This window comes from Jiella marina, from assembly GCF_024359545.1.
Lineage (GTDB): Bacteria > Pseudomonadota > Alphaproteobacteria > Rhizobiales > Rhizobiaceae > Jiella.
In genome coordinates this window covers 282,552-339,039 of sequence record NZ_JAKQZG010000003.1, presented here as the reverse complement: position 1 = coordinate 339,039, position 56,488 = coordinate 282,552, and the positions used below count along the sequence as shown (strand labels likewise).

Here is a 56,488-nt window from a genome sequence, read left to right as displayed (position 1 = left end):
GGTTTTCGATGATCCGGCGCTCGCCTTCGGTCAGAACCGTGTCGACCGTCACGTCGCGCGTCTGGCCGAACCGCCAGCACCGGCGAACGCCTTGGTAATGCTGCTCATAGGAGTGCGAGGGAAACTCGATCACATGGGCGCAGTGCTGGAAATTGAGGCCCAGCGCCCCGATCCTGTGCTTGGTGACGAGCGCCCGGATACCGCCATCTACGAAGCCCATGAAGCGCTCTTCCTTGACCTCGTCCTTCTGCGATCCCGAGACCTGGACGGCATCCGGAATCATTTGCTCGAGAAGGTGCGCCTCCTCGTTGAACTGGCACCAGATCAGAACCGGCCGCTTGTGATCCGCGAGCGCCGCGGCCCGCTCGCAACGCTCGCGGATCGTGCGTTTCTTTTCCTCGCGCTGTTCGGGAAGCGTGACGGCGGGGAGGTGAAACAGCATGCCGTTGGCGGGCGTGTCGACATCGACATAGTGCTCGCGCTCGATCAGCGCGGGAAGCGCATAGCGGCCATTGTCAAAGCCGAGATCGGAGGGCTGCCGCAGCGCCCGCGCCCAAGAACATACCCACCGCCAGAACGGCTGTTCGCCATGCCCCTTGAACCGCCATTTCGGCGCCTCGCCATACATCCGGCGCGTCGCGCTATTGTTCTGGTCGTTGCGGAAGAACCGGTTCAACATGTCCATATGGCCCATGTGACCGAGGGCCTCGGAGGAGGTGCCGAGCTCGATGTAGTCGTTCGGCGCCGCCGTCGCCGTCGCGAGCAGCCGGTACGGGACCTTGCGCATGAAATCGGTGATTTCACCCCGCCGCGCTCCGTCGAACCCTTTCAGGATCGAGCTTTCATCGCAGACCACTCCTGCGAAGTCGTTCGGGTCGAAGGCCGACAGTCGCTCGTAATTGGTGATCACGATCTTGGCGGGCACGGAACCGTCTATCGAGCGCCTGACCTCGATCCCGAAACGCTCCGCCTCCCGCACGACCTGAGCCGCGACGGCGAACGGCGTCAAAATCAGAACCGGGCAGTTGGTGTGTTCCACCACGTTCTGAGCCCATGCGAGATACTGCAGCGTCTTGCCCAGCCCGCAATCCTCGAACAAGGCCCGCCGACCACCGCGCACGGCGTAGTCGATCATCGCCTGCTGGAAGTCGAAGGCCTCTGGCGGCATGAAACGCGGCTCGAACCCCTGCTCGGTACCCTCGTGCATCTTCGCCTGAAGAAACGCCTGATAATCCGGATGAACACTCATGCCGCATACCCCGCCCGCAGCCGCTCGAAGCGAACATGCGTGGCGCACCAGCAGGGCTTGGCGCTGTCCCGCCGTGCGGCCGAGACCGGCGCGTCGCAGAACAGTTGCGGCCCGTAATGCCCCTGCGGATCGACCGGCCAGGTGCAACCCGTCCGCTCGAGATGCGGCACCGGCCGCGTGCCCGGCAGTGGCGCAAAGGCCGCCTCGCCGAGGGGCGGAACGCCCGGATCGGCATCGGCCGCCTCACCTCCCCCTTGTGGGGAGGTCAACGGGCGGAGCGAAGCCTCCGACCGACGGGTGGGGGTCGATGCCTCGCCAACAGCTGCCGCTAAAACTCCCGGGGCGAGACTAGCGCCTCGCCCCTTTGTCCGGTTCTCAGGGGGTCGACCGGCTGCCTGCCCGTGAACCTCAGCCCTGCCTTCCAGCGTACAGTCATCATCGCCACGGGTCGTTTTCGGATGATGCTGGGGACCTTGTGATGCCGCGCCGGCAATATTCTCGTCTGCCCGGTGCGAAGGGCTTCCGGGGACCTGAGCCACCTCCTCCCGAAACATACCCGGCTCGCGCTTCATCAGCGCCGTCACCGCCAGGCCCGTCCGCCCCAGTCGAACCCCGATGCCGCTCGGCGCCGTCCCAGCCCGCGCCATTGCCGCCGCCCGCATCTTCTCGGCCTGCGACCAGGGCCGGTTCCAGGCGTCCTCGAAACCCTGATCGGGCAGAGTCTCGCGCCGCGCGAACAGATGCCGGTTGCGATGGATCTTGCCGATCACCGCATTGCGGGACCGCTTCAGCTCCCGGCCGATCTCCGACGCCGAATGCCCCTCGGCCCAGAGCGCGGCGGCTTTCTGCAGCTCCTCGCGATCCCAGGGCACCTGCTGGAAGGATGCCGGCTCCCGGCGTATCGCGCCGCTCATGAGCCCGCCCTCGCGATCGCCTTGAGGTGCAGATCGTGTGCGACGAGATCGGTCACCGCCCGCGCGATGTGTTCGCGCATCCTGAGGGTGACAACTTCCTGCGCCGAGACGTCGTTGTCGTTTTCGAGCGCCGTCGAGAGATCGGCGATCACCACCTGCATGTCGGTCAGGATCTCGCGGATCGTCCGCTGCCAGGCCTCGCCTCCGACCTGCGGCTCGGGCAGCCGGGTGAAGACCCCGCCGGCGGCATGCGCCATATCTTCGGCGAGCGCGACGCAGCCATAATGCTCCGTGACCTGCCGGGCCCGCACATAGGAGAATTCCCCGGCCTGGTCGGGATCGAGCGCCTTGTAGAGCGTCCCCTCGGACACCGAGAGGAATGCCGCCACCTCGGCCATGCCAAGCTGCGCCTCGCCGCGTGCACGTTCGCCGATTTCGGCAAACGCCGACGCCAGCGCGGCATGCGCGCCGCGCCGTGGTTTCTGTGGTCTCATGGATGTTTCCTCTCGGCAAAACCGGGCTCACATTGCCGATGCGCAGCGCGGCGTTCTGCCGCATTCTTGGCGATGGGAGGGTCGTCTTGACTCAGCTTCGGAGCAGGTCGCGTCACGCCCTCTGGCCACGGCAGATCGTCCGGCCAGTGCTCTGAAAACCAAAGAATAGCTCTCTCGTAAGAGCGCACGCCGATGTCGGCGCCGGCGGCAATCTCATCCAGACGAGCGCCGCGGTTGAGGATCGCCTTCGAGACACCGCCGCGCTTGCGGCCGGTGGCTTCGCAGAAGGCATCCGCGACGCACATGAGCTGGTCGCAAAGGGAAAGTGAAGTATCCATGACTGTGGAAAATGTGGAATTTGTTCCACGCTGTCAATGGAAATCTTTCCAAGAGACTTTCGGCACCATGTGGAATATATCCCACACTATGGCCGAAACCGTTGCCGACAGACTGAAGATCGCACTTGAGGCGAGCGGCAAGACGGCTCGCGCGGCATCGCTCGACGCCGGATTAAGTCAGGAATTCGTCCACAAGATCCTCACAGGTAAATCAAAATCACCTCGCAGCGACAATCTTGCGAAGCTGGCGGCCGCGCTCGGCGTTCCGCTTGCATGGCTTGCCGAGGGCGACACCCCTGGGACGGCGCACCCAAAGCCTAGCACCAAACCTGACGTCGAACCGATTGCCGCTTTCAACATGGATGAATTGCGGAACGCGATGCCGCCGAATATGCCGGTTTACGGCACGGTTGCAGCATCAATGGCTGTCCACCATGAAGGCGCGTTCGAGATGGAAAGCCGAATCGTCGAATTCGTCCGTCGGCCTCCAGCCTTAATGCAGGTGCCCGACGCCTATGCTTTCTATGTGGCTGGCAATTCTATGGTTCCGGCACATATGCCAGGCGAGGTGCGTTTCGTTCACCCGTATAGGCCGCCACGTCAGGGCGACACCGTCGTGGTGCAGGCGCAATATGCGGACCACCACGGCATCGAAGCCTTTCTTGGCATCTACGACCACGTGACGGAAGAAAAGCTCTTCATCCGAAAGCTAAATCCAGACGCCATGGTCGAATTCGCGGCCCGCTACGTAAAAGCCGTTCACCGGGTTCTGACCATGAATGAGATGTTCGGTCTCTAGGTTTTCCAATCCTCCAGAATCGCGAGAATGCGGGGAACCTGGCGGCAAATCTCTGGAACAAGCTCTTCGTCCACGGAGCTTGCGCCCGCAATTCCTACAGCATTGAAAACATTGGCGACTTGCTCGCTGTCGCTTATGCCTTTCGCGAGACCGTAAAGCATGGCGGCTTTGGCCCACTGCTCGTTTGAGACTGTCCCCTCACTGCAGATCACTTTGGCCACCGCCACCAGCAGCAGCTTCGAAGAGCCTTGCTCGCTTGTACTCTGCGCGTAAGCCGCCACGCTAGCGGCCCACAACAGCGCCAATCCCAACGTCAATGCGCGCATAACTGCCTCCATCCACTCGGCGCTAAACCGAGGGCCCGTCATGTCCAGTTGCCTCAGGTTTGCGAATTAGACCTGCGGTAGCAAGTGGAATGCTTAATGGCATTTTTTCCACATATGGATTGACGTGGAATTCATTCCACATTAGCATTTCCTCCAATCGACACCGATGGAGGGTTTTCCGTGTCAGCTTTTTCCAGAACCGCCGCTCTCGCCATGTCTCGCGTTTCTCCTCGCGGGACCGGGTCCGCCGCATGGCCTGAGGCGTGCGCGGTGGCGAGGCGGCCTGTGGCCGGGGCTTTGCAGGCCGCCTCACTTGCCTTTGACATCAACCCGATCGCCGCCGATCCCCCCTCCTCCCAGGCGGCGAGCATGGCGTCCGGCCGGTCGCCCCACATCCTCCCGGGGTCTCCCAAAGACCGGTCGGACGCCTTCTTTTGCTGCGATCGGCCTTATCGGTGTGGCCTAACTGATGGGGCGCACGCTTTTGACCCGGACGGCAGGTCGCGAGGGCCTGCAGAGTGGACTGGTTCCAAAGGTGCGCCGCCACTGTCGCCGGAGGCCGCCGCCCGGCTTGCCGAACACTGCGGCGCCGACGCCGCGTCCGTGAGCCGGCAACCAAGCCGCTGGCGCGAGGATCGGTCCTTCCGGCTCGCGCTCATCTGGCTGGTTGCATCTGCCTGCTTCACCGGCTGGCTTGTCGCCTACCGCGCTTTCGGAGGCTGAACCATGATCGAGATCCGCGAACTCACGGCAGAAGAGCGCGCCCGCATGGCGCGCAGCCACCGCCGCATGATCGACGCCATGCCGCCGCGCGACCAGCCGTCCGAAGGCGTCGTCCGCATGGCCGCCAGCATGATCGACATCGCCGCCGCCTCCGGCGGCTGCACCCCGGCCGACCTGATCGAGGCCGGCTTCACGCCCGACGACATCGCCCGTGACAGCGAAGCCGCCCGCGAGTTCGCGAACCGCAAGGCGGAAAGGAAGGTCGCATGAGAGCCGTTGTCCTCAACCTTGGCCTCGTCCTAGCCACCCTCGCCCTCGTCGCCGGTCTGGCCGCCGGCAATGATCGCCTCGCCGCCACCGACCGCGTCGACCAGGAGGCTTTTGTGTCCATTCGGGGGATCCATTCATGACCCGCCGCTTCGAAGCCTTTCCCGACAACAAGACGGCGGGCGTCCAGATCGTCGAGGACGGCCGCGGCATCGAGACCATCTGCCTGACGCCCAGGCGTGAATGGTCGAAGGAGATCGCCGCCGCCCTCAACCTCCGCGACAAGGACCGCGCGGCCATTGCCGCCGAGCTCGGGCAGGTGATGAGCCAGGCGACCGCGATCGACGCTTCCGCCGAGGACATCGCCAAGGCGATCAAATGGCACGACCGCGAGGCCAAGTCCGCGATGAACAGCCTGAGCTGCGGCTCGGAAAACTGGGAATACCGCGAAGCCCGCAAACTCGCGACGATGCACCGCCTCGCTGCCAGCGCGCTCCGCACCGTCGCACCCCAGCCCGACACCCCTCACCCTGAGCCTGTCGAAGGGCGAGGGTCCAGCTCGCAATTGAGATCCGCGCAATGAGCGCCGCCGAACTCGCCGCGCTTCTCGCCACGGCGCGCGCCCTGTCTGAGGCCGTCACCTATGACGATTCCGGCAAGGCGGGCCGCGGCGGCAATGGCGGCCTGCTGAGCCGCGAGACAATCCGCAAGAACGACGAACTGAAGATCGCTCTCTCGCGCTTCGAGGCGGCAGAGGTTCCGATCAAGGTCGAAGGAGACCGAAAATGAGCGACGTCAACGGCATCGCGCAGGACCAACTGCGCTCTTTTGTCGATCGCATCGAGCGGCTCGAGGAAGAGAAGAAGACGATCTCCGACGACATCAAGGACGTCTACGCCGAAGCGAAAGGCAACGGGTTCGACACCAAGGTCCTGCGTAAGGTGATCTCGCTGCGCAAGCAGGATCAGAACGAGCGCCAGGAGCAGGAATCGATCCTCGATCTCTATCTTCAGGCCCTTGGCATGGCGCCGGCGCTCTCCGATGAGTGATCTTCGCGAAGTTCCCTCGCACCAGCTGCTCGGGGCGCTGATTGATCGCGGATTCACCGTCAAGGACGGATGCGTGGACCTTTGCGACGCGCCCGATCCGGACATCGAGCGCCTGGCGGAATTGATCGCCACCGGCCGCATCGACGAGGCCTTGCAGGCGCTTCATGACATAACGCCAGCAGCGCCACGTCCCGCCACCATCAAGAATATCATCGCCGCCCGCGCGGCCGAACCGCCCCGGAGAGTGTCGTGACGCTGGCCTTTCTTTGTCATCGATCGGTCTTCGCGCCTCTGGTCGAGGCCGCCCGCAAGGCGGTGCGCCGCCAGAAGATCCCGATCCTGAATAATCTGCTCGTCACGGTCGACGCGGATCGCCGCATCTCCGTCATGGGAACCGATCTGAACCTCTCGATCACCGCCCATGGCGAAGCCGAGGAAGTCGGCGAGGCCGGCGCGATCTCAGTCGATGCCCAGACGCTCGAGGCCTCAATCAAGCGCATGCCCGACGGGCCGGTGCGGATCACCGCAGACGAACAGCGGATGACGGTCAGGGGCGGACGCGCCTCGGCGCGCATCAACGTCATGCCGGCGGACGATCACCCGCGCGTCGCCGTCACCGAAGCCACCCACAGTTTCGAGCTTGGATCGGACGTTCTCGACCGCATGGCCGACCGCGTCGGCTACGCCATGTCGAATGACGAGGTCCGCTACTATCTGAACGGCATGTTCTGGCACGAGCACAAGGACGCCGATCCGTCGCGCCTCGTCGCCGTGGCGACCGACGCCAAGGTCGTCTCGAAGATCCATTTCCCCTTGCCCGAAGGCGCGGCAGGCATGCCCCCGGTCATCGTGCCGATTCAGATCGTCAGGGAATGGCGTCTGCTGGCCGGCAAGAAGGGCGCGGCCGTGACCGTGTCGCTGAACGACGCCCACATCACCCTGTCGACGCCGACGCTTTCGATTACCTCCCGGCTCGTCGAGGGCGACTTTCCCGACTATGCCCGCCTCTTTCCGCGCCACAATCCGCAGCGCGCGACCGTCGACATCGCCGCGCTCAAGGGCGCGCTCGAACGCATGCTGATCTACGCGCCGAACGACGAGAACACGCACCGCGACATCCGATGCACCTTCGACGGTGGCAGTCTCCAGCTCTTCACGAAATCCGAGATCGGCGACGCGACCGACGAGCTGGAGATCGAGGGTGAGGCCGACATCGTCATCGGCCTCAGCGCCCGCTACCTCCACCCGACCGCCCAGGCCATCGGCAGCACGAGAGCCGCTATCGCCCTGAACGATCCCACGACCCCGATCTGGATCGTCAGCGAAGACGAGCCCGACCACGAAATGGTCATCATGCCCCTGCGATTGAAATGGTGAGTGCGGTGGCCGAAGCACCCCTGATCCTTCGATACGTGAAAGAATGCGACCTTTGCGACGGCAGAGGTGAGCGCCCGCAAATGTACAATCTTGGCTGCGGCATGGGTTATGCCAATCTGCCTGGCAGGTGCGAGCTGTGCGACGGCGCGGGCCTTGTCTACGCCGGCACCGGTGCTCCTGCACCGGCATCGGTAGTCGCGCAATATCGAAATTGCCAGGATGGACGGATCACTTGAAATGCCGCGAACGGCCGCCACCATCACGCAAGCCGATGTCGCGCGCACGATCCGCGCCGCGAAGCAGGCCGGGGCGGTCGAGGTCGAGATCCGCCCGGACGGAACCATGATCGTTCACCTCGTCGAGAAGCCACGCAACGCGCCGGACAAGCCGGCACTTGCCTGGCCGGAAGGTCTGGTGATTTGATGCCGGACATGCCGCGCCGCCGACCGCCCTACCTCTTGAAAGAAACCACCCGCCACGGGACGACCGTATGGTACGTGCGCAAGGGCGCCGGTCCCCGCATCCGCATCCGCGGCGACTACGGATCTCCGGAATTCATGGCGGCCTATCAAGCCGCGATCGAGGGGAAGGCCGAGGAGCCTTCCCCGCGAGCGGCGTCGGGCTCGTTCGAGTGGCTGCTGGACCGATACCGCGAGACGGGTGCATGGGCGGCCCTGTCCGTCGCCACGCGTCGCCAGCGCCAAAACATCTTTCACGGCGTCGTCGCGGCCGCCGGTCGCCAGCCCTACGCGTCCTTCACCCGCGCCGTCATCGTCGCCGGACGCGAGAAACGCGCCACGACGCCCGCTCAGGCCCGCAACTTCCTCGACGCGATGCGCGGCCTCTTTCGCTGGGCGCTCGACGCCGGGCTCGTCGCCGTCGACCCGACGGCAGGCGTGAAAAACCCCAGGCGCGCGAAAGGCGAAGGCTTCCCGGTCTGGACCGAAGAGGAGGTCGAGCGCTACGAAAAACGCTGGCCGCTCGGCACGCGCGAACGGGTCTGGCTCGACGTGCTGCTCTACACGGGCCTCAGACGCGGCGATGCCGTTCGCCTCGGCCGTCAGCACGTCCGCGAGGGCGTCGCCTCGATCCGGACGGAAAAGAGCGGCTACATGGTCGAGGTCGCAATCCCGATCCTGCCGGTCCTGGCCGCAACGCTCTCCGCCGGCCCGACCGGAGATCTCGCCTTCATCTGCGGCGAGCGCGGCAAGCCCCTGACCAAGGAGACGTTCGGCAACCGCTTCCGCACCGCAGCGCGCGCCGCCGGCGTCCAAAAGTCGGCTCACGGCGTGCGCAAGATCGGCGCCACCCGAGCGGCGAATGCCGGCGCCACGGTCTCCGAACTGGAAGCGATCTTCGGCTGGCAGGGCGGCGCGATGGCCTCGCTCTACACCCGCGCCGCCGACCGCCGCAGACTCGCCAGGGCCGCCATCACGAAGATGGATCGGAACGCCGGGTGAACAGCCTATCCCCGCACCCTGCTTCCAGGTACGGGGTTCGAGGAAAATTCCTCAACGATACCAATGTCTTGGCAATTGAATGGTGCGGTCGAGAAGACTCGAACTTCCACGGGTTGCCCCACAGCGACCTCAACGCTGCGCGTCTACCAATTCCGCCACGACCGCACGCCGTGTGCCGAAGCCGTGTCCGGCATCGGTGGCGGGCGTTTAACAAGACTTGTCGCAGGGCACAAGAGGCAAGTTGCGGCTAGTGCGAGAAAAGCGTGCGGCCTGCGGAAGTTGGCGCTGCGGTCCGGCATGAGAGGTGGTTCGCGTCTGTCGCCGCGGATCTGGAATCGCTATATGCAGCGCATGAGCGACACGGTGTCCCCTTCTCTCCCCGAGCAACAGCGTCTCCTGGCCGCGACCGATCGCTTTCTTCCGGCTGAGGGCTCCCCGCCGGTCGAGTGGCACGTGCTCGACGGCCTGACGGCCTATCAGGACGCGCTGGCGATGATGGAGGAACGGGCTGCGGCGATTGCCGATGGCCGTGCGCGGGAAGCCGTGATCCTTCTCGAACACCCGCCGCTCTACACGGCCGGGACGGGCGCGCGGGACACAGATCTCCTCGATTCGCGCTTTCCGGTCTTCGCCGCGGGACGGGGTGGGCAATACACCTATCACGGACCGGGCCAGCGGGTGGCCTATGTGCTTCTCGACCTCAAGCGCCGCCGGCAGGATGTGCGGGCCTTCGTCACGGCCCTGGAAGCCTGGATCATGGCGACGCTCGCCGAGTTCCAGGTCACCGGGGAACGTCGGGAGGACCGGGTCGGTGTCTGGGTCCAGCGCCCGGAGCGACCGCCCACCCCAGACGGCGGCGTGGCGGAGGACAAGATCGCCGCCATCGGCATTCGGGTGCGCCGCTGGGTGACCTTTCATGGCATCTCGCTCAATGTCGATCCCGACCTCGACCATTTCGCCGGCATCGTCCCTTGCGGGATTCGGGGCCATGGCGTGACGAGCCTCGCCGATCTCGGCTTCCTCGTCTCGATGCCGGAGGTGGACACGCTTCTGCACAAGAATTTCGAGTCCGTGTTCGGCGAGACGGTCTGACGATACGGCGACGGCTGCCGTCGATAGAACCCGAACCCTAAGTCCTCACAGTATTCGGTCTTGCTGCGACAAGGACGCCGCATTCACTTCCGGTTCACATCTGGTATTCTACCGCCTGTTCGGGGCAGGTGACGCAAGGAAAATCAGAATGAACCTTATGCCATTTTCGCGAGCGATCCGGGCTGGCGCCCTCTCCGTCCTGATGGGGATTTCCGCCTCCGCCATGGGGGCCGGCGCAGCAAGAGCTTACGACCTCTACGATCACAATGGCTCGCTGATGCGCCTCGACGAGCGCGGTGGCCGCGTCACGATCCGCTACGAGGAGCCGAAGCGAAGCCTCTACAAACACGGCGTCCGGCCGGGAACGGTGCTCTTCGAGGGCCGCTTTCAAGGCCGTGGTCTCGCCGGCGTCGCCTATGTCTTCCGGCAGGGCTGCCAGCCCGCAGCCTATAACGTCGCCGGGCCGGCCGCGGGCGGCGGCGTAATCTATCTTTCGGGCGCAGCCCCGATCCGGGCCAAGGGAAGCTGCCGCGTCACCGGCTATTCGGAACGAAGCGGCAATGCCCGCCTCGTCTTCGAGGAATTTCATGGCGATTACTGATCGCCGCCTCGGCTCCAAAGCTTCAGATTCGCAAGAGTGACCTGGCCCGCGGGGCGGCGGTCTCATCGCCCCGCTTGCTGGTCATCCCCCCGGGCAGAGAGCGGCCTTTGTCCTGCCGATCGCGGGACAGGCCGCCTCCAGCCTTTGGATCGCCCGGGAGGATCCGCGCAAGGGAATGACGATCCGTCCGCTCGCGGCTTGCAGATCACTCTCTCCGGCAAGGACGGTTTCGGCACCGTTGCGGCGGAGAGTCACGGTCGCCCCCTCGCCGGCATCGCCCGAAACCAGCTCGCCTTCCAAAAAGACGAGCTCCCGGGACCGGCTGAGAAGCGGCAGCGTCTGGCTGCAGACGTCCAACTCCCGCGCGATGAAGCCGGCCGGAACGGCCTCGAACGTCGCGGCGCCCCCGAACGCGAACGGCCGCGAATAAAAGCTGACTGCCCCGTCGGACAGCGTCGCGGACGGCACCAGCCCGAAGCTCATCCGCATCACCAGCACCGACGCGCCGCTGGCGGAGTCGTCGACAGGCAGACAGGCAAGACCCAGCGCCCGATCGCCAATGACCACATGGGCGGTTTCGCCGAGCACGGGATGACTCGCATAGACCCATCGCCCCTCGCCATTCGTCTCCGGCAGGGAGGATGGCTCCTGCGCCGCCGCAAGCCCACCGCTTGCAGTCAAGGCCAGAGCGAACAGGAAGAGGACGGTTCTGCGATCCGACATCAAGCGCCTCCCGTGACTTCCGTAAAGTAAGGCACAGCGGGCAGGAATCCGCAATGGCGCGGCCGCGTCGCGGCGGAGATGGCCATGGATCGAGCGGCGACCCTTTCCAGCGAACCCATCATGCGTCACGTGTCGCTGGAAATCCCGGCCATCGGAGCCTGGGAAACAGTCGAAAGCCTGATGCGTAATTTCAAAGAGTTAGAGCGTCCTTCGTGCGTCCTATCGGACGCACGGCGCTCTAGGCTCAGCCGAGCGCGTAACGGGCACGACGGACGTAGTCGACGCCCCGAAACATGGCGACGGGGATACGCTTCAGGAAGAAAGGCTTCGTGTGCTTGTATCTCGATGCCTTGCTCGTGATGATCGTGGACTTCTTGTTGAGTGGGCCGAAGCCGACGACGTTGCGCCTCATGGTGTAGACCCGCCCGCCATAATCCCAGCCCCGCTCCAGGGCGACGTCGAAGGGCAGCCACATCCGGCTCAGAGCCGCGTGAACGATCTGAGCGCCCTCTCGCGTCACCGCGTAGCAGGCCGCCGCCCCCTGCGGGCCATGAATGCACCGCCCGAACACCTCGAAAGGGCTCGAACCGCCATGACGGACGAACCCCTGAAGGCGATTGTTGAAGAGCTTGAGGACATGAAGGTCCGGCTTCTCGGACAGAACCGCCTCGACCACCGACCCGGTCTCCGCGCTGAGAACCACATCGTCCTCGCAGATCACCCCGACCGGGTCGCCGGAGTCCATGACAGCCTCGAGAGCGGCGAGATGACTGCGATAACAGCCATATTCCCCGGGCAGGATCCGACGGCCATGGGAGCGGCGAAACCGGTCCCAATCGACGTCAATCCAGTCTCCCGGATCGATCTCGGCGCCATCGACACCGGGAACGCGTACGAGCCGGGCATTCACCGCTTCGGCCGATTTTTCCATTTCGCGCCATCTGGCGGGGGAACGGTCGAGATTGATGACGAAGTGACGCACCGACCGGCAGCCTCAATTGGGATCAGCAGAAACAAGGAAAAGCATTGGGTTCGATGCTTTCCGGAAGAGGGATGCTGCATACGGTAGGACCAGGCAATCCGGCAAGCCTGGAGGGCGTCCGACAGGAGGCGCCCGATGGCGGCTCGGCCGATGCCGGAAGGACCGGCAAGGTTCTCGCATCACGCTCATGGGCTGGCATCCTCGCCGCCCCCCTCGTCTGCAGTGGGATGATCGGGATGCTGACGGGAAACAAGCGACGAGAGGAAGGCCGCTGCGACGATATCCTCCTCCGTCCGAAGCGCAGGCAATGCCGCCAGACTGTCGACATAGCGCAGCCTGCCCTCGATGCCGTACTGCACGGTGGGAACGACGGCCGCAGCGTCGTCGAAGGCGCCAATGGACACGCCGAGACCGTCCGGCGCCTCATAGGTCAGGGGCGTCCCGCACTCTTCACAGAATCCGCGGCGGACGTGATTGGAGGACTGGAACCGCTTCGGCTCGCGTTTGGTCCAGACCAGAGCGTCGACCGCAACGGATACGAGGGGAGCATAGAACGAGCCGAACGCCTTCTGGCACATGCGGCAATGGCAGATGGATGCCGTGCCGAGTTCCCCACACGCGCGAAAGCGAACTGCACCGCATTGGCAGCCGCCGGTCCACAGACGCATCGAACTGATCCTTTCCATGTTGCCGCAGGACGCCAAAGACAAGGACCGCCATCGTGGTCCGCATGCCACCAGTCGCCGAGACGACCTGCGGTTAGAGCTCTTGTGCGAAGCGGTCCGTCGCCTGAAGCAGCTCGTGCAGAATCCCCGGTTCGGCGAAGGCGTGGCCCGCCCCCTCGACCATTCGGTAGTCGGCCTTTGGCCAGGCCTGGGCCAGTTGCCAGGATGTGATCGCCGGCGTCACCACGTCGTAGCGCCCCTGAACGATGACACCGGGTATGTCCGCCAGCTTGCCGGCGTTGGCAAGGAGTTGCCCTTCCTCCAGCCAGAGCTCGTGGAAGAAGAAGTGGTTCTCGATCCGGGCAAAGGCGATCATCCCGTCTGCCGCGCTGCCGGTCGGGGCCCTTGCCGGAGGGCTTTCCGCCGAGCGCATCATGACCGTCGCCGCCTCCCAGGCAGACCAGGCGCGCGCCGCCGCCGCCCGCACATTGCGATCGTCATGGGTCAGCCGGCGACGATAGGCAGCGATCAGATCGTCCTGCTCTGCGGCCGGGATCAGACCGACGAGGTTTTCCCAATGATCGGGAAACAGCCGGCTGGCACCGCTGTCATAGAACCAGTCGAGTTCCGACCGCCGACCCGAGAACACACCGCGCAGGACGAGCGCCCGAGCGCGATCCGGATGCTTCTGGGCATAGGCGAGCGCCAGCGTGGCGCCCCAGGAACCGCCGAAGAGCAGCCAGCGATCGATGTCGAGATGCTGCCGGATCCGCTCCAGATCGTCGACCAGCTGCCAGGTGTCGTTGGCATCGAGCGAACCCAGCGGCGTCGAGCGGCCGCACCCTCGCTGGTCGAAGAGCACGATCCGGTATCGCGTAGGATCGAAGAGACGCCGGTGCTGGGGCGAAGAACCGCTCCCCGGCCCTCCGTGGAGGAACACCACCGGAAGGCCTTCGGGATTGCCGCACTGCTCGAAATAGAGCTCATGGCCGTCGCCCACGGATAGACGACCGACATCATACGGATCGATCGGCGGATAAGGTTTGCGCAGTGTCTTCATCACGGCGCATTACATGGGAACCGAAACGCAAACAGAAATGCGCGAATGCCCCGCAATCATCAGTCCGCAAAACAATTTCACTGATCGGAGAAGCGCATCCCCCACCTGAACATCGCCATTCGGCCGTGCGCTCAGAAGCGGGGCTCGCGCGCCGCGCGGATTTCCTGCTCGTAGTTGAACCCTTCGATCCACAGGTCGCGTTGCGTCTTGTCCGCCAGTTCGTAAGGGTTGAAGGCGCCGAGACCGTTGCGCTGGAAGGCTTTGCGACCCAGCATCCAGATCGCCTTTTCCGTCTCGGCGGCCAGGATGGCATGCGAAAGCGTTTCGCTGGTCATGTTTTCCCCCTCTGTCGACTTTCCCCAGCGAAAGATTGCGCCCGACATTAAAAAGAGTCCAGAGAGGAAATGCGTCGCCGTCTCCCTAACGTCGTCAGTTCCCGCGGGCGATGCGCCTTGAAAGGATCGAACGGCGCCGGTGGGGATTGTAATTAACGATCTCCGGCCTCGTGTGCCGCCCGCTCCCTCCGCTCGGCTGATGCAAAGGGCTTGCCTTCATGCTGCGTATCGCTTCCTACAACATCCGCAAGAGCGTCGGCACGGACTGGCGCCGGCGCCCGCACGAAATCCTCGAGGTTCTCAAGGAGATCGATGCCGATGTGGTGGCGCTGCAGGAGGTCGACCGCAGCTTCGGCAGTCGGCTGTCCTCCCTGCCGCCGAAGACCATCCAGGAGCAGACCCATTACCGTCCGCTCCCCCTCGGCATGTTCGCCGGACGTCTCGGCTGGTATGGCAATGCCATCTTGGTCAAGGACCGGATCACACTGCTTCGCACGGATCGGTTCAAGCTGCCGGCTCTCGAACCGCGGGGTGCTGCGGTCGCGGAGCTCGCCGTCGGAGATGGCGCTTTGCGCGTCGTCGCCATGCATCTGGGCCTCCTCGGGCTTTGGCGGCGCCGCCAGGTGCGGGCGGTTCTGGAGCACCTGAAAGCCACCGAGCATCCCATGCCGACGGTCATGCTCGGCGACTTCAACGAGTGGAACCCGGAAGGGCGCTGCCTGAAGCTGTTCGCCCGCAACCATAACCTGCTCAAGCCCGGTCCCTCCTTCCCCTCGCGGATGCCGCTCGGTGCGCTCGATCGCATCGTCCTCAGCCGGGATATCGAGGTCGTGGAGACCGCCGTCCACAAGTCGACGCGCTCCCGGGGCGCTTCCGATCACCTGCCGGTCTGGGCCGACATCGTCTTTCCCGGCAGCGAGACGACGGAACGGCCGAGTTCTCCCCTTCAGTCCCACGCCTGAACCGCCGCCCCCGCGCCCACACCGTAGTCACCAACATTCGCGGTACCCGTGCTCCAAGCGGGACAACCGGTGGACCGGGAAGATGCCGGCCACCGCAGATGCCCAGCCCCATTGCACTTCGCGTCCGAGACAATATGATGCCCGGACAGCGTATACATTGGGGAGGAACAATAATGCGATACGCGCAGTCGACGGCAAAGCTGGCTCTGGCTCTCTTCGCCACCACCGCGTTCACCATGCCCGCCTCGGCGGAGACGGTGTTGAAATTCGCCCACGTCTATGAGGTCAGCGAGCCCTACCACACCTGTGCTGTTGAAGCCTCGGACAAGCTGAAGGCCGCGACGGAGGATCGCTATTCGATCGAGGTCTACCCGGCTTCCTCCCTCGGCAAGGAGGTCGACATCAATGAGGGCCTCGGCCTCGGCACCGTCGACATTATCTATACCGGACAATTGTTTGCCGGCCGTGCCTACGGCCCGATCGCCATCGGCGGCGCCCCCTACATGTTCCGCAGCTACGACCACTGGGACAAGTATCGCAACTCCGACCTCTTCAAGGAGCTGGCCGACGGCTACATGGAGGCGACCGGCAACCATGTCGTCGCGACCACCTATTACGGCCAGCGCCACGTGACGTCGAACAAGCCGGTCGAAAAGCCGGAAGACATGCAGGGCATGAAGATCCGCGTGCCGAACGCGCCGCTCTACATGATGTTCCCGAACGCGGTCGACGCCAATCCGACACCGATTGCCTTTGCCGAGGTATACCTTGCACTGCAACAGGGAACGGTCGACGGGCAGGAGAATCCGCTCCCCACCATCCAGGCCAAGAAATTCTACGAGGTCCAGTCGGACATCTCGCTGACCGGGCACATCAACGATGCTCTGCTGACCATCGTGGGCGGTCCGACCTGGGGGCAGATGGACGAGGCCGACCGCGAGGCGCTGGTCAGCGTTCTCAAGGAAACCGCCGAATGCGCTTCCACCCAGGTGCGCGAGAACGAGGCCAAACTCGCCGAGTGGTTCCGCGAGCAGGGCGTCAACGTGCATGACGTGGACATCACGCCATTCCGCGAAATGACGATGAAGCTCCACAACGGTCCGGATGCCACCTGGGATCAGGAGACCTACGACCGACTTCAGGCTATCGAATAGCCGGATCGTCTGGCGTAAAATGACCAGCGGCAGGTGACGTCTGAGGGCGCCATCTGCCGCCGTTCTCTGGGAGGAGGCGAATGTCATCTGTCGATCCGGAGCCGGGCGTTCGGGCGGAGGAGCCCTCCCCGCTCATCGAGCAGAGTGTCGACCTGTCGGATGTTTCCTGGGGCGACAGCGTCGTGCTGGTCGTCTTCTGGGTCCTCGCGGTCGTCGTCTTCCTGCAGTTCTTCACCCGCTACGTTCTCAACGATTCCCTCGGATGGACGGAAGAGATCGCGCGGTTTCTGCTGATCGCAGTGACCTTCACCGGTTCGATCATGGCCGCCCGCAAGGAGAGCCACATCGCGGTGGAACTGTTCTACCGCTACTTCTCCCGGTCCATCCGTTTCGGCCTGCAGATCTTCGTCGACGTCGTCTCCATCATCTTCTACGGCGCGATGGCCTGGCTTTGCGTGCAGCTCGCCGGCCGCACCTATCAGAAGATGGTGTCGATCGATGTCCCCAAATCCGTCGTCTACTGGATCGTCGCTGTCTGCATGGCCTTCATGACCCTCTACGCCGTCCTGGCGCTCGTCCGGCACTGGCGCTCCGGCACCAGCCGGCTGGTCGATCCCGAACGTTTCGCCGTCAGCGGCCAAGGCCTTTGAGCTTGAAGGCGAACGCGACCGACTGCCCTGTTCTGCCGGTTGAGAGCTTCGGCCGTCTCATCCCCTTCCCGTCCGCCAATTGAATCGGCTCCGATGCTTCTCGCCCTTCTCTTCGTGCTTCTGCTTCTCCTGATCGTGCTCGGCGTGCCGGTCGCGATCTCGCTTGCCGCCTCCTCGGCGGTCTTCATCCTGTTGGAAGGGCGCGTGCCGGAAGTCGTCGTCATCCACCGGATGGTGAATGGCGTCGACTCCTTTCCGCTTCTGGCGATCCCCTTCTTCATCCTCGCCGGCAATCTGATGAATTCGGCCGGCATCACCGAGCGCATCTTCGACTTCGCCAAGGCCATCTTCGGCTGGATGCGCGGCGGACTCGGCCATGTAAATGTCGGCGCTTCGGTCATCTTCGCCGGCATGTCGGGCGCGGCCGTCGCCGATGCCGGCGGGCTCGGCGCGATCGAGATCAAGGCGATGCGCGACGCCAATTACGAGCCGGGCTTTGCCGTCGGCATCACCGCGGCGTCCTCGACCATCGGGCCGATCATCCCGCCGTCGCTACCGATGGTGATCTATGGCGTCGTCGCCGGCGCCTCGATCGGCCAGCTTTTCGCCGCCGGTTTCCTGCCGGGTCTTCTGATGGCCGTGTCCCTGATGGCGATGATCGCGCTCTATGCGCGCCGCCGCAACTATCCGGTGGACCAGCCCTTCCAGCTCTCGATCCTCGGCATCACCTTCAAACGCGCTCTGCTCTCGCTGATGACGCCGGTCATCATCGTCGGCGGCATCCTCTCCGGCGCCTTCACGCCCACCGAGGCGGCGATCGCCGCCTGCGTCTGGGCGATGTTCCTCGGCCTCGTCGTCTATCGCACGCTTTCGCTGAATCGCTTCCTGCGGGTCTCGTTCGACACGATCGAAACCACCGCCGTCGTGCTCTTCATCGTCGCGGCGGCGTCGATTTTCGCCTGGATCCTGACGTCGAACCGCGCCCCGGAGCAATTCGCGGCACTCATCCTGACGATATCCGAGAATCCCTGGATCGTGCTTCTGCTGATCAATCTGATCCTTCTGATCGTCGGCTGCTTCATGGAGACGGTAGCGGCGATCACGATCCTCACGCCCGTGCTCCTGCCGATCGCCCAGCAGATGGGCGTGGATCCGGTTCATTTCGGCGTGGTCATGGTGCTCAACCTGATGATCGGCCTGTTGACGCCGCCGATCGGTATGGTTCTCTACGTCCTGTCGCGGGTTTCGAACATTCCGTTCGAGCGCTGCGTGTCGGCGACGGCGCCGTTCCTGATTCCGCTGTTCGCCGTGCTCTTTCTGATCACCTTCATCCCGGCGCTGACCATGTGGCTGCCGACGCTCATCTATCGCTGACCCGATAGCAACGACCAAACCATCAAAGGAGGAGAACGATGGTGCGAACGAAACTGATCTGCCTGGCCGGGGCGCTGGCCCTGTCGGCCGCCATGCCGGCATTCGCCCAGGATGCCGATACCAGCGACAAGAACGTGGCGCTCTCGAACAATTACGCCGGCAATTCCTGGCGCCAGGCGATGATCAAGAGCTGGCAGGAGGCGACCGCGAAGGCCGTCGAAGACGGTGTCGTCGCCTCCGCCGACGCGAACACCACGGCCGAGAACTCCGCCACCGAGCAGGCCGCGCAGCTTCAGAACATGATCCTGCAGGGCTATGACGCGATCGTCCTCAACGCCGCTTCGCCGACGGCCCTCAACGGCGCCGTCAAGGAAGCCTGCGACGCCGGCATCACCGTCGTCTCCTTCGACGCGACCGTGACCGAGGAATGCGCCTGGCGGATCGCCGTCGACTTCAAGAAGATGGGCGTCGACCAGATCGACTATCTGGCCGAGCGCTATCCCGATGGCGGCCCGTTGCTCGAGATCCGCGGCCTGCCGGGCACTTCGGTGGACGAGCAGATCCATGCGGGCATTCTGGAAGGCATCGAAAAGCACCCGCAGTTTGAGATCGCCCGCGAGGTCCAGGGTGACTGGACGCAGACCGTTGCCCAGAAATCCGTGGCGAGCGTCCTGCCGAGCCTGCCCGACGTGGTGGGCGTCGTGACCCAGGGCGGTGACGGCTATGGCGCAGCGCGGGCCTTCGAGGCCGCCGGGCGCGAAGTTCCGACCATCATCATGGGCAACCGTTCGGACGAGTTGCAGTGGTGGAAGGAGCAGAAGGACGAGAACGGCTACGAGACCTTCTCCCAGTCGATTGCACCGGGCGTCTCCACCCTCGGCTTCTGGGTCGCCCAGCAGATCCTCGCCGGCGCCGACGTGCCGAAGGATCTGCAGGTCCCGACCCTCAGGATCGATCAGGACGGTCTCGACCAGGGGCTCGAGATGACGCCCGAGGGCGGCGTCACCAACAAGGAATATACCAGGGAAGAGGCCCAGGAGCTGATTTCCTCGGCGAAATGACGCATCCGGCCTCGCCCGCCCACCTGATCCATCGGGCGAGCGGGGCCGGCTTCTCCCCCCATCCGACCTCCATCCGCGCGAACTGCCATGTCCCCATCCGCCTCGTCCGACCGGCCGATCGTGGAACTGAACGATGTCGCCAAATCCTTTGGCGCCGTGAAGGCTCTCGATGGCGTCGATTTTAGTGTCCGGCCCGGCGAATGCGTCGGTGTCGTCGGCCATAACGGCGCCGGCAAGTCGACACTCATGCAGGTTCTTGCCGGAACGCTCGCCCACGACCGCGGCGAAGTCCGGCTGAACGGCGATGTGGTGGCGGCCTCCGACCATTCCGTCGCCCGTGCCCACGACGCCGGCATCCGCTGCGTGTTCCAGGAACTCTCTCTCTGCCCCAACCTCACGGTCGCGGAAAACACCCGGCTGCGGCACGGCTCGATCCGTGGTTTCGGCTGGCGGCGGCAGGCCGCCCGGCTGATCGCCACCAAACTTGACGAGATCTTCCCCGACCACGGCATATCGGCCGGAGCGGTCGTCGGCGATCTCTCGATCGGTCGCCGGCAGATGGTGGAAATCGCCGCCAATTTTTCCGCAACTGAAAGCGAGCCGCGGCTGGTCATCCTCGACGAGCCCACCTCCTCGCTCGACCAGCAGGTCGCCTCGCAGCTCCTGGCCTACGTCAAACGCTTCGTTGAAGCAGGCGGCAGCGTCATCCTGATCTCACACATATTGGGCGACATCTTCGGCACCTGCGACCGCATCGCGGTCATGCGCGACGGGCTGATCGTCGAGGAACGCCCGGCGGACAAGTTCGACCGGCACAGTCTCGTAGCCTCGATGGGCCATGTCACCGACGAAGATACCCCGGCCCCGCAGTCTCAGGCGAGTGAAAGCCAGCGCAGGGGCGAGCCGATCGTCAGCGCCCGCCCGCCCCGCCAGACGGATGACCAGCGTCTCGAACTCCATCCCGGCGAAATCGTCGGCCTCGCGGGTCTCGCCGGCCATGGCCAGACCGCCCTCCTCCGCCTCATCCACAATGCCGCGCGCCACCGCTCGCGATACGCCTCGGTGAACGGCAAGATCGCCTTCGTCGCCGGCGACCGGCAGGCCGACGGCATCTTCCCGCTCTGGACGATCGGCCAGAACGTCACGGTGCGCTCGCTCTCGGCGCTCTCCCGCCTCGGACTTCTGGAAAAAGGCCGCGAACGCGAGATGGAGGATCGCTGGCGCGAGACCCTGAAGATCCGCACGCCCGACATGGGCGACAACATCCTCACGCTCTCCGGCGGCAACCAGCAGAAGGCGCTGTTCGCCCGCGCTCTGGCCTCGGATGCGGAGATCATCGCCATGGACGATCCGATGCGCGGCGTCGACGTAGGCACCAAGCGCGAGGTCTATGAGCGCATCCGGCAGGAAGCGGAAAACGGTCGCGCCTTTCTCTGGTACACGACGGAGTTCGACGAGCTCGTGAACTGCAACCACGTCTATGTCTTCCGCAACGGGCTGATCGCCGCCGACATCGAGCGCGATCAGCTGAGCGAGCAGAAGGTGCTGCACGCCTCCTTCGAGGGAGAGGCCGCCTGATGCCGCGAACGATCCTCGACCCGAAGATCCTGCGTTCGCTGGTTCCGGCGCTCTCCTTCGCCGTGCTGCTGGGTGCGATCTTCTACGTCCAGCCGCGCACGATGAGCTATTTCGGCCTCAACCTGATGCTGAACCTCGCTCTGCCGATCGCCTTTGCGACCATTGCGCAGATGTTCATCCTGACGGTCAACGATCTCGATCTGTCGATCGGCAGTTTCGTCTCGCTGGTCGCCTGCATCACCGCGACCTGGCTGAACGAGGCGCCGCTGCTGGGCGTCGTCGCGCTTCTCGGCTGCATCGCGGCCTATGCGGCGCTGGGCGCGTTGATCCATCTGCGCAATCTGCCCTCGATCGTGGTGACGCTCGGCATGTCCTTCGTGTGGAGCGGCTGTGCCATCCTGCTTCTGCCGAGCCCCGGCGGCAGTGCGCCCGACTGGCTTTCGGGCCTCGTCAAATTCCGCATGCCCTTCATCCCCTTCTCGATCCTCGCCTCGCTGATCCTCGGCCTGATCGTCCATTTCGCCCTGATGCGCTCGGCGACGGGGGCCGTGCTGCGCGGCTCGGGCGGTAACCCGCAGGCCGTGGAGCGCGCCGGCTGGTCGCTTCTGAAGACCAAGGTGACGATGTACGCGCTCGCCGGCTTCTTCGGCGTGATGAGCGGCATGATCCTCGTCGGCACGACGACCTCCGCCGACGCGAATATCGCGCTCCGCTACACGCTGTTCTCGATCGCCGGCGTGATCCTCGGCGGCGGCGAGTTTACCGGGGGCCGGGTGTCGCCCATCGGCGCGATCCTCGGCGCCCTGACGCTCGCCCTCGTGGGCTCGCTCCTGTCCTTCCTGCGGATCTCGCCCGAATGGCAGATCGGCGCCCAGGGCATCATCCTGATCGTCGTTCTGGCGCTGCGCTCGCTGGTGAACCGGCTGGAGGAGCGGCAGGCATGACCACCAAGCGCTCCGCCGCCGGGCTGGCGGGCCTCGCCCGCTCGGCCCCCTGGCTCTTTTCCTTCGTCGGCGCACTCGTGATCTTCGCCGTCACGCTCGCGGCGAACAACTGGTCCGGGGCCGGGCAGATCATCACCGCGGCCCTGTCCTTCGGCGCCTTCTACGCGATCGTCGGCATCGGACAGATGTTCGTGATCACCACGGGTCCCGGCAATATCGACCTGTCGGTGCCCGCGACGATCGCGCTTGCCGGTGCGATCGCCATGACCACCATGGGCGGCAGCGATGCGATGATCCTGCCCGGACTCGCGGCGGCCATCGCAGCCGGCTTCCTGATCGGCTCGTTCAACTATCTCCTGATCTGGCTCCTGCGCATCCCGCCGATCATCGCGACCCTCTCCTCGAGCTTCATCGTGCAGTCGCTGGCGATCGTCTATGGCCGAGGCCTGCGCATCGCGCCACCGCCCTTCCTCGCCGAAATCGCCACCGGCCGCGTTCTCGGCGTTCCGATCTTGGCGATCGTCACCATCCTTCTTGCGGTGGTGATGGCCGTCGTCCTCCACCGCAGCGTCTACGGCCGATCGGTCACGGCGATCGGCCAGAACATCAACGCGGCCGACCTTGCCGGCGTGCGCGTCGGCACGATGCGCTTTGCCACCTACGCGCTCTCGGCCTGTTTCGCGGCGTTCTGCGGCGTGATGCTGGCCGCCTTCTCCGGCGGCGCCTCGCTCAACATGGGCGAGGAATATCTCCTCGCCTCGATCGCGGTCGTCGTCATCGGCGGCACGTCGGTCGCCGGCGGGTTCTCCAACGTCTCCGGCATCTGGGGCGCGGCGCTGTTCCTCTATCTGCTCATCACCATGCTCAACACGCTCGGTGTCGGCGCCGGGCTCAGGCAGATCTTCACCGGCGTCATCATCGTTGCCGTCATCACCCTCGCCGGCGGGCGCAAGAAGGGGCGCGGCTGATCGGCCGGGTCGACCGCGTCGGCATTGGTGTTCCAGACGCGATTGCTTACATTGCGGCCGATGAGCAATTTCGACGAATCAGCGCCCGCCCACCAGCCGCGCCAGGGCGGCATTGCGTCCCGCGCCATGGCTTCGCGCGGGCAGAAGGCCCCGGACTATCTCGCCGGCCTCAACCCCGAACAGCGCGCCGCGGTGGAGACCACCGAAGGCCCCGTTCTGGTGCTCGCTGGGGCCGGCACCGGCAAGACGCGCGTGCTGACGACGCGCATCGCCCATATCCTCGCGACCGGCCGCGCCTGGCCCAGCCAGATCCTTGCCGTTACCTTCACCAACAAGGCCGCGCGCGAGATGAAGACGCGCATCGGCATGCTGGTCGGCGGTCAGGTCGAGGGCATGCCCTGGCTCGGCACCTTCCACTCGATCGGTGTCAAGATCCTGCGCCGCCATGCCGAGCTGGTCGGGCTGAAGCCAAACTTCACCATCCTCGACACCGACGACCAGATCCGCCTGATCAAGCAGCTGATCCAGGCCGAGAATCTCGACGACAAGCGCTGGCCGGCCCGCACCTTCGCCAACATGCTCGACGGCTGGAAGAACAAGGGGCTTTCGCCGAAAGACATTCCGGAGGGCGATGCAAGGGCGTTCGCCAACGGCAAGGGCCGCGAACTCTACGCCGCCTATCAGGCCCGCCTGAAGACGCTGAACGCCTGCGATTTCGGCGATCTGCTGATGCACCCGATCGCGCTGTTTCGCGAAAACCCGGACGTTCTAGCCGAGTACCATCGCCGGTTCAAATACATCCTGGTCGACGAGTACCAGGACACCAACGTCGCGCAATATATGTGGCTGCGGCTGCTGGCGCAGCGCTCCTCGGAAAGCCGTGGTGCGTCGGCCCGTCCCCCTGCCCTTCGACAGGCTCAGGGTGAGGGAACTATGTCGCGGCCCTCCTCGAGTGAGCGCCGCGGCGAAAATGAAGAACACAGCGGCGAAGCTGAACTCCCTCATCCTGAGCCTGTCGAAGGACGAGGGAGTGCGGCGCAACCGTCAGATCCCGCCCAAGCCGCCACCAACACCGACGATCGAACGCCGCAACGAGCGAGTTCCAAGCTCCCTCACCCTGAGCCTGTCGAAGGGCGAGGGAGCGGGGCGCCCACCATCAACATCTGCTGTGTCGGCGACGACGACCAGTCGATCTATGGCTGGCGTGGCGCCGAGGTCGACAACATCCTGCGCTTCGACAAGGATTTTCCCGGCGCCACGGTCATCCGCCTTGAACGCAACTACCGCTCCACCGGCCACATCCTCGGCGCGGCCTCGCACCTCATCGCCCACAATGAGGACCGGCTGGGCAAGACCCTCTTCACCGACACGCCCGACCCCGAAGACCCCAAGGTCGAGGTGAATGCCGGATGGGACTCCGAAGAAGAGGCCCGGGCCATCGGTGAGGCGATCGAGGATCTGCAGCGCCGCGAGGATCACAACCTCAACGACATGGCGATCCTGGTGCGCGCCTCCTTCCAGATGCGTTCCTTCGAGGATCGTTTCGTGACCATGGGCCTGCCCTATCGGGTCATCGGCGGTCCGCGCTTTTACGAGCGCATGGAGATCCGCGATGCGCTCGCCTATTTCCGCTGCGTCTGTCAGCCGGCGGACGATCTCGCCTTCGAGCGGATCGTCAACACGCCGAAGCGTGGCCTTGGCGATGCCACCATCCGGCTTCTCCACGACTATGCCCGAGAGCGCGAGATCCCGCTGATCGCGGCCGCCGGCGAGATGGTCGAGACGGAGGAGCTCAAGCCCAAGCCCCGCAACACGCTGCGCCAGGTCGTCGCCAATTTCCGGCGCTGGTCGGAGTTGCTCGACTCCACCAAGCACACCGAGTTGGCCGAGCAGATCCTCGAAGAGTCCGGCTACACCGAGATGTGGCAGAACGACCGCTCGGCCGAGGCGCCGGGGCGGCTGGAAAACCTCAAGGAGCTGATCCGCTCCATGGAGGAGTACGAGTCCCTTCCCTCGTTCCTGGAGCATGTTGCGCTCGTCATGGATGCCGAGCAGGACAACGAGCTCGACGCCGTCTCGATCATGACGCTGCATTCGGCCAAGGGCCTGGAATTCGAGACCGTGTTCCTACCGGGCTGGGAGGAAGGCCTCTTTCCCCATCAGCGCGCGCTCGACGAGGGCGGCCGCAGCGGCTTGGAAGAAGAGCGGCGCCTCGCCTATGTCGGCATCACGCGCGGCAAGCGGCGGGTGAAAATCTGGTTCGTCTCCAACCGCCGCATCCATGGCCTGTGGCAGTCGACCATCCCTTCGCGCTTTCTCGACGAGCTTCCCGAAGGCCATGTGGAGGTGATGGAGGCGAACACGTCTTATGGCGGCTATGGTGCCGGCGGCTTCGGCGGTTATGGCGCCTCGCGCTGGGACGGCGGCAATGCCTTCAAGGAACAGGCCTATTCCACCCCCGGCTGGCGCAGAGCCCAGGCCGCACAGGCCGGCTTTGCCGACGGCGGCACGCGCCGCAGCGGCGGCGATGGCTGGTCCGGCGGGCGCACCCGCGAGATCACCTATGAGGCGGACGCCCCCTCCTCGCGCTCAAACACCGGCAGAGCCGGCCGCGGCCACAACCAGCCCCCGAAGAAGGGTCTCGGCCTTTATTCCTCCGCCAAACGCGGCGGCCCGCGCGAGATCGAAGGCGAGCTGGTGGCGAAATCCGTGGCCGATCAGGAAAGCCGGTTTTCCGAAGGCGACCGGGTGTTCCACCTGAAATTCGGCAACGGCACCGTCGCCTTGGTCGACGGCAACAAGCTCACCGTCGACTTCGACAAGGCCGGTCAGAAACGGGTGCTGGAAGGGTTTGTGGAGGCGGTGTGAGCGGAGAATTCGCGCCGCGATCCGGCAGCTGGATAAACGCTACTGCCATCCAACCCGCTCAACCCTCGTAAGAATACCTTTATCAACGGCGCGCTATGCCACTCTGACTGAGCGAATACGCCAGGGAGCGTTGAGTGGTAGTTTCGGTCGACCTCAGCCTTGTGGTCTTCGGTCTGATCAGTGCACTGGCTGTCATATGCGGCCTCGTCCATCTGGCATTGCGCCATGGCTCCGCATTGGCCTGGCTCGCTGCCACGATGGTTTGCGTCAGCGTCGAGACGCTGGTCATTCGATACGCGGCACAGACGTCCTGGGGGATCGCCGCCGTGAGCCTCCTCCTTCCCTCAGCCTATCTCTGTGCCTCGCAAGCCATCCGGTTCTCCATGGGTATGGCCGCCACGCGTCCTCGCCTTGTCGTGGTCTTCGCCGCGCTGATCGCCCTGTCCCTGCTTTTCCTGGCAATGGGGGCGCCGACCCTCCTGCAGACGCTGCCCTTCCAATTCGCGGGCATCGTGGTGTTTCTCGACGCCGTACTGGCGCTCGCCAAACACAAGGACCGTGGGCTTCTGGGAAACGGACTGCTTGTGCTTTGCTTCGGTTCGCTCGCGGGCATCGCGATCCGGATGCCCATGTTCCCGCTGCTGCTTGGCGAGCCTGCCCCCTTTCCCATCATGGCGACCGACACCTTCGAGCGGGTCTTCCTGAACGGGCTGAGCGTGCTGACTTCGGGCCTCGCGGTTCTGGTCATCGCTCGCATCGTCGCCAATGAGATCGCTATCCACCGCGATCGTTCCGAGCGCGATGGGCTCACCGGCCTTCTGAACCGTCGCACTTTCGATGAATGGGTGGACAAGCCGACACCGGCCTCGGGCGTGGCAGTGATGTGCGACATCGACCATTTCAAGTCGATCAACGACCGCTTCGGCCATCATGTCGGGGATGAAGTGCTGCGCTCATTCGCTCGTCTTCTGCAGGATTACAGCGATCAGGCCGGCCGCGTTGGCGGCGAAGAATTTGCGCTGCTTCTGTTCGATGTCAGCCTCGATGAAGCCAGGGCGCAAGCGGAGACGATCCGCAGTCGATTTCACCAATTGAGACATCCGGACATCGCTGAGGCCGTCCCCTTCAGTGCCAGTTTCGGGGTGGCCGAATTTCAGGACGGCCGGCCCCTTCGCGAAGCCATGCAGCGCGCCGACAAGGCGCTCTATACAGCCAAGCAGGACGGCCGGAACCGGGTTTGCCTCGCCCCAGGTGCCAGGCCCTTTCGAGATTCGAGCCAACGCGCGGCGTGAGCGGCGAAGCGACGGATCTCGGCCACGAATTGTCCATCGCGGCGTTGCAAACGCGTGATACGACGAGCCGATCCTGATGCCGGCACCGTTTTGACCCAGATCAACGCCAAATCACCGCCTCCACGGCATGCTCGCCCCATCATCGGGAAAGGAGGGCGCCATGCCGACACTGAACGACTACACCGAGAATTTTCGCCATGTCCGGCTGGAGCTGGCCCGCGAGAAGGGCCATCCCGAGGGCAGCCATCACGAGGGCTACGATCTGGTCGTGCCGCTTTCGGCGGATGGCAAGCTGGATGCCGACGCATGGCAGAAGGCCGAGGAGAAATGCCGGGTGCGCCGTTTCGACGACGACGTGACGGACGCCGTCGGCCTCCTCAATCGCGACGAGAACGGCCACTGGATCTTCGATTACGACCGGGCGATCGACACGGACGACGAGATCGGCTTTCGCTTCGAGGACGAATGCTTTCTGCCGGGCGAATATGTCTCCGTGCTTCATCACGGGCACGAACACACCTACCGCGTCGCCTTCGTCCGCCCGCTCCGCTGAGACCCTCTCCGGTATGACCAGGAAGCATTCGAGGTGAAGCACGGGTTGCGGGCGCGCACAGCGCTGCCCTGTCCCGGTCGCCGAGGAATTCACAGACGTCGTCCGCGCCAACACGCGGGCGGCGCTTCGTCTTGAGACCATTGGAATTGGTGGGCGGTGAGAGGCTCGAACTCCCGACATCCTCGGTGTAAACGAGGCGCTCTACCAACTGAGCTAACCGCCCGGCGGCTTTTCCGTAAGGTGTTTTGGATCGGGCCGCAAGTCCGCTTGCCATACCGGGCAGTCAGCGCCTTCTCCAGGCGTTTCCCACGGCAATCAACCCGCCTGAGAAAAGGCAGCATCACGAGGCTGGCGGCACCGGGCCACCCCACGCTAGCGGCTGCTCGGCTCTGTGAGGAGCGAACTGCCCCATGCGCTGTCCCGCGCGATCGAAGATCGTGCGAGACCAGCCATGGAGGCAAGAGCCCTAGGTGTTGACGGCGTCCTTCAGGCCCTTGCCGGGTGCGAACTTCGGGACGTTACGAGCGGGGATGTCAACTTCGGCGCCGGTCGAGGGATTGCGACCTTTGGATGCAGCGCGGTGAGTCACGGAAAAGGTTCCGAAACCGACCAGCCGAACGTCGTCCCCCTTGGACATCGAAGCCTGGATGACGTCGAAAACGGCATCCACGGCGGCACCCGCCTGTTGCTTCGACAGATCCGCCTGCTCGGCAACGGCGGAAACGAGATCATTCTTGTTCATTCAATTCCTCCTTCCTGGGAACCATACCCACCTGATTCCTTGAGAGTTCCAACATTCACTCTCGCGGATCGGATGACCTTCGGCAACGCCTGAAACCCGGGAAATACGGTCGCTGCAAAAAAATGCCGCCCGGGAAGGCGGCATTTTTCCACAAAATTTTCAGCTGACGTCAGTGCGCAACAGCCGTGGCGCCCTCATCGACGGGATCGGGGCCCGCCAGAGGCTCCTCCGCCTCCGACCATTCGATCGGAGTCGGAGCTTCAACCAGCGCATGCTCAAGCACTTCGCCCATCCGCGAGACCGGCACGATTTCGAGCCGGTTCTTCACGTTGTCCGGAATGTCGGCAAGGTCCTTGGCGTTCTCCTCGGGGATCAGCACCTTCTTGATGCCGCCGCGAAGCGCCGCCAGGAGCTTCTCCTTCAAACCGCCGATGGGCAGCACCCGACCCCTGAGCGTGATCTCTCCGGTCATGGCGATATCGCGCCGCACGGGAATGCCGGTCATCACCGAAATGATGGCCGTCGCCATTGCGGTGCCCGCCGACGGACCGTCCTTGGGCGTTGCGCCTTCCGGCACGTGCACGTGGATGTCCCGCTTGTCGAACAGCGGCGGCTTGATGCCGTAATCGAGGGCGCGCGAGCGGACATAGGACGCGGCAGCCGAGATCGACTCCTTCATCACGTCCTTGAGGTTGCCCGTCACCGTCATCTTGCCCTTGCCGGGCATCATGACGCCTTCGATCGTCAGCAGTTCGCCGCCGACCTCGGTCCAGGCCAGACCCGTGACCACGCCGACCTGATCGTCGAGCTCGGCTTCGCCGAAGCGGAAGCGCGGCACGCCGAGGAAGTCGGAGATGTTCTCGGCCGTCACCTCGACCTTCTCCGTCTCCTTCTTCAGGATCTGGGTCACCGCCTTGCGGGCGAGGGTCATCAGCTCGCGCTCGAAATTGCGGACGCCCGCCTCACGGGTGTAGCGCCGCGCGATCTCGCGCAGGGCATCGTCGCCGACGGAGAATTCCTCCTCCTTCAGCGCATGGTCGCGAACCGCCTTCGGCAGAAGGTGGCGACGCGCGATCTCGACCTTCTCGTCCTCGGTGTAGCCCGCGATCCGGATGATCTCCATGCGGTCCATCAGGGGCGCCGGAATGTTCAGCGTGTTCGCCGTGGTGACGAACATCGTCGAAGACAGGTCGTACTCCACCTCCAGATAGTGGTCCATGAAGGTCGAGTTCTGCTCCGGATCGAGAACCTCGAGAAGCGCCGACGACGGATCGCCGCGGAAGTCCATGCCCATCTTGTCGATCTCGTCCAGCAGGAAGAGCGGGTTGGCCTTCTTCGCCTTCTTCATCGACTGGATGACCTTGCCGGGCATCGAACCGATATAGGTGCGGCGATGGCCGCGGATCTCGGCTTCGTCGCGCACGCCGCCGAGCGCCATGCGAACATATTCACGACTTGTCGCACGGGCGATCGACTTGGCAAGCGACGTCTTGCCGACGCCCGGAGGACCGACGAGACACAGGATCGGGCCTTTCAGCTTGTTCTGGCGGCTCTGCACCGCGAGATACTCGACGATCCGTTCCTTGACCTTCTCAAGGCCATAATGGTCGTTATCGAGAATCTCCTCGGCCTTCTTCAGGTCGATCTTGGCCTTGGACTTGACGCCCCAGGGAAGCCCGAGCAGCCAGTCGAGATAGTTGCGCACGACCGTCGCCTCGGCGGACATGGGCGACATCTGCTTGAGCTTCTTGAATTCGGCGTTCGCCTTTTCGCGCGCTTCCTTCGAGAGCTTGGTCTTCTTGATCCGCTCCTCGATCTCGGCCATCTCGTCGCGGCCGTCCTCGCCGTCGCCGAGCTCCTTCTGGATGGCCTTCATCTGCTCGTTCAGATAGTACTCGCGCTGGGTCTTCTCCATCTGCCGCTTGACGCGGGAGCGGATGCGCTTTTCCACCTGAAGGACCGAAATCTCGGACTCCATGAAGCCGAGCGCCCGTTCCAGCCGCTCGCGCACCGAGAACAGGGACAGCATCTCCTGCTTCTCGGGGATCTTGATCGCCAGATGCGAGGCGACCGTATCCGCGAGCTTGGAATAGTCCTCGATCTGTCCGGCCGCACCGACGACTTCCGGCGAGATCTTCTTGTTGAGCTTCACGTAGTTTTCGAACTCGGACACGACCGAGCGGGCCAAAGCCTCGACCTCGACCGGATCGTCCTCGTCGTCCTCGACCAGCTCGGCCGAAGCCTCGTGCCACTCGGTGCGTTCGGAGAAGCCCTCGATGCGGGCACGCGACATGCCCTCCACCAGGACCTTCACCGTCCCGTCGGGGAGCTTCAGGAGCTGCAGGACATTGGCGACCGTGCCCACCTCGTAGATCGCGTCGGGAGCCGGATCCTCGTCGCCGGCATTCTTCTGGGTCGCCAGCAGAATCTGCTTGTCGGCGCCCATCACCTCTTCGAGCGCCTTGATCGATTTCTCACGGCCGACGAACAGCGGCACGATCATGTGTGGAAACACGACGATGTCGCGGAGCGGCAGCACGGGATACAGCGTGGTGTCGCCCTCGTCCGAACGTTCTGGCGTGTTGGACATGTTCTTTCCTTTCTACGGCCATCGCCGTTTCAGGCCCTCCGTCGCAAACCTTGCAGGAAGCGTCCGCGGTAGAGGCCGATAGCGAGCTTCAATGTGGCTCTGAAGCCCCCAAACTTCAAGCGGTTTGCCTGTCTCGGGGCGGAGCCCGCAAGCCCGACGTCAGAATGACAAAGCCCGCCCCGTCGCAGGACGGAGCGGGCCCGAAAGATCGGCCGGCCGGCAGCCGGCCTTCAGGGCGTTACGCCGAGACGTTCTCTTTCTCGTCATTGCGGTCGGCGTAGATGTACAGCGGACGCGCATTGCCCTGGATAACGTCCTCCGAGATCACCACCTCCTGAACGCCCTCGAGCGTCGGAAGGTCGAACATGGTGTCGAGGAGCATGGCTTCCATGATCGATCTGAGGCCGCGGGCACCGGTCTTGCGCTCGATCGCCTTGCGGGCGATGGCCTTCAGCGCGTCCTCGTGGAAGGTCAGCTCGACATTCTCCATCTCGAAGAGCCGCTGATACTGCTTCACCAGCGCGTTCTTCGGCTGCTCGAGGATCATGACCAGCGCGACCTCGTCGAGGTCTTCCAGCGTCGCCAGAACCGGCAGACGACCCACGAACTCCGGAATGAGGCCGAACTTCAGGAGGTCTTCCGGCTCCACCTGACGGAAGAGCTCGCCGGACTTGCGGTCCTCGGGCGACTCGACATTGGCGGCAAAGCCGATCGAGGTCTTGCGGCCCCGGTCGGAAATGATCCTGTCGAGACCGGCAAAGGCACCGCCGCAGATGAACAGGATGTTCGCTGTATCCACCTGCAGGAACTCCTGCTGCGGATGCTTGCGGCCGCCCTGCGGCGGGACCGAAGCCACGGTGCCTTCCATGATCTTCAGAAGCGCCTGCTGGACGCCCTCGCCCGACACGTCCCGAGTTATGGACGGATTGTCGGACTTGCGGCTGATCTTGTCGATCTCGTCGATGTAGACGATGCCGCGTTGCGCCCGCTCGACATTGTAGTCGGCAGACTGCAGCAGCTTGAGAATGATGTTCTCGACGTCCTCGCCGACATAGCCCGCCTCGGTCAGCGTCGTCGCGTCCGCCATGGTGAACGGCACGTCGAGGATGCGAGCGAGCGTCTGCGCGAGCAGCGTCTTGCCGCAACCCGTCGGGCCGATCAGCAGAATGTTCGACTTCGCCAGTTCGACGTCGTTGTTCTTCGCGGCGTGTGCAAGACGCTTGTAGTGATTGTGGACCGCGACGGAGAGCACCTTCTTCGCATAGGACTGGCCGATCACGTAATCGTCCAGAACCGCAATGATCTCCTGTGGGGTGGGCACGCCCTCTCGGGACTTCACCATGGAGGATTTGTTCTCCTCCCGGATGATGTCCATGCACAGCTCTACGCATTCGTCGCAAATGAAGACCGTCGGCCCGGCGATCAGCTTACGGACTTCGTGCTGGCTCTTTCCGCAGAAAGAGCAATAGAGCGTGTTCTTGGAATCGCCGCCGCTCGTTTTGCTCATGCGTCTTTCCTTCCGATCGGGCCGAAATATGCCCGTTTTCGTCTCGTGTCCGAACCGTAAACCCAATCCGCCGCGTCGCCAAGCGATGCTGGCGGAACATACGGCCCGCTCTGAACCCTCGCAAACTGAACCACATTATAGGGCATAGCGCGGAATACTTATGCCGCCCTTAACGCGAACGCCGACATTATCGGCGCCGAACTGTGGCCGGCAAGTGACGGCGGGCCGAATTTCAGCCCTACTGAGACATTTCCTTCTCGAGTGCTTCGCGCGAGGAGTAGACCTTGTCGATCAGGCCAAAGGCCTGGGCTTCCCCCGCCGTCATGAAATGGTCACGGTCGAGGGTGCGTTCAATCGTCTCGTAGTCCTGACCGGTGTGCTCGACATAGACCTCGTTCAAGCGACGCTTGAGCTTGATGATGTCCTGCGCGTGGCGCTCGATGTCCGAGGCCTGGCCGGAGAAGCCGCCGGACGGCTGGTGAACCATGATCCGCGCGTTCGGCGTCGCGAAGCGCATGTCCTTGTGACCGGCGCACAGGAGCAGCGAACCCATCGAGGCCGCCTGACCGATGCACAGGGTCGAGACCGCCGGCTTGATGAACTGCATCGTGTCGTAGATCGCCATGCCGGACGTCACGACGCCACCGGGCGAGTTGATGTAGAGCGCGATTTCCTTCTTCGGGTTGTCCGCCTCGAGGAAGAGGAGCTGCGCGCAGACCAGCGTCGCCATCGAGTCCTCGATCGGACCGGTGATGAAGATCACGCGCTCCTTCAGGAGGCGGGAGAAGATGTCATAGGCGCGCTCGCCGCGATTGGTCTGCTCGACGACCATCGGGACGAGGTTCATCGCGGTTTCAATGGGATCTTTCATGGGTCGTGGTCTCGCTGATCGCGGCGTGAAAATTGGGATCGCCCGAAAGCCTGAGAGAATCAGCCGGGCGATGTCCCTGCTAGATAGGGCGTTCGAAAGCGCATCCGCAACCCGTCGGGCCCGATGGGCCACGCGCGAGCCCGATTTTCGCGCGTCCTTTCGCAAACGCCGTTAATCCGGAAGAGACCGACGGGAGACCGGAGCGGGTCCGGCTGCCCCGCGCGCGACGCGGTCTCTTGCCGCGGAGGTGCGCGTCAGCCGCGCCCTTCGCCAGCGGTGTCGATGTCGCCCTGTCCGGGGGGAATGGGGCGGCCGCTCGCCTCGACACTGCCGTGTCGGGTCAGATCGTGGTCTTGATGGCGCCGCGTTTCCTCGCCGTCTCCCTCGATCATCGGTGAAGCCGCCTCGCCCGCTTCGTTTGCAACGCGGATCGGCGGGGCCTTCCCGGCCCGGTCTTCCCCGAACCACACCGTCATGTGCGGGAACGGAATCTCGATGCCGCGTTCGTCGGCCATGCGCTTCACGATCTCGCGATAGGCCCGGCCGACGGCCCACTGGGTGCCGGGCTTGGTCATCACCCGGCCGCGAACGACGACGGCCGAATCACCCAGTTCGTTGACGCCCCACATGTCGAACTCGGAGATGAGATCGCCGCCCACATTGGTCTTCTTCAGCTCCTCGAAGGCGTCGAGCATCATCGTCTTCACGTCGTCGACATTCTCGCGATAGGCGACGCCGATGTCGGCGACATAGTAGGCGAAGTCCTTGGAATAGTTGGCGACCTGATCCACCGAGGAGAACGGGATCAGATACCAGGTGCCATCGAGGGTCCGCAGGCCGACCGAACGGACCGTCAATTGCTCGACGACGCCGGAGACCCCGTTCACCTCGACCACGTCGCCTTCGTTCATGGCGTTCTGGATCTGGATGAAGGCGCCGGTGATGATGTCCTGCACGAGCTTCTGGGCACCGAAACCGATGGCGAGACCCACGACACCGGCACCGGCCAGGAGCGGGGCGATGTCGATGCCGATCTGGGACAGCACCAGCATGGAAATCACCAGAATGAGCGTGATCGTGAAGGCGTTGCGGAACAGCGAAAGAAGCGTGCGTTCCCGCGCCGTCGCCACGCGCCCGTAGTTCGGGTTCAGCCGGTACTCGATCCAGGAGGAGACGGCGAGATAGATCGCCGCGGCGATCACGACGATCAGGAGCGCTCCGAGGAACCCGCCCACGATGTCCTGCCCGACCGACGAATCGAACCAGGCGCCGAAGTCGGAGATCCCCCAGGAATCGAAGGTGATCGCGAGAACGCAGATCACCACCACGACGCTGATCACCGTCAGGATCTTCGGCACCATGCCGTTGAGACGCCGCTCCAGGAGCGGGAGGCGATATTTGATCTCCTGCGGAATGGTCACCCCATGGGTGATCATGCGTGAGAGAACGGAGACGAGCAGACCGCCGAGTGCCATCGCAGCAATGGTCTTGCCGCTGGCGACAGCGACGAACCGCATGCCGTCATCGGGGCTGCGCAGCCACACGCCGAACAGGGACAGAACCGCGAGGATCGCGAGGACCCACCAGATCTGGCCGAGGAAGGCGTGGACATGGGCGCGAAAGCTCTTGTCGCCATGCTTCTTCGCCCGCTTCAGCCGTTCCCGCACGACACCGCGGTTCTTCAGGATCAGGCCGACGGTCAGGCAGGTCATGCCGAAGGCCACGATCAGCCGGATGGCTTCCGCCGCCGCATAGCTTGATGACGACTGAACGATGGGCGCAACGAACAGGAAGGTGTAGCCGATGATCGAGATCTGGCGGGATATCCAGAAGAACCAGTAGCTCGCCTGGCGATTGGAAAAGGGCGTCAGCCGCAGACGCGGGAAATTCGGCGCGACGAACGCCGACAACGCCACCTTGATCGTCTCGATCACGAGGAAGGCGTTGAGGAACAGAGCCTGGCTGAAGATCGGCCGGACGCCGCTGTAGATCGTCGCGACGAGGTAGCCGCATGCCCAGCTCAACGCCACGACGACAAGTTCGACAAGGGTCGACAAAACGAGATAGCCGAGCTTCTTCAGCGGTCCCGCATCCTCCGCGCTTTCGGCAATCCTGCGGAAGATGGTGCGATCGACCTGCCGACCGAGGAACAGGATCACGAAGACGACCAGCGCGACCATGGCCACCGGGAGGATCGCCGTGAGGATGTTCGGCACGTCGATCGAACGTGCGCCCTCCAGCATGTCGAGGGCCTGCATGAACCCCTGAGGGATCAGCGCGGCGCTCTCGACGATCGCCTCGATCACGACCTGGGTGTATTCCGCAACGCGGCCCGGAAGGGAGCGCACGATCTCGGCCGGCTTTTCTTCCGCTGCGGCTTCCCCTGCCGCTTCAGTCCCCGGCGCTCGATAGGCCGCCGCCTTGAGCGATTCAACGAGCTTTTTTCGGGTCTCGTCGGTTTCAAGGATCTTGATCAGATCGTCCAGCGAAGGATCCGGCGCTTCGGTGTCTGATCCAGCCGAGCCGGCAACACCCGACAGATTCGCCGTCTGAGCCGCGGCAGACCCGGCAAGGGCCAGGAGAGACAATCCGAGCGCGGCAAGAAAGAGCCGCAGGGCGCGGACGGAAGGCAAACGGAAAAGGCTGGTGGTCATAAGGTCCCGTCGAAAAATGCAGTCGTCAACAAAATCGGACGCTTCGCTAGCCGCCTAGGCATAGAGACGGCCGGCTCCCCGACCGGTCCTGCGGCATCGCGGAGGCGGGTATCATCGAGAGCTTTGACGAGAATGGGGCGCCCGCAGACATAAAAGGGCCGGCTCAAGGCCGGCCCTTCAAAAACTCAGATGCGATGTCGCGGGCGCTGTCAGGCGCTGAGGGCGGCTGCGCTGTCCTCTTCGTCTTCCGCCATCAGCTCTTCCTTGGTGACCGTCTTGTCGGTCACGTCGGCCTGTTCCAGGAGATGGTCGACGACCTTCTCCTCGTAGAGCGGCGCGCGGATGCTGGCGAGCGCTTCCGGATTCTCCTGGAACATCTTCAGGACTTCCTGTTCCTGACCCGGATAGCGACGCATCTGCTCGAAGACGGCCCGCTGCAGTTCCTCTTCCCCGACCTGGACGCCGGCCTTTTCGCCGATTTCGGACAGGACGAGGCCCAAGCGCACGCGGCGCTCCGCCAGACGGCGATATTCCTCGCGCGCCTTCTCCTCGGTCGTGTCCTCGTCCTCGAAGGTCTTGCCGCTCTCGGTGAGTTCGCGCTGGACCTGGTTCCAGATGTTCTCGAACTCGGCATCGACGAGCTTGTCCGGCAGCGCGAAGTCGTACTGCTTGTCGAGAGCATCGAGCAGCTGGCGCTTGACCTTCTGGCGGGTCGCCATGCCGTACTGGCTCTGGATCTGGTCGCGAACGACCTCCTGCAGCTTCTCGAGGGATTCGAGACCAAGCTTCTTGGCCATCTCGTCGTCGATGGCGGTCTCGGTCGGGGCGGAAACGGTGTGGACCTTGGTCTCGAAGGTCGCGGCCTTGCCCGCCAGATGTGCGGCGCCGTAATCCTCGGGGAAGTTCACCTCGACGGTCTTCTCCTCGCCCTTCGACACGCCGACGAGCTGCTCCTCGAAGCCGGGGATGAAGCGGCCGGAGCCGATGACCAGTTCGGCGCCCTCGGCCGCACCGCCCTCGAAGGGCTCGCCGTCGATCTTGCCGACGAAGTCGAGCGTGACCTTGTCGCCATTCTCGGCAGCGCCGTCCTTCTCTTCATAGGTGCGCGCATTCTCGGCGATCCGCTCGACCTGCTCGGCGACTTCCTCGTCCGAAACCTCGACGATCGGCCGCTCGATCTTGATACCGCTGGAATCCTGGACCTCGAAGTCGGGCAATGCCTCGTAGGACACCGTGAACTTGAAGTCGCTCTGGCCGCTGAGAACCTTGTCGGCCTCGCCCTCGTCCTCGGTCATGGCAATTTCGGGACGCATGGCCGCGCGCTCCTTGCGCTCGGCGATGACGCTGCTCGGCGTGCTGTTGAGGATCTCGTTGACGATCTCCGCCATCAGCGACTTGCCGTACATCTTGCGCAGATGGGAGACAGGCACCTTGCCGGGCCGGAAACCCTTGAGCTGCACCTTGTCCTTGGCCTCGAAAAGCCGCGTCTGAAGGCGCGCCTCAAGGTCCGAGGCGGGCACGACAATCTCGATCTCGCGCTTGAGGCCCTCGGCCTTGGTTTCCGTTACCTGCATTCTCGATACCTTCTCGATCCTGTTGTCCTCCCCACAGTCCGCCCTCTCATGGAGCGGCCGCGAGCAGTCTTATTGAAATTGGGCAATGGTGCGGGTGGAGGGACTTGAACCCCCATGCCTCTCGGCGCTTGGACCTAAACCAAGTGCGTCTGCCAATTCCGCCACACCCGCGAGGCGCATCAGCCACGGACGTCGCGAAGCGCGCGCCTCTATATCACCGCGATTTTGACCACGAAAGGGCAAAAACCAAAGAGTTTCGCACGCCGCGGCACGATCGCCCGCCCCGACCGGCCGCCCGTCGAAAGCCGGGCTGCCATGGCCAAGGGCCAGACACAATAATGCAGATGAGTTGACGAATTGCTTCGACCTTGCCCGCATCGACTTCTCTAATCCTTTGTCATGCCTGAATAAATCCGCATGATTGTTGCATTGCACAATCCGCAAAGCAGCCATGCATCCGGGCCTCTACCTGGCTGGCCCCCTCCTGCATAGCTTTGGCGTCAACAGGGAGCGACGAAGCGCTCAGCGCAGCGCCCCGCTCACCGCACGAAACATCAAGACGACATTCGGAGTTGAACACATGAACATCGTTCGTTCCTACAAGACCTGGCGCCGCTACCGCGAGACGGTCAACGAGCTGAACCGCCTGTCCCAGCGCGAACTCGCCGATCTCGGCATCTCCCGCGCCGACATCCACCACGTCGCTCGCCAGACCGAACTCTAATCCCATTCGCAGTTCGTTGCGGCTCACCTCCTCCCGAGCCGCTTCGGAACGTGATCTGCCAACTCTCCTCCCAACCGGCAGATCATGATCTCGTCGCCCGCCGGGTCCTCCCCCCGGCGGGCGACAAGGCCAAGGCAGTGTACGAGTTTCGCGCAAGCGAAGCGTGAGATTGAAGAGTTCTAAAGTTTCGCAAAGGCCCACCTCCTCCCGGGCCGGAGCGGATAAGACCTGCGATACCTCCTCCCATTGCAGGTCAAGAAAGCGACACCCGCCGGATCCTCCCCCGGCGGGTGTTGTCGTTTGGGGCCCTGTGCCCGAGAGGGCCGGAAAGCGCGGTCCCGGTTTCGTTTTCCCTGAAGCTCCATTACATATCGACCATGTCGAACGAACCCATTCATATCGTCGGCGGCGGACTCGCCGGCTCCGAAGCAGCCTGGCAGATCGCCGAGGCCGGCCTTCCCGTCGTCCTGCACGAAATGCGCCCCGTGCGCGGCACCGAGGCGCACAAGACGGACCAGCTTGCCGAACTCGTCTGCTCCAACTCCTTCCGTTCAGACGACGCGACGTCGAATGCGGTGGGGGTGCTCCACGCCGAGATGCGGCTTGCCGGCTCGCTGATCATGGCGATGGCCGACCGGCATCAGGTTCCCGCCGGCGGCGCGCTCGCCGTCGACCGGGAGGGCTTCTCGGCCGCCGTGTCGCAGGCTCTGGCCGACCATCCGCTGGTCACGATCGAACGTGGTGAGGTCGCGGGATTGCCGCCAGCCGAATGGGGCACCTCCATCGTCGCCACCGGACCGCTGACGGCCCCTTCCCTCGCCGAAGCGATCAGCGAAGCGACGGGCCAGGATGCACTGGCGTTCTTCGATGCCATCGCCCCGATCGTCCATTTCGATTCGGTCGACATGGACAAGGCCTGGTTCCAGTCGCGCTACGACAAGGTGGGCCCCGGCGGCACCGGCAAGGATTACATCAACTGTCCGCTCGACAAGGACACCTATGAGCGCTTCGTCGCCGCGCTCGTGGAAGGCGACCGCGCGTCTTTCAAGGAATGGGAAGGCACGCCCTATTTCGACGGGTGCCTGCCCATCGAGGTGATGGCCGAGCGGGGCCCGGAAACCCTGCGCCACGGCCCGATGAAGCCGATGGGCCTCACCAACGCCCATGATCCCGAGACGAAACCCTACGCCGTTGTCCAGCTTCGCCAGGACAATGCGCTCGGCACGCTCTACAACATGGTCGGCTTCCAGACGAAGCTGAAATACGGCGCCCAGGCCGAGATCTTCCGAATGATTCCGGGCCTGGAAAATGCCGAATTCGCCCGTCTCGGCGGGCTCCACCGCAACACCTATCTCAATTCCCCGGTGCTGCTCGATTCGACGCTCAGGCTGAAGGCGCGGCCGCATGTGCGCTTCGCCGGCCAGATCACCGGCTGCGAGGGCTATGTGGAATCGGCGGCCGTCGGGCTGATGACCGGCCGCTTCACCGCCTCTGAGCGCACCGGCACGGCGCTGAAGCCCCCGCCGCAGACGACCGCCGTCGGCGCGCTGATCGCTCATATTACCGGCGGGCATCTCGCCCATGAGGAAGATGGCGGCAAGCGGTCTTTCCAGCCGATGAACGTCAATTTCGGGCTGTTCGCGCCGCTCGAGCCGGGCGCGATCAAGAAGCCGGAAGGCCAGAAGCGCTTCCGCGGCAAGGAAAAGGCGATCGCCAAGAAACAGGCGCTGGCCAGTCGTGCGCTCGCGGATTTCTCGGCCTGGCTGGGACGACCGGCCGAGCAGCAGGCGGCGGAGTAGCCGCCTGCCGGCTCGCTATCGAGCCGACGTCTATGGGTTTTGGTCCGCCTCGGTCGGTCCTTGCGGCGTTCGATCGCTGCTCACGGACGCCGGCCAGTCCTCGCTGCGGTAGAAAACATCGGCGGTGAGAAAGTCGGCGTCGCCATCCATCCCCTCGATATAGCGCCGGACGAAGAGCCGCAGCCTTGGCCCGTCCGGATCGGTGAGATCGAGGACCGGCGCCACATTCTGATCCGTCGAACTCTCGAACAACTCCTCCGGCAATCGGTCGATCGCTGCCTTCAGCGGAAAGTGCACGGACTTGCCTCCGTATCGCGCGACAAGCTGTTCCCCATCAAGCACGAGCGACAGTCCGTCCGACATTCCGCCGGCCGGTCCGAAATCGGCCTGATCCCCTTCGATCGCGTTGGCCGTGCGATCGAGCGCTGCGCGATCGAACCCCTCGATCTTGATCTCGGCCCGGCGCATCGCTCCGAAGCCCCGTCCGACACTCATCTGAGGAATGACGGCGATCCCGAGCCCGCTCATTACCACGGACGCCGCGTTTTCGGGTTCGCCGCGCCGCGCGGCTTGCAGCCGTTCGGCGAGGTCCGGCTCCAGATAGGGCCTGAGACGATCGAGCCGGTCCGCATCCGCAAGAGCCCTTATGCGCGAACGCATTTCGCGCTGCTCGTCCGCATCCTCGTTCTCGGCTCGAATGACGATCGCTTCACCGCCTGGGACCCGCACGCCGAACTCGCTAACGAGCCGGGCAACCTGGCTGTCGGCGACCATGCTAGCCGCCCCCCACGGGCCGAAGGCGGAGAGGCCGAGCAGGAGAACGGGGATCGCCGCCATCACGCGCGTATCGCCCGAAAGTCGCGGCACGAGCTGAGCCAGGACGACGAGGATCGCGGCCGCAAAGCCGAGAGCCAGATAATAGCGCTGGAGGGTCACGCCTTCGGCATCTATGCGAATGGCGATGGCGAGAACCGCCAGACTAAGCGGGACGACCAGCATATAGGCCCAGAGCCGCGCGAAGATCCGGGCGGGCCAGGCGCCATCCGGCAGAAACGGATCGGCCGCAATCCGCAGCGTGAGGACGAAGAGCGCCGCAAAGGTGACGATCCATCCGATCTCGTTCTTCGGCAGAGTCGCCGTGACGGCGATCTTGGCCGCATAGAGGTGGAGGATGAATGCCGTCGCCAAGACCAGCGGCATCGCCACCCAGTCGATCAGGATCCTGACGCTCGCCTCCATGCGATCGAGGCCAAGCTCGATCGCCTCGTCGAAATCGTGAGGGATGCGACCGATCGCAAAGAGCGGTCCGACGAGCAGAAACGCAGTGGTGTAGATATGCTCATAGGCCTGCGAGCCGATGATCGTCTCGAAGAGAAAGCTGATCATCTCCAGAATTGCCGACAGGCCCAACACGAAAAGGAGGACCGAGAGAAAGGCGAGCGTCACGCCGACGGTTGTCCAGAGACCGAAGGCCCAGAAACGGTGGGGATCGCGCTGGCCGAGATAGGGCGCAAGCGGAATGGCCAGCGTGATGGCGGCCGTCAGGGCCGGCAGATGGCTTTCCGCCCGCCCGCCGAAATAGATGCCAACGAATGCGATGACCGCGACCACCAGCGTCAACAGGTGCGCCACGAGCTTGCGAAGCCCCCGCCCCTCGCAGAGGAGCATGGCGAAGATCGAGGCTGCCCCGCCCCCATAAAGCGCGGCCATCAGCCAGACAAAGCTGCGCGTATCGGGAACGTAGAAACCGGCAGCCGCCAGATTGCCGAGAAGCGTCATGGCGAGGATGGCGAAGGAGGCGATCGGGAAGCGGACGAAGGCCGTCTCGGCCCCCCGGGCCAGGGAACCGGCGAATCCGAGCCAGCGGCGGCGACGGGATCCTTCGCACTGTGTTCCAGCCGCCTGGTTCAAACCATCCCCTCCATTTCGGCGCGCCAGCGCGACCGCGCTCTTCGCAGGACCCGCATGCCGGACCGGGAGGTCGCGCGGCGTGCTGCGATTCCTCTGCCCTCGCCCACGCCTCAGGCCCGCATCATGCGCCAGTAGACGAACGCCTTCCGCGGCGAGGCGAAATCCGGCGATTCCTGCAGGAGCCGGATTCCTGACCGTTCGATTCGGTCCAAATATGGCACGGCCAGCAGAGCCGGCAGGAACGCGGGGCGCACAGGCTTCGGTACGGATCGATAATGACGGCGCGCCGCCTCCGCGTGATGACGCCCAAAGGCGACCATCGCGCTGATCGCCCGGGCGGCCGGCTCTTCTTCGCCCGCCATCAACTCTTCCGAGGTACAGCCCGCCGCGGCCAGAATATCGGCAGGGATATAGACCTGCCCCCGAGCGCGATGAATCGGAAGAAGCCGAAGGACACCTGCGACGGTCTGCGCGACGCCGGCATGGCCGGCGGCATCGGCGATCCCGTCGGCATGGTCGCGGGAAAGGACCGTCGCGGCCAGAATGATCAGGGTCGAGGCCGTTTCACCCGCATAGGCCTCGAACGCCGTCCGGTCCGGCATGGGATCGTCATAGACGTCGAAGATGCGCGCTTCGATCATGCGGTCGAAGGCCGGGCGCGGCAGGCGGTGGGTGTCGATTGCCTCGAGAAGACGGCTTGCCACGGGATGACCGGCGGCACCGCCGCCGGGTGTCGTCTCCGCCTCGCCCGTGCCGGCAATGACGTCGCGCCACCACTGCAGCCGGATCTCGCCGGGCAGCGGCTGGCTGATGTGATCGCGAACGCGGGCGATCTCGACATTGAACGCATAGAGCGCCGCGAGGTCTGCCCGCCGGTCTTCGGGAGCGAAGGCGAGCGACAGCACGCGGTCGCGGTCTTCCGCGTCAAGGAGGTCTCGGCAAGGATCAGGCGCGGTGGAGCTCATAGGGGGCTTTCATGCCGACTGCGGCCAGACGGAGAATGGGCAGGCTTGCCGGGACAATGGCAATGACAAACCTGAATTGCCGATGCACATCCGTACGCACTGGATCCCCCATGGTTCGACAGGCTCACCATGAGGGTGTCGGGCAATGCCATCAAAGTAATGGTGATAGCCCGCGGAGACTTCCATGATACCGAATCTCCCGCTGCAGTCCGCTCTGATCCTGTGCAGAAGCCCTCATCCTGAGCCTGTCGAAGGACGAGGGCGTCCGGGCGCCACGTCTGCTCGTAGTCGTTTGTGCGCAATCAGAGGTGCGCTCGCCGATAACAAATGGTCGCCCCGCTCTCCGAAGCCGCAGAAGAGCACCGCAACGATATCACCATGATAATCAGTCGACAGCGATCAGCGCGGCCCCGACCGGACGGCCTTCCGACAGCATGATGTTGAAGGTCCGCACAGCCGCTCCCGTCGACATCGGGTCGCAGGAAATGCCGGCCCGCTTCATCCGCTCACGAAGCCCCGCAGGCAGCCGCACAATGTCGCGCCCGGTCCCGAACAGGAGGAACCGGATGCCCTCATCTTCCTTGAAGACCAGGTTCAGCCGCTCGCCGGTAAACGGCTCCTCTGCCGTCGCATCCCATCCGTAGATGCCCGACGGCAGGCAGAGGATGGAGCCGCGATGGGACATGGAGGCGAAGCGGAAGCCGCCATTGCCATAGGCCTCGACCGGCGCCCGGCCCGGAAAATGGGCCTCGCGGATCTCGATTCCCTTCGGCATGGGCTCAGGCCTGCCCGGCGCCGAGCGTTCCCGGTTCCGCCGCCTTTCGGGCCTCCGCCTCTTCGGCGGCTTTCGCCGCCTCCTCCGCATCGAGCGGCCGCAGCTTGAAGAAGATCAGGACCGGCGCCGCCACGAAGATCGACGAGAAGGTGCCGATGATGACACCGAAGATCATCGAGGCCACGAAGGAGCGGATCACCTCGCCGCCGAAGACGAAGAGCGCCGTCAGGGCGAGAAGCGTGGTGACCGAGGTCATCGTCGTGCGCGACAGCATTTCGTTGTCGGACAGGTCGAGAAGCTCGCCGAGGGGCATCTTCTTGAACCGGCGAAGGTTCTCTCGAACGCGGTCGTAAATCACCACCGTGTCGTTCAGCGAATAGCCGACGATCGTCAGGATCGCGGCGATCGTGGACAGGCTGACATCGAGCTGCGTCACCACCAGGAAGCCAAGGGTGAGGATGACGTCGTTGACGGTGGCGATGGTCGCGCCCACGGCAAACTGCCATTCGAAGCGCAGCCAGACATAGACCATGATGGCGAGGAGCGCGGCCAGAACGCCGATGACGGCCGCCCAGGCGAGTTCGCCGGACACCGTCGGGCCGACGACTTCGGTGCGGCGGATGTCGTAGTCTGCGGTCAGGGCCTCAGTCGCCGTATCGACGAGGGCCTGCTGCGAGGCATCGGAGACTTCGCCCGAGGAACCGATGCGGATCAACGCCTCGCGCTCGGTGCCGAATTCCTGCACCTGCGGATCCGCGATCCCGGCATCGCCCAGCCGCTGGCGGATGTCGCCGATATCGGCCGCCCCCTCCTTCGCCTGAACCTCGACCAGCGTGCCGCCGGTAAAGTCGATACCGAAATTCGGCCCGACGGCGACGACCGAGATGATCGACGCCACACAGAAGGCCATGGAAAGCGCGAACATCTTCAGCCGCACCTTCATGAACGGAATGCGCGTCACCTCGGGAACGAGGCGGATGAAGCCCCGCGGCAGCTCGCGCGGCCGGCCGCGCTTCACCCATTCGGCGACGAGCCAGCGGGTGAGCGTGAAGGCGGTGAAGACCGTGGTGACGATACCGATCGCGAGGGTGACGGCAAAGCCGCGCACCGGGCCGGAGCCCAGGAAGAACAGCACCACGGCCGCGATCAGCGTGGTGATGTTGGCGTCCATGATGGTCGCCAGCGCCTTCTGGAAACCGACATCGATGGCCTGCACCACCGAGCGCCCTTGTCGGCGTTCGTCGCGAATGCGCTCGTAGATCAGGACGTTGGAGTCGACCGCCATGCCCACGGTCAGCACGATCCCGGCAATGCCCGGCAGCGTCAGCGTGGCGCCGATCGCCGTGAGGATCGCAAACAGGAGGATGACGTTCACCGCGAGGGCGATGTTGGCGATGATGCCGAGGAAGCCGTAGGCCGCCAGCATGAAGAGGACGACCGCGATCGCGCCGATGATGCCGGCGATCTCGCCGGCGGCGATCGAATCGGCGCCGAGGCCCGGTCCAACCGTGCGCTCCTCGATGATGTTCAGCGTCGCCGGCAGCGCGCCGGCTCTGAGGAGAACGGCAAGGTCGTTGGCGGTCTGCACCGTGAAGGAGCCGCTGATCTGGGCCTGCCCGCCGAGAATGGCGGTGCGGATGACCGGCGCGGACAGCACCTCGTTGTCGAGCACGATGGCGAAGGGCTTGCCGACATTGGCCTGGGTCACCCGGCCGAAGCGCTGGGCTCCCTGCGAATCGAAGCGGATATTGACGACCGGCTCGTTGGTCTGCGGATCGAAACCGGCCTGCGCGTCGGTCAGGTTCTCGCCGGAGACCATCACCTGTCGCTGGACGAGGATCGGCTGCGGCACGCTGTCGGTGGTGTAGAGCAGTTCCGAGCCGGCCGGAGCGCGGCTACCGCGGGCGACGGCCGACGGGTCCTCCGTCTGATCGACGAGCCGGAAGGTGAGCTTGGCGGTCTGGTTGAGAAGCGCCTTCAGCCGCTGCGGATCGCCGAGGCCCGGCACCTGCACCATGATGCGGTCGTCGCCCTGGCGCTGGATCACCGGCTCGGTCGTGCCGAGTTCGTCGACGCGCCGGCGCACGACCTCGATCGACTGGGTCACCGCCGTCGAGATGCGGTAGGCGACGCCCTCATCGGTCAGGCGGGCCGTCAGAACACCTTCGCTCGGCTGGTCGAGCGCCACTTCCGCGACCGATCCGCTGGCCAGGAGGCCGCCACTGGAAATCGGCTCGGTCAATGGTTCGAGCGCAGTGCGCGCGGCCTCCATCTGCGAGGGATCGCGCAGCCGGACCGTGACGGTCCGCTCATTCCCGGTGATCGCCGAATAGCCGATGCGCTCGGCGCGCAGATATTGCCGCGCATCGTCCTGAACCGATTGCAGCCGTTCGTCGATAAGCGACTGTCGGTCGATCTCGAGCAGGATGTAGGAGCCGCCCTGAAGATCGAGACCGAGCGTCACCGTGTCCTTCGGAACGAAGTCCGGCATCGCCTCGACCACGTTGCGCGGCAGGACATTCGGCGCTGCATAGACGAGACCGACAAGCACGGTCAGCCAAATCAGGATCGTCTTCCAGCGCGAAAAATACAGCATGTCGGTCTCGGCTATCAGGCGGCGTCATTTTCGACGCGGCCAAGTTTGAACGCCTTTTCCCCGCGCGGCCAGAAGCGGCGGCGCGGGGAAATCTTACGGCAGAACGCGCCGTTGGCTCAAGAAATTGACTATTTGTTGTTTGCGGCCGTCGGTTCGCCCTTGACCCGGACGTCGCTCACCATGGCCTGCAGCACCCGGACGCGGACCTGATCGGAGATCTGGACTTCGAGTTCGCCATTCTCCAGCACCTTGGTGACCCGGGCCACGATACCGCCGCCGGTGACGATGGTGTCACCGCGCCGAATGTTCTTCAGCATTTCCTCGCGCTTCTTCATCGCCGTCCGCTGCGGACGAATGATGAGGAAGTACATGATCGCGAAGACCGCGACGAAGGGCAGAATGGTGATAAGAATCTCGCTTCCGCCGCCAGTGGGAGCACCGGTCTGGGCGAAAGCCTCCGTCACGAACATCATCGACCTCGCTTGAATTCATGGGATGGCGCTGAACCGGAAAAGACCCTGACAGACCTGTCGCGGTTTTCGGCAAAACGCCTTCTTGACGTTGCGCGGAATATACGAACGGCCGGGTCGAATGCAACAAGCGGCCGAGGTTTGCAGTTTCGCGCGCCCGGTCCTATGCGGAGCGACGAGACGATCTTGGACCAGACGGACAGGCGGATGATGGAAAACGGCGAGCTTTCACGGATCACGGCGGCGCTGGAGTCGATCGCCCATAGCCTCGCAGAACTCACGCCCCGCCCCCCGCAGGCGCCGGACTTTGCGGCAGCCGATTGCTTCGTCTTCGAACCGCCTGCGGCGGTGAAGCCGGTGACGAAGGTCAATCGCGTTCCGATCGACCTCCTGCGCGGCATCGAGCGTTCCCGCGATATCCTGTTCGACAATACGCTGCGTTTCGCAAAAAGCCTGCCCGCCAACAACGCCCTTCTCTGGGGCGCCCGCGGCATGGGCAAGTCTTCGCTGGTCAAGGCGGTCCACGCCGCCGTCAATGTCGAGCTCGCCCGAACGGCCGGGAGCCTTGAGCGCGCGCTCAAACTCGTGGAGATCCATCGCGAGGATATCGCCCACCTCCCCCGGCTGATGGAGGTCCTGCGCAGCGTCGACCTCCCGGTCCTCCTGTTCTGCGACGATCTGTCCTTCGACCAGGACGACACGTCATACAAGTCGCTGAAGGCCGCACTCGAAGGCGGCGTCGAGGGGCGGCCGGAGAACGTTCTGTTCTATGCCACCTCGAACCGCCGTCATCTCTTGCCGCGCGACATGATCGAGAACGAGCGTGCGACCGCGATCAATCCGGGTGAAGCGGTCGAAGAGAAGGTTTCGCTTTCGGATCGATTCGGGCTGTGGCTCGGCTTCCACAATTGCAGCCAGGATCAATTCCTTGCGATGGTCGACGGCTATGCGGAGGCCTACGCGCTCAAAGGGCTGGTGGAGCCGGAAATCCTGCGTCGCGACGCGCTGGAATGGGCAACGACGCGCGGCGCGCGGTCCGGACGAGTCGCCTATCAGTTCATACAGGATCTGGCGGGCCGGCTGGGCCGGCCGCTCAATGCGACAGTCATCAGCGAATAGAGCCACCCAATTGATATGAGCCGGTAAGCGCCCCTCCTACCGGCCCATACCGCTCGGCTCGGCAGACGCGTCAGCGCCTGACTGGTCGAGCAAAGGCGTCTAGCACTGGCATGCAATGCAAACGCCCCGATATCGAAGATCGCGCCAAGGCAAAACCACCCTAGCCCACTGATTTCTCACTGTATACTAAGCGACCTTCCCGAAGTATCTTGAAAACGCGAATTTCGACTGACCCGCAACCGAGATCCAAGCGTTTCAGCGAGAACACCACAGTCAAGCGCACGTGTCGAGTAATTTTTATCAGAGCGATTTACATTTTTTGGCCGATTTACCGCTGCGTTATGTCCGGGCTTTGTGTCCCTGCAGAAAGCCGGAGACGCGCGGTAGGACGAATTCGGGGGGCCGGTAGCCGATGGTGATCGCGACATATCGGTCATGATGGTCCGGATCGGGGCCCGCCACCAGGGTCGGAAAGCCGGTGACGCCGGAGGATTGCGAGACCGCGAAGTCGGCGAGCGTCTCCTCGCGCGTGGCATCGTCCGTGAGGGCGAAGGCAAAGGCATTCGTTTCGAGCCCGACCTCTCCGGCAAGGTCGATGAGGATCGGCTCTTGCGTCACGTCGCGGTTCTCGGCGTAGAAGGCCCGCGCAATGCGCATCTTGAGGGCGAAGGTCCGGGCCGGATCGATCCGCCTCGCCGCGACCACGGCACGGGCGGCGGGTTCGGTGTCGTAGACGAAGCCGTCGCGCTCGAAGAATGTGTAGTCGAAGGGTTGGCCGCTCGCCTCCTCGACATGCCGCCAGTGGTCGCGGATCGTCGCCTTCTGGGCATCGTCCATGGGCGTCTGGGTGAACGGCCGCAGACCGCCCAGGACGAGACGCACGGCGAGGTCCGGATAGGTCTGGGCGATCTTGTCGATGACCGGCGCGAAACCCCAGCACCACGAACACATGGGATCGGCGAAATAAACGAGATGGGGCGGGTTGGAGACCATGGTTCTAGCTCCACTCATACCGAATGAAATTCGGGCTCGATCGATCCAAGATGTCTACCGGCCCCGAAGGACCACCGGGAGATCCGGCCCGCCAGCTCACAGCGGGCGTGTCGCGCTGTCCAGCCATCGGCGGTCCTCCTGCGAGACGATGGGCCCGAGTTCCTCCGCGACGCGCCGATGATAGGCGTCCAGCCACTCCCGCTCCTCCCGGGTCAGCATGTCGGGGACGATCAGGCGGCGGTCGATCGGGGCGAGCGTCAGCGTCTCGAATCCATGCATGGCAATGTCGCCGCCCTCAATGTCTTCCGCCTCGGTGACCACAATGAGGTTCTCGATGCGGATCCCGAAGGCGCCTTCGCGGTAGTAGCCGGGCTCGTTCGAAAGGATCATGCCCGGCTTCAGCTCGGCCATGCCGCGCCGCGAGATCGACTGGGGTCCCTCGTGAACCGCCAGGAACGATCCGACCCCGTGCCCCGTGCCATGGGCATAGTCGCAGCCCGCCTTCCACAGGGCGATTCGCGCCAGCGGGTCCAGATCGACGCCGCGCGTGCCCTTGGGAAAGCGTGCGGCGGAAATCGCGATCATGCCCTTCAGGACCAGCGTGAAGCGTTCACGCATGGTCTCGTCCGGTTCCCCGATGGCGATGGTGCGCGTGATGTCGGTGGTGCCGTCGCGATACTGGGCTCCCGAATCGATCAGGAACAACTCGCCCGCACCGAGGGACCGGTTGGTTTCCCGATTCACCCGGTAGTGGACGATCGCGCCATTCGGGCCGGACCCGGTGATGGTGTCGAAGGAGATGTCGGCCAGCGGTTCCTGATCCGACCGCCCCGCTTCCGCGCGAGAGGCTTCCAGCGTTTCGGCGGCGGTGATTTCGTCGATCGTGCCGGGCGCTTGTCGGTCGAGCCAGGCGAGGAACCGAACCATCGCCGCTCCGTCACGGCGATGGGCGGCGCGGGCGCCCGCGAGTTCCCCGGCATTCTTGATGGCGCGGGGAAGCCGGGCGGGGTCGGCCAGCTCCTTCACTTCACCGCCGGCTGCCTTGACCAGCTCGGCAATGCGATCCGCCGCCAATTGCGGATCGAGGCCAACGGTTCGGTTCCGCGATGTGTCGGACAGCTCGCGCTCGAAATCTTCAGGCGTCCGCAGTTCGGCAAGGGCCGCCAGATGCTCACGCACATCCGCATCGAGTTTGTCCGGATCGACATAGAGCGAAGGCCGGCCCGAGGCCGGAACGAGGGCGAAAGCCAGCATCAGCGGCGTATGCGGCACGTCGCTGCCGCGAATGTTGAACGCCCAGGCGATGGAAGACGGGTCGGTCAAGACTGCAAGATCGGCCTTGGCCTCTCCGATCGCCTTGCCGAGTTCGGCGAGCTTGTCCGAAGCGGAACGGCCGGCGCGGGCTTCGTCCTGAACGAAGGCGCGTCCCTTGGGCGGGGCGGGACGGTCGTTCCAGATCCGATCGATCGGATTGCCCGCCAGCGCAACGAGTTCGCCGCCGATTTCCTCCATGACCGCGGCCAGGCGCTTGGCCTCACCGATCGTGTGCAGCCAAGGATCAAAACCGATACGCAGCCCCGCCGCATGCTCCTTCAGATAGGCCGAGAGCGGCGTTTCGATCGAGGAAAGCGGCGAAAAGACCTCGGTGTCCACCTGACTGCGGACCTGCAGCGTATAACGCCCATCGACGAGGATGGCGGCCTGATCCTTGAGGACGATCGCGGTGCCGGCGGAGCCTGCGAAACCCGTCAGCCATTCCAGCCTCGCCGCCGAGGCCGGGATGTACTCACCCTGATGCTCGTCGGCGCGCGGCACGATGAAGCCGTCGACGCCGGCATCCTCGAGCGCTTGGCGAAGCCGGCGCGTGCGCTCGGCACTTTGGGAGAAGTCACTCGTCTCGTCGAAACTCTGAAACATCGCGGTCTTTCATCTTGGCATGGCACGGGCGGTGCGAGGCTCGTTCGCGCGATCACCCATGCCGGAAACGGTTTCATCCACCCTACGCCGCAGCCCCCATGGAAAAAAGGTGACGACCGGATGAAGCTGGCGCTCATGTTGCATTGCAATAGGCGGGAGGGACCTATGCATCGGCCCGGCTACCGGGACATCCGAAAAGTCAGCATATTGGCAGTCATCGGGAGGCCAGAAACAGCCATCCAGGAGATTTGACCATGGCCAGCATCAGTGCAGCCACCAAGCCGAACCGTGAACGCCAGAAGAGCGGCTTCGTCCGCACCGTTCTCGGCAGAATGATGGAAGCCCGCGAGCGCGAGGCGCAGCGCTATATCGCCCTTCATTACGGCGCTCAGAGCCATCCGGACCTGCTTCCGGGCGAAAAGGGCTCCTTCTTCGACAGCCGCGCGCCCGAGCGCCACTGATCGTCAGGCGCCAACGCCGGCAGGAACGGCGTCCAGCACTCATCATCAAAGCCCGACCGCAGCCGCTGTGGTCGGGCTTTTCGCATCTGGCACCCGCGATTCTCAACGGGTCGCGCGAAGATGCAGCGTCACCCATTCGCCGAGGGGGAGCGTCCGGCGATGGACGAAGCCTTGGGCCCGAAAGGCCGCGCGAACGGCCGCGGCCTGCTTGTCCAGAATGCCGGAAAGGATCAGGTCCCCACCCGGCGTCACGTGCCGGCGGAACTCCGGCGCAAGCCGCATCAGCGGTCCGGCGAGAATATTCGCGACGATCAGGTCATAGGGCGCCTGTCGCCAGACTGCCGGCGCGCGAAAGCCATCCGCGACGACCGTCTCGACCAGGTTGGCGACGCCGTTCGCACGAACATTCTCGGCCGCCACGCGGACCGCGACCGGATCGACATCGGTCGCCAGAACCGGAAGCCGCGCGAGCTTGGCAACGGCAATGGCAAGGACGGCGCTCCCGGTCCCGAGATCAAGCACGGCCCGCGGCGAGCGCAGACGCACCACCTCCTCGATCATCGTCAGGCAGCCCGCCGTGGTGCCGTGATGGCCGGTGCCGAACGCCTGACCCGCCTCGATCTCGATCGCCAGTTCGTGGGTGCCGATCCTGTCGCGGTCATGGGCACCATGGACGACGAATCGACCGGCCCGCACCGGCTTCAACTCGGCGAGCACGGAGGCCATCCAGTCCTTTTCGGGCAGTTCCTCCAGCCCGATTTTTGCCTCCGGCCCGAGACCCGCCGCCTCACGAAACTCCTCGAGCCGGTCGCCGCCCTCCTCGACTTCGAGATAGGCCGCCACTTCGAAGATCGCCGCGGCCTCGTCGATTTCGGTGATGGCGACGGGAGCGCCCTCGTCCTCGAACGCCTGGTCGATCTTCCGATAGGCGGCCTCGGCCTCCGCTCGGGGCGCGCGATGAAAATAGCGAATCTGCATGGTCAGGTCGTTCCCTCGGTCTGCTTGGAGACCTTTTCGGCGGTGCTTCGCGCTTTTTCCGCCCGTGCTTCCCGCTCGGTCATCGTGCCGCGAACGATCTTCTCCTGCTCGCGTTCGGGACGCGGCGGTCCGAAGGAAATGATTGTGTCACCGGCGACCGGCTCGCCCGCGCCCTCGGTCGAGGCGAAGATGATCTCCTGATTGGCCTTGATCCAAAGAATCGGTGCGGTGCCTTCGGGGCGGGATTCGCGAAACTTGGAATAGCCGAATTCGGGTGTGAGCCGCGTCGCCTGGAACGACCAGCCATCCACGACATGATCGCGCAATTGCGAGAAGGTGCGCGGCGGCTTGAACAAAGGCAGCCCACCGAGCGTAAAGTGCATGGAATGCCGACCGGTCACGGCCTGCTGGCCGGTGTGGTCGGCGCCGATCTGGAACACTTCCGACCGGCCGAGCTCTGCCCCGAAATCGGTACAGACGAGCGCGTTGTAGGCATCGTTGTCGGTGGCGGCGATCATGTGGTCGAAGCGGGACAGATCCAAGGAATGGTGTGCTTCCTCGGAGAGGATTTCACCGAACCACACGTCGACGTCGGCAAGCCGGGCCTCCGAAACGTGGGACCAGTTGGAATCGGCGATGAGCACCGGCACGTTCTGCGCCTTGAGCCGACGGGCCAGCGCGATCGAAAAGCGTGACGCACCGACGATCAGGATGCCCGGCCGATTAGTCACGCGCAGATCGAGGAGCTGCGCCAGCGGCGTGAGCGTGAAGCCGTGGAGCAGGATCGTCGCGGCGACGACGGCGAAGGTATAGGCGATCATTCGTTCGGCGTCCGGCACGCCCAGCCGCGCGAAGGTCGCACCGAACAGGCCCGCGACCGCGACCGCAACGATACCCCGCGGGGCGATCCAGCTGACCAGCAGCCGCTCGCGGAAGCCGAGACCCGCGCCGATCGTCGACAGGAAGATGGCGGTCGGACGGATGACCAGCAGAACCGCGGCCAGGAAGGCGATGACCCGCCATTCGAGACTGAGGATCACGCTCATCTGCAGCGATGCCGTCAGCACGATGAACAGGCCGGAGACGAGAAGGACGGTGATCGTTTCCTTGAACTTTTGGAGTTCGGCAAGGCTGGCGAGCCGGGCATTGGCCATGGTGACGCCCATGACCGTGACGGTCAGGAGCCCCGCCTCCTCCAGCAGCATATTGGTCAAGGCGTTCATGCCGACGACCACCGCCAGGAGAATCGGAGCCTTCAGATACTCCGGTGCGTGGCCTTGCGCGAAAAGCGTCGTCAGAGCCCGGCCGACGACGATGCCACCGACGATCGCGACGAGCAGCGCTGCGATCGTGGTCGCGATCAGGTTCTCCGCCTCGTGGGCGCCGCGCATCACGAGGTAGATTTCGAAGGAGACGACGGCGAAGAGCGCACCGACCGGATCGTTGAGAATCGCCTCCCAGCGCAGGATGGAGGCCGGACGCGCCCGCAGCCGGGCATGCCGCAGGAGCGGCATGATGACGGTCGGTCCCGTCACCACGAGAAGTGCGCCGAGCACGATCGCCGTGGGCCAGGACATCTCGCCGATATAGCGAGCGGCGAGCGCGGTCATGACCCAGACCAGCGGACCCGAGAACATGACGACGCGGCGCACCGCCGTGGAGGTCTCGCGAATCTCGCGAAACTTCAGGGTCAGCCCGCCCTCGAAGAGGATGATGGCGACGGCGGTGGAAACGAGCGGCTTGTAAAGCTCGCCGAAATCCTCGACGGGGTTCATCAGCCCCGTCAGCGGACCGAAGAACAGACCGATGGCCAGGAGAATGACGATGGCGGGAATCTGGAACCGCCAGGCCAGCCATTGCGATGCGATGCCCGCGACACCAATCACGGCGAGCTGCATGGCAAGATCGTGCATGCGCGACTAGACCTTCATACAATAACGGAAACGACCTGCGGCACGCACCGCCGGATAGACGCACCACGTCCGGCCGGTCAGCATGCAGCGCGCCGCATGCTGACATAAGGCGGTGAAGCCGTCAGCCCATAGGCTGTGAGGATTGCTGTTCAGACTCCGGCGAGTTTTTCGAGCTTGCCTTTTACCGTCTCGGGATTCTCGCCATAGGCGAGTGTCCCGGCCAGGCGGCCCGAGGCGTCCAGGAGGAAGGTCGTCGCGGTGTGGTCCATGAGATAGTCCTCGCCCTCCCCCGATTTCGCGAAATAGGCGCCCCAGCCCTTGGCCATGGCGGCCACGTCCTCCGGCGTGCCCGACAAGGCCACGATGTCCTCGGAGACCGCCTCGACATAGTTCTTCATGACCGCCGGTGTGTCGCGCTCGGGATCGACGGTGACGAAGACGATCCGGAAATCCCCGCCCTCCTCTTCGATCGCCTGTCGGTTGGAGGCGAGTTCGTACAAGGTCGTGGGGCAGACGTCGGGACAATGGGTATAGCCGAAGAAGAGCGCCGTCGGCTTGCCCCGCATATCCTTTGAACCGAATGGCTCGCCATTCTGATCGACCAGCGTGAACGGCGCGCCATAGGGCTCGTCACCGCCATAGGTCGTGTTCTGGAGCGTCAGGTAGGCCACAACGAGTGCGCCCGCGATCACGGCCGCGAGTGCCCATAGCCCCGTCTGAAGGATCGTTCGCGTCTTCACGTCATCTCTCGGCTGGAAAGCGTTTGCGTCGATTGGCCGACGCGTGGGGGACTTAAGAGAAAGGTCGTGGCGGATTCAAGCCGGTCAGCGCCACGAATCGGACGAGACCTGTCACTCCAAGGCCCTGGCTCTCGACACGACAGACATCAAGGCTTGGTCGAGACCCTGAACGAAATCAGAAGCATGCAGCCCAGGCCTCCGCGGCCAGGCGGAGGAACAGGGCTTGCCCCATTTCCAGCCATCCGAAGAGACCGATCAGCGCAGTCGCGACGATCGCTGCGACCACAATGCCCAAGGAAAGGCTCGGGCCACCGGTCGGCGAGGGATCCCGAGAGATGCCTGAATCTTCCAAGAACGCTACCCTGTTCAGAAGGGGCCCAGATGATCGCAGATCTCTTGGGTCGACAGTGCGACAATAAAGGCTGGACTCCCGCTGGTCGATCCCGCGGCTCGAAACGTGCAATAGGTCGTGCCCGACAGTCTTTCCAGGCAGGGATCATGGCCAAGGGAACACATGAGGGCGAAACCGATCTGCGCTACCGCGATGCGGAACCGCGCATTGCAACCACCGCCGAACTGAAGCGGACACGGCTCGGCCGTTATGTCGAGATCGGCCCGCGTGTGGTCCTGCGCGAGGTCGCCGTCGGCGATTTTTCCTATTTCGAGCGCGGCGGCGAGGCCGTCTATGCCGAGATCGGCAAGTTCTGCTCGATCGCGGCCTATGTCCGGATCAATGCCCTCGCCCACCCGATGGAGCGGGTCACGACCCACAAGATCAGCTATCGCCCGAACGAGTATTTCCGATGGCTCGGCGTGGACAAGGCGTTTCAGGACGAGCGTCGACAGAGACCGGCCCGGATCGGCCACGACGTCTGGGTCGGCCATGGCGTGATCGTGATGCCGGGTGTGAGCATCGGCCATGGCGCGGTGATCGGCGCCGGGGCCGTGGTGACGAAGGACGTCGCGCCCTACGCGATCGTCGCCGGCGTTCCCGCCGCACCGATCCGCCAGCGTTTTCCAAGCGAAATCTGTGACCGGCTTCAAGCGCTGAACTGGTGGGACTGGCCGGTCGAAACGCTGTTCGAGGCGATTCCCGACATGCAGACGCTGCCAATCACCGCGTTTCTCGACAGATGGGAAGGGCTTCAGCCGCCCCTGCCCTCCGCCAGCGCAAAATAGGCAAGCGCCGCCGCCGGCATTGCCATGCCGAGAACGCACACACCCACCCAGCCGAAGGCTTCAAGCACCGGGCTGGTGAGCGCCGAACCGATCGCCCCGCCGACGAAGAAGGTCGTCATATAGACCGCGTTCAGACGGTTGCGGATCTCCGG

54 protein-coding genes and 3 tRNA genes (2 of these 57 only partly in view) are annotated in these 56,488 nt (G+C 64.3%); 27 read left to right on the top strand and 30 right to left on the bottom strand.

From position 1 onward, the window contains the following. The 4 genes in view from MF134_RS07715 to MF134_RS07700 are tightly spaced (each overlapping or abutting the next) and all read right to left on the bottom strand, a layout consistent with a single transcriptional unit that may run on beyond the window. Positions 1-1,249: the 5' portion of a helicase-related protein gene (locus MF134_RS07715; protein ID WP_255338843.1), read on the bottom strand. The gene continues 122 nt to the left of window position 1, outside the view; 1,249 of the gene's 1,371 nt are visible here — the first part of the coding sequence; it begins with the start codon at positions 1,247-1,249; its stop codon lies off the left edge, out of view. Beyond that, entirely contained in the window at positions 1,246-2,163 is a 918-nt protein-coding gene (locus MF134_RS07710; protein ID WP_255338842.1) for a GcrA family cell cycle regulator, read from the bottom strand. Before MF134_RS07710 ends, MF134_RS07715 begins: the two co-directional genes overlap by 4 nt. Beyond that, on the bottom strand, positions 2,160-2,657 hold the full coding sequence (locus MF134_RS07705; protein ID WP_255338841.1) for a phage regulatory CII family protein: 498 nt from the start codon (positions 2,655-2,657) through the stop codon (positions 2,160-2,162). The genes MF134_RS07710 and MF134_RS07705 overlap by 4 nt, the downstream gene beginning before the upstream one ends. After that, complete coding sequence (locus MF134_RS07700; RefSeq protein WP_255338840.1) at positions 2,654-2,962, bottom strand: hypothetical protein; 309 nt, start codon at positions 2,960-2,962, stop codon at positions 2,654-2,656. Before MF134_RS07700 ends, MF134_RS07705 begins: the two co-directional genes overlap by 4 nt. 31 nt (positions 2,963-2,993) lie before the next feature. Here MF134_RS07700 and MF134_RS07695 point away from each other — a divergent pair, with 31 nt between their 5' ends. Then, a complete protein-coding gene (locus tag MF134_RS07695) occupies positions 2,994-3,794 on the top strand; it encodes an XRE family transcriptional regulator (RefSeq protein WP_255338839.1) in 801 nt (266 codons plus the stop codon). Here the strand turns inward: MF134_RS07695 and MF134_RS07690 are convergent. Continuing rightward, positions 3,791-4,120, bottom strand: a complete 330-nt coding sequence (locus tag MF134_RS07690; RefSeq protein ID WP_255338838.1) for a hypothetical protein — start codon at positions 4,118-4,120, stop codon at positions 3,791-3,793. The two genes, MF134_RS07695 and MF134_RS07690, sit on opposite strands and share 4 nt — an antisense overlap. Before the next feature lie 726 nt (positions 4,121-4,846). Between MF134_RS07690 and MF134_RS07685 the strand changes: the two genes are divergently transcribed. The 8 genes from MF134_RS07685 (at position 4,847) to MF134_RS07650 (ending at position 8,996) form a co-directional block, all read left to right on the top strand. Next, the gene (locus MF134_RS07685) at positions 4,847-5,113 is read left to right on the top strand and encodes a hypothetical protein (RefSeq protein WP_255338837.1); all 267 of its coding nucleotides are present in this window, start codon (positions 4,847-4,849) and stop codon (positions 5,111-5,113) included. A gap of 136 nt (positions 5,114-5,249) precedes the next feature. Further along, positions 5,250-5,693 carry a hypothetical protein gene (locus MF134_RS07680; protein WP_255338836.1) on the top strand — a complete coding sequence of 148 codons (444 nt, stop codon included), beginning with the start codon at positions 5,250-5,252 and terminating at the stop codon, positions 5,691-5,693. Further along, positions 5,690-5,899, top strand: coding sequence for a hypothetical protein (locus tag MF134_RS07675; protein ID WP_255338835.1), 210 nt, complete (start codon positions 5,690-5,692; stop codon positions 5,897-5,899). The genes MF134_RS07680 and MF134_RS07675 overlap by 4 nt, the downstream gene beginning before the upstream one ends. Then, positions 5,896-6,159: a DUF2312 domain-containing protein gene (locus MF134_RS07670; RefSeq protein WP_255338833.1), complete on the top strand. Its 264-nt coding sequence runs from the start codon at positions 5,896-5,898 to the stop codon at positions 6,157-6,159. The genes MF134_RS07675 and MF134_RS07670 overlap by 4 nt, the downstream gene beginning before the upstream one ends. Beyond that, positions 6,152-6,412 (top strand): hypothetical protein, encoded by a 261-nt coding sequence (locus tag MF134_RS07665; protein ID WP_255338832.1) that lies wholly within the window; start codon positions 6,152-6,154, stop codon positions 6,410-6,412. The genes MF134_RS07670 and MF134_RS07665 overlap by 8 nt, the downstream gene beginning before the upstream one ends. Beyond that, a complete protein-coding gene (gene dnaN / locus MF134_RS07660; RefSeq protein WP_255338831.1) occupies positions 6,409-7,536 on the top strand; it encodes a DNA polymerase III subunit beta in 1,128 nt (375 codons plus the stop codon). Before MF134_RS07665 ends, dnaN begins: the two co-directional genes overlap by 4 nt. Before the next feature lie 219 nt (positions 7,537-7,755). Then, positions 7,756-7,959: a hypothetical protein gene (locus tag MF134_RS07655; protein WP_255338830.1), complete on the top strand. Its 204-nt coding sequence runs from the start codon at positions 7,756-7,758 to the stop codon at positions 7,957-7,959. Between the two features lie 8 nt (positions 7,960-7,967). Then, positions 7,968-8,996, top strand: coding sequence for a tyrosine-type recombinase/integrase (locus tag MF134_RS07650; protein ID WP_255338983.1), 1,029 nt, complete (start codon positions 7,968-7,970; stop codon positions 8,994-8,996). Between the two features lie 80 nt (positions 8,997-9,076). Here the strand turns inward: MF134_RS07650 and MF134_RS07645 are convergent. Beyond that, positions 9,077-9,161: transfer RNA gene (locus MF134_RS07645), tRNA-Leu, on the bottom strand. A gap of 177 nt (positions 9,162-9,338) precedes the next feature. Here MF134_RS07645 and lipB point away from each other — a divergent pair. Next, a complete protein-coding gene (gene lipB / locus MF134_RS07640) occupies positions 9,339-10,088 on the top strand; it encodes a lipoyl(octanoyl) transferase LipB (protein ID WP_457589957.1) in 750 nt (249 codons plus the stop codon). Between the two features lie 148 nt (positions 10,089-10,236). Beyond that, complete coding sequence (locus MF134_RS07635) at positions 10,237-10,689, top strand: hypothetical protein (RefSeq protein WP_255338829.1); 453 nt, start codon at positions 10,237-10,239, stop codon at positions 10,687-10,689. Between the two features lie 81 nt (positions 10,690-10,770). Here the strand turns inward: MF134_RS07635 and MF134_RS07630 are convergent, their stop codons facing one another. The 5 genes from MF134_RS07630 to MF134_RS07610 form a co-directional block, all read right to left on the bottom strand. Further along, positions 10,771-11,412, bottom strand: a complete 642-nt coding sequence (locus MF134_RS07630; RefSeq protein ID WP_255338828.1) for a hypothetical protein — start codon at positions 11,410-11,412, stop codon at positions 10,771-10,773. 244 nt (positions 11,413-11,656) lie between these two features. Beyond that, the gene (locus MF134_RS07625) at positions 11,657-12,394 is read right to left on the bottom strand and encodes a glycosyltransferase family 25 protein (RefSeq protein WP_255338827.1); all 738 of its coding nucleotides are present in this window, start codon (positions 12,392-12,394) and stop codon (positions 11,657-11,659) included. Between the two features lie 185 nt (positions 12,395-12,579). Further along, on the bottom strand, positions 12,580-13,062 hold the full coding sequence (locus tag MF134_RS07620) for a GFA family protein (RefSeq protein ID WP_255338826.1): 483 nt from the start codon (positions 13,060-13,062) through the stop codon (positions 12,580-12,582). Between the two features lie 91 nt (positions 13,063-13,153). Beyond that, a complete protein-coding gene (gene pip / locus MF134_RS07615) occupies positions 13,154-14,119 on the bottom strand; it encodes a prolyl aminopeptidase (protein ID WP_255338825.1) in 966 nt (321 codons plus the stop codon). Between the two features lie 131 nt (positions 14,120-14,250). Further along, entirely contained in the window at positions 14,251-14,454 is a 204-nt protein-coding gene (locus MF134_RS07610; protein ID WP_255338824.1) for a hypothetical protein, read from the bottom strand. Positions 14,455-14,672: 218 nt separating this feature from the next. Here MF134_RS07610 and MF134_RS07605 point away from each other — a divergent pair, with 218 nt between their 5' ends. The 11 genes from MF134_RS07605 (at position 14,673) to MF134_RS07555 (ending at position 27,858) form a co-directional block, all read left to right on the top strand. Beyond that, a complete protein-coding gene (locus MF134_RS07605; protein ID WP_255338823.1) occupies positions 14,673-15,416 on the top strand; it encodes an endonuclease/exonuclease/phosphatase family protein in 744 nt (247 codons plus the stop codon). A 173-nt stretch (positions 15,417-15,589) separates the two neighbouring features. After that, positions 15,590-16,570 (top strand): sialic acid TRAP transporter substrate-binding protein SiaP, encoded by a 981-nt coding sequence (locus tag MF134_RS07600; RefSeq protein WP_255338822.1) that lies wholly within the window; start codon positions 15,590-15,592, stop codon positions 16,568-16,570. An 80-nt stretch (positions 16,571-16,650) separates the two neighbouring features. Then, a complete protein-coding gene (locus MF134_RS07595; RefSeq protein ID WP_255338821.1) occupies positions 16,651-17,220 on the top strand; it encodes a TRAP transporter small permease in 570 nt (189 codons plus the stop codon). A 93-nt stretch (positions 17,221-17,313) separates the two neighbouring features. Next, positions 17,314-18,594: a TRAP transporter large permease gene (locus MF134_RS07590; protein ID WP_255338820.1), complete on the top strand. Its 1,281-nt coding sequence runs from the start codon at positions 17,314-17,316 to the stop codon at positions 18,592-18,594. A gap of 41 nt (positions 18,595-18,635) precedes the next feature. Further along, complete coding sequence (locus MF134_RS07585) at positions 18,636-19,655, top strand: substrate-binding domain-containing protein (RefSeq protein ID WP_457589961.1); 1,020 nt, start codon at positions 18,636-18,638, stop codon at positions 19,653-19,655. Between the two features lie 87 nt (positions 19,656-19,742). After that, positions 19,743-21,233: a sugar ABC transporter ATP-binding protein gene (locus MF134_RS07580; protein WP_255338818.1), complete on the top strand. Its 1,491-nt coding sequence runs from the start codon at positions 19,743-19,745 to the stop codon at positions 21,231-21,233. After that, positions 21,233-22,177: an ABC transporter permease gene (locus tag MF134_RS07575; protein WP_255338817.1), complete on the top strand. Its 945-nt coding sequence runs from the start codon at positions 21,233-21,235 to the stop codon at positions 22,175-22,177. The genes MF134_RS07580 and MF134_RS07575 overlap by 1 nt, the downstream gene beginning before the upstream one ends. Then, complete coding sequence (locus MF134_RS07570) at positions 22,174-23,145, top strand: ABC transporter permease (RefSeq protein ID WP_255338816.1); 972 nt, start codon at positions 22,174-22,176, stop codon at positions 23,143-23,145. Before MF134_RS07575 ends, MF134_RS07570 begins: the two co-directional genes overlap by 4 nt. 60 nt (positions 23,146-23,205) lie before the next feature. Beyond that, positions 23,206-26,013: an ATP-dependent helicase gene (locus MF134_RS07565; RefSeq protein ID WP_255338815.1), complete on the top strand. Its 2,808-nt coding sequence runs from the start codon at positions 23,206-23,208 to the stop codon at positions 26,011-26,013. A 134-nt stretch (positions 26,014-26,147) separates the two neighbouring features. Then, positions 26,148-27,305 (top strand): GGDEF domain-containing protein, encoded by a 1,158-nt coding sequence (locus MF134_RS23995; RefSeq protein WP_255338814.1) that lies wholly within the window; start codon positions 26,148-26,150, stop codon positions 27,303-27,305. 160 nt (positions 27,306-27,465) lie between these two features. Further along, positions 27,466-27,858: a hypothetical protein gene (locus MF134_RS07555; protein WP_255338813.1), complete on the top strand. Its 393-nt coding sequence runs from the start codon at positions 27,466-27,468 to the stop codon at positions 27,856-27,858. 147 nt (positions 27,859-28,005) lie between these two features. Here the strand turns inward: MF134_RS07555 and MF134_RS07550 are convergent. The 8 genes from MF134_RS07550 to MF134_RS07515 all read right to left on the bottom strand — a co-directional run bounded on the left by MF134_RS07550 (position 28,006) and on the right by MF134_RS07515 (position 37,967). After that, positions 28,006-28,081, bottom strand: a tRNA-Val gene (locus tag MF134_RS07550). 243 nt (positions 28,082-28,324) lie between these two features. Then, complete coding sequence (locus MF134_RS07545) at positions 28,325-28,600, bottom strand: HU family DNA-binding protein (RefSeq protein WP_255338812.1); 276 nt, start codon at positions 28,598-28,600, stop codon at positions 28,325-28,327. Between the two features lie 169 nt (positions 28,601-28,769). Beyond that, positions 28,770-31,190, bottom strand: a complete 2,421-nt coding sequence (lon, locus tag MF134_RS07540; RefSeq protein WP_255338811.1) for an endopeptidase La — start codon at positions 31,188-31,190, stop codon at positions 28,770-28,772. 238 nt (positions 31,191-31,428) lie between these two features. Further along, positions 31,429-32,697: an ATP-dependent Clp protease ATP-binding subunit ClpX gene (clpX, locus tag MF134_RS07535; RefSeq protein ID WP_255338810.1), complete on the bottom strand. Its 1,269-nt coding sequence runs from the start codon at positions 32,695-32,697 to the stop codon at positions 31,429-31,431. A 238-nt stretch (positions 32,698-32,935) separates the two neighbouring features. Beyond that, positions 32,936-33,568: an ATP-dependent Clp protease proteolytic subunit gene (locus MF134_RS07530; protein WP_255338809.1), complete on the bottom strand. Its 633-nt coding sequence runs from the start codon at positions 33,566-33,568 to the stop codon at positions 32,936-32,938. Positions 33,569-33,822: 254 nt separating this feature from the next. Continuing rightward, positions 33,823-36,222 (bottom strand): mechanosensitive ion channel domain-containing protein, encoded by a 2,400-nt coding sequence (locus MF134_RS07525; RefSeq protein ID WP_255338808.1) that lies wholly within the window; start codon positions 36,220-36,222, stop codon positions 33,823-33,825. 209 nt (positions 36,223-36,431) lie between these two features. Then, a complete protein-coding gene (gene tig, locus MF134_RS07520) occupies positions 36,432-37,796 on the bottom strand; it encodes a trigger factor (RefSeq protein ID WP_255338807.1) in 1,365 nt (454 codons plus the stop codon). 86 nt (positions 37,797-37,882) lie between these two features. Continuing rightward, positions 37,883-37,967: transfer RNA gene (locus MF134_RS07515), tRNA-Leu, on the bottom strand. Between the two features lie 409 nt (positions 37,968-38,376). Here MF134_RS07515 and MF134_RS07510 point away from each other — a divergent pair. After that, the gene (locus MF134_RS07510; RefSeq protein ID WP_255338806.1) at positions 38,377-38,520 is read left to right on the top strand and encodes a DUF1127 domain-containing protein; all 144 of its coding nucleotides are present in this window, start codon (positions 38,377-38,379) and stop codon (positions 38,518-38,520) included. 377 nt (positions 38,521-38,897) lie between these two features. Further along, positions 38,898-40,319, top strand: a complete 1,422-nt coding sequence (gene trmFO / locus MF134_RS07505; protein ID WP_255338805.1) for a methylenetetrahydrofolate--tRNA-(uracil(54)-C(5))-methyltransferase (FADH(2)-oxidizing) TrmFO — start codon at positions 38,898-38,900, stop codon at positions 40,317-40,319. Positions 40,320-40,349: 30 nt separating this feature from the next. On the opposite strand, the gene MF134_RS07500 is transcribed toward trmFO, so the two are convergent. From MF134_RS07500 to yajC, 5 genes are all read right to left on the bottom strand, one after another. After that, positions 40,350-42,230, bottom strand: a complete 1,881-nt coding sequence (locus tag MF134_RS07500; protein ID WP_255338804.1) for a DUF4153 domain-containing protein — start codon at positions 42,228-42,230, stop codon at positions 40,350-40,352. A 110-nt stretch (positions 42,231-42,340) separates the two neighbouring features. Next, positions 42,341-43,195 carry a phytoene/squalene synthase family protein gene (locus MF134_RS07495; RefSeq protein WP_255338803.1) on the bottom strand — a complete coding sequence of 285 codons (855 nt, stop codon included), beginning with the start codon at positions 43,193-43,195 and terminating at the stop codon, positions 42,341-42,343. A gap of 385 nt (positions 43,196-43,580) precedes the next feature. Continuing rightward, a complete protein-coding gene (locus tag MF134_RS07490; protein ID WP_255338802.1) occupies positions 43,581-43,970 on the bottom strand; it encodes an Mth938-like domain-containing protein in 390 nt (129 codons plus the stop codon). A gap of 4 nt (positions 43,971-43,974) precedes the next feature. Beyond that, complete coding sequence (gene secDF, locus MF134_RS07485; protein WP_255338801.1) at positions 43,975-46,566, bottom strand: protein translocase subunit SecDF; 2,592 nt, start codon at positions 46,564-46,566, stop codon at positions 43,975-43,977. A gap of 128 nt (positions 46,567-46,694) precedes the next feature. Further along, complete coding sequence (gene yajC, locus MF134_RS07480; protein ID WP_255338981.1) at positions 46,695-47,036, bottom strand: preprotein translocase subunit YajC; 342 nt, start codon at positions 47,034-47,036, stop codon at positions 46,695-46,697. 210 nt (positions 47,037-47,246) lie between these two features. Between yajC and MF134_RS07475 the strand changes: the two genes are divergently transcribed. Then, a complete protein-coding gene (locus MF134_RS07475) occupies positions 47,247-48,155 on the top strand; it encodes an ATP-binding protein (RefSeq protein ID WP_255338980.1) in 909 nt (302 codons plus the stop codon). A 339-nt stretch (positions 48,156-48,494) separates the two neighbouring features. Here the strand turns inward: MF134_RS07475 and MF134_RS07470 are convergent, their stop codons facing one another. Continuing rightward, on the bottom strand, positions 48,495-49,148 hold the full coding sequence (locus MF134_RS07470) for a DsbA family protein (protein WP_255338800.1): 654 nt from the start codon (positions 49,146-49,148) through the stop codon (positions 48,495-48,497). Positions 49,149-49,244: 96 nt separating this feature from the next. Next, complete coding sequence (locus MF134_RS07465; protein WP_255338799.1) at positions 49,245-51,065, bottom strand: aminopeptidase P family protein; 1,821 nt, start codon at positions 51,063-51,065, stop codon at positions 49,245-49,247. 254 nt (positions 51,066-51,319) lie between these two features. On the opposite strand from MF134_RS07465, the gene MF134_RS07460 reads away from it, so the two are divergent. Then, positions 51,320-51,526, top strand: a complete 207-nt coding sequence (locus MF134_RS07460; protein ID WP_255338798.1) for a hypothetical protein — start codon at positions 51,320-51,322, stop codon at positions 51,524-51,526. Positions 51,527-51,628: 102 nt separating this feature from the next. On the opposite strand, the gene MF134_RS07455 is transcribed toward MF134_RS07460, so the two are convergent. The 3 genes from MF134_RS07455 to MF134_RS07445 form a co-directional block, all read right to left on the bottom strand. Beyond that, entirely contained in the window at positions 51,629-52,504 is an 876-nt protein-coding gene (locus MF134_RS07455; protein WP_255338797.1) for a 50S ribosomal protein L11 methyltransferase, read from the bottom strand. A gap of 2 nt (positions 52,505-52,506) precedes the next feature. After that, entirely contained in the window at positions 52,507-54,417 is a 1,911-nt protein-coding gene (locus MF134_RS07450) for a cation:proton antiporter (RefSeq protein WP_255338796.1), read from the bottom strand. A gap of 149 nt (positions 54,418-54,566) precedes the next feature. Further along, positions 54,567-55,157: an SCO family protein gene (locus tag MF134_RS07445; RefSeq protein WP_255338795.1), complete on the bottom strand. Its 591-nt coding sequence runs from the start codon at positions 55,155-55,157 to the stop codon at positions 54,567-54,569. 498 nt (positions 55,158-55,655) lie between these two features. On the opposite strand from MF134_RS07445, the gene MF134_RS07440 reads away from it, so the two are divergent. Next, positions 55,656-56,336 carry a DapH/DapD/GlmU-related protein gene (locus MF134_RS07440; protein WP_255338794.1) on the top strand — a complete coding sequence of 227 codons (681 nt, stop codon included), beginning with the start codon at positions 55,656-55,658 and terminating at the stop codon, positions 56,334-56,336. Here MF134_RS07440 and MF134_RS07435 read toward each other — a convergent pair. Then, positions 56,303-56,488, bottom strand: the final stretch of a protein-coding gene (locus MF134_RS07435; protein WP_255338793.1) for an MFS transporter. Its footprint extends 963 nt past the window's final position; the window shows 186 of its 1,149 coding nt (coding positions 964-1,149); the start codon falls outside the window, past its right edge; the stop codon is at positions 56,303-56,305. The genes MF134_RS07440 and MF134_RS07435 overlap by 34 nt on opposite strands.

Coding starts and splice junctions, on each gene's coding strand:
- MF134_RS07530 (WP_255338809.1), bottom strand. CDS start 33,568: ATGAAAGATCCCATTGAAACCGCGATGAACCTCGTCCCGATGGTCGTC.
- MF134_RS07600 (WP_255338822.1), top strand. CDS start 15,590: ATGCGATACGCGCAGTCGACGGCAAAGCTGGCTCTGGCTCTCTTCGCC.
- MF134_RS07590 (WP_255338820.1), top strand. CDS start 17,314: ATGCTTCTCGCCCTTCTCTTCGTGCTTCTGCTTCTCCTGATCGTGCTC.
- MF134_RS07555 (WP_255338813.1), top strand. CDS start 27,466: ATGCCGACACTGAACGACTACACCGAGAATTTTCGCCATGTCCGGCTG.
- MF134_RS07670 (WP_255338833.1), top strand. CDS start 5,896: ATGAGCGACGTCAACGGCATCGCGCAGGACCAACTGCGCTCTTTTGTC.
- MF134_RS07620 (WP_255338826.1), bottom strand. CDS start 13,062: ATGCGTCTGTGGACCGGCGGCTGCCAATGCGGTGCAGTTCGCTTTCGC.
- MF134_RS07470 (WP_255338800.1), bottom strand. CDS start 49,148: ATGGTCTCCAACCCGCCCCATCTCGTTTATTTCGCCGATCCCATGTGT.
- MF134_RS07685 (WP_255338837.1), top strand. CDS start 4,847: ATGATCGAGATCCGCGAACTCACGGCAGAAGAGCGCGCCCGCATGGCG.
- MF134_RS07565 (WP_255338815.1), top strand. CDS start 23,206: ATGAGCAATTTCGACGAATCAGCGCCCGCCCACCAGCCGCGCCAGGGC.
- MF134_RS07545 (WP_255338812.1), bottom strand. CDS start 28,600: ATGAACAAGAATGATCTCGTTTCCGCCGTTGCCGAGCAGGCGGATCTG.
- MF134_RS07705 (WP_255338841.1), bottom strand. CDS start 2,657: ATGAGACCACAGAAACCACGGCGCGGCGCGCATGCCGCGCTGGCGTCG.
- clpX (WP_255338810.1), bottom strand. CDS start 32,697: ATGAGCAAAACGAGCGGCGGCGATTCCAAGAACACGCTCTATTGCTCT.
- yajC (WP_255338981.1), bottom strand. CDS start 47,036: ATGTTCGTGACGGAGGCTTTCGCCCAGACCGGTGCTCCCACTGGCGGC.
- MF134_RS07490 (WP_255338802.1), bottom strand. CDS start 43,970: ATGCCGAAGGGAATCGAGATCCGCGAGGCCCATTTTCCGGGCCGGGCG.
- MF134_RS07700 (WP_255338840.1), bottom strand. CDS start 2,962: ATGTGCGTCGCGGATGCCTTCTGCGAAGCCACCGGCCGCAAGCGCGGC.
- MF134_RS07460 (WP_255338798.1), top strand. CDS start 51,320: ATGGCCAGCATCAGTGCAGCCACCAAGCCGAACCGTGAACGCCAGAAG.
- MF134_RS07495 (WP_255338803.1), bottom strand. CDS start 43,195: ATGAGCTCCACCGCGCCTGATCCTTGCCGAGACCTCCTTGACGCGGAA.
- MF134_RS07450 (WP_255338796.1), bottom strand. CDS start 54,417: ATGCACGATCTTGCCATGCAGCTCGCCGTGATTGGTGTCGCGGGCATC.
- MF134_RS07580 (WP_255338818.1), top strand. CDS start 19,743: ATGTCCCCATCCGCCTCGTCCGACCGGCCGATCGTGGAACTGAACGAT.
- MF134_RS07455 (WP_255338797.1), bottom strand. CDS start 52,504: ATGCAGATTCGCTATTTTCATCGCGCGCCCCGAGCGGAGGCCGAGGCC.
- MF134_RS07675 (WP_255338835.1), top strand. CDS start 5,690: ATGAGCGCCGCCGAACTCGCCGCGCTTCTCGCCACGGCGCGCGCCCTG.
- MF134_RS07695 (WP_255338839.1), top strand. CDS start 2,994: ATGACTGTGGAAAATGTGGAATTTGTTCCACGCTGTCAATGGAAATCT.
- MF134_RS07690 (WP_255338838.1), bottom strand. CDS start 4,120: ATGCGCGCATTGACGTTGGGATTGGCGCTGTTGTGGGCCGCTAGCGTG.
- MF134_RS07465 (WP_255338799.1), bottom strand. CDS start 51,065: ATGTTTCAGAGTTTCGACGAGACGAGTGACTTCTCCCAAAGTGCCGAG.
- MF134_RS07440 (WP_255338794.1), top strand. CDS start 55,656: ATGGCCAAGGGAACACATGAGGGCGAAACCGATCTGCGCTACCGCGAT.
- MF134_RS07710 (WP_255338842.1), bottom strand. CDS start 2,163: ATGAGCGGCGCGATACGCCGGGAGCCGGCATCCTTCCAGCAGGTGCCC.
- trmFO (WP_255338805.1), top strand. CDS start 38,898: ATGTCGAACGAACCCATTCATATCGTCGGCGGCGGACTCGCCGGCTCC.
- MF134_RS07630 (WP_255338828.1), bottom strand. CDS start 11,412: ATGTCGGATCGCAGAACCGTCCTCTTCCTGTTCGCTCTGGCCTTGACT.
- tig (WP_255338807.1), bottom strand. CDS start 37,796: ATGCAGGTAACGGAAACCAAGGCCGAGGGCCTCAAGCGCGAGATCGAG.
- MF134_RS07595 (WP_255338821.1), top strand. CDS start 16,651: ATGTCATCTGTCGATCCGGAGCCGGGCGTTCGGGCGGAGGAGCCCTCC.
- MF134_RS07635 (WP_255338829.1), top strand. CDS start 10,237: ATGAACCTTATGCCATTTTCGCGAGCGATCCGGGCTGGCGCCCTCTCC.
- MF134_RS07680 (WP_255338836.1), top strand. CDS start 5,250: ATGACCCGCCGCTTCGAAGCCTTTCCCGACAACAAGACGGCGGGCGTC.
- MF134_RS07510 (WP_255338806.1), top strand. CDS start 38,377: ATGAACATCGTTCGTTCCTACAAGACCTGGCGCCGCTACCGCGAGACG.
- lon (WP_255338811.1), bottom strand. CDS start 31,190: ATGTCCAACACGCCAGAACGTTCGGACGAGGGCGACACCACGCTGTAT.
- MF134_RS07610 (WP_255338824.1), bottom strand. CDS start 14,454: ATGACCAGCGAAACGCTTTCGCATGCCATCCTGGCCGCCGAGACGGAA.
- MF134_RS07475 (WP_255338980.1), top strand. CDS start 47,247: ATGGAAAACGGCGAGCTTTCACGGATCACGGCGGCGCTGGAGTCGATC.
- MF134_RS07570 (WP_255338816.1), top strand. CDS start 22,174: ATGACCACCAAGCGCTCCGCCGCCGGGCTGGCGGGCCTCGCCCGCTCG.
- MF134_RS07525 (WP_255338808.1), bottom strand. CDS start 36,222: ATGACCACCAGCCTTTTCCGTTTGCCTTCCGTCCGCGCCCTGCGGCTC.
- MF134_RS07665 (WP_255338832.1), top strand. CDS start 6,152: ATGAGTGATCTTCGCGAAGTTCCCTCGCACCAGCTGCTCGGGGCGCTG.
- MF134_RS07650 (WP_255338983.1), top strand. CDS start 7,968: ATGCCGCGCCGCCGACCGCCCTACCTCTTGAAAGAAACCACCCGCCAC.
- MF134_RS07605 (WP_255338823.1), top strand. CDS start 14,673: ATGCTGCGTATCGCTTCCTACAACATCCGCAAGAGCGTCGGCACGGAC.
- MF134_RS07575 (WP_255338817.1), top strand. CDS start 21,233: ATGCCGCGAACGATCCTCGACCCGAAGATCCTGCGTTCGCTGGTTCCG.
- lipB (WP_457589957.1), top strand. CDS start 9,339: ATGCAGCGCATGAGCGACACGGTGTCCCCTTCTCTCCCCGAGCAACAG.
- secDF (WP_255338801.1), bottom strand. CDS start 46,566: ATGCTGTATTTTTCGCGCTGGAAGACGATCCTGATTTGGCTGACCGTG.
- MF134_RS07655 (WP_255338830.1), top strand. CDS start 7,756: ATGGACGGATCACTTGAAATGCCGCGAACGGCCGCCACCATCACGCAA.
- pip (WP_255338825.1), bottom strand. CDS start 14,119: ATGAAGACACTGCGCAAACCTTATCCGCCGATCGATCCGTATGATGTC.